The 51,379-nt window shown below is 63.4% G+C and carries 47 protein-coding genes and 1 other RNA gene; 15 read left to right on the plus strand and 33 right to left on the minus strand.

Features of this window, described 5'->3' with window-relative positions:
* Nucleotides 1–123: 123 nt before the first annotated feature.
* The gene (locus AB5Y48_RS12690; RefSeq protein ID WP_368164682.1) at nucleotides 124–1,389 is read right to left on the minus strand and encodes a DUF945 family protein; all 1,266 of its coding nucleotides are present in this window, start codon (nucleotides 1,387–1,389) and stop codon (nucleotides 124–126) included.
* 66 nt (nucleotides 1,390–1,455) lie between these two features.
* The gene (gene cls, locus AB5Y48_RS12695) at nucleotides 1,456–2,937 is read right to left on the minus strand and encodes a cardiolipin synthase (RefSeq protein WP_050664586.1); all 1,482 of its coding nucleotides are present in this window, start codon (nucleotides 2,935–2,937) and stop codon (nucleotides 1,456–1,458) included.
* 92 nt (nucleotides 2,938–3,029) lie between these two features.
* Between cls and AB5Y48_RS12700 the strand changes: the two genes are divergently transcribed.
* Entirely contained in the window at nucleotides 3,030–3,590 is a 561-nt protein-coding gene (locus AB5Y48_RS12700; RefSeq protein ID WP_224159817.1) for a DUF1439 domain-containing protein, read from the plus strand.
* Nucleotides 3,591–3,596: 6 nt separating this feature from the next.
* Here AB5Y48_RS12700 and AB5Y48_RS12705 read toward each other — a convergent pair whose 3' ends face one another.
* Nucleotides 3,597–4,028 carry a GNAT family N-acetyltransferase gene (locus tag AB5Y48_RS12705; protein ID WP_050664584.1) on the minus strand — a complete coding sequence of 144 codons (432 nt, stop codon included), beginning with the start codon at nucleotides 4,026–4,028 and terminating at the stop codon, nucleotides 3,597–3,599.
* 165 nt (nucleotides 4,029–4,193) lie between these two features.
* Here AB5Y48_RS12705 and AB5Y48_RS12710 point away from each other — a divergent pair, with 165 nt between their 5' ends.
* The gene (locus AB5Y48_RS12710) at nucleotides 4,194–4,946 is read left to right on the plus strand and encodes a class III extradiol ring-cleavage dioxygenase (RefSeq protein ID WP_368164684.1); all 753 of its coding nucleotides are present in this window, start codon (nucleotides 4,194–4,196) and stop codon (nucleotides 4,944–4,946) included.
* Here the strand turns inward: AB5Y48_RS12710 and AB5Y48_RS12715 are convergent.
* Complete coding sequence (locus AB5Y48_RS12715) at nucleotides 4,943–5,692, minus strand: gamma-glutamyl-gamma-aminobutyrate hydrolase family protein (protein ID WP_368164713.1); 750 nt, start codon at nucleotides 5,690–5,692, stop codon at nucleotides 4,943–4,945. The genes AB5Y48_RS12710 and AB5Y48_RS12715 overlap by 4 nt on opposite strands.
* 501 nt (nucleotides 5,693–6,193) lie before the next feature.
* A complete protein-coding gene (locus AB5Y48_RS12720; protein WP_224162168.1) occupies nucleotides 6,194–7,888 on the minus strand; it encodes a pyridoxal-dependent decarboxylase in 1,695 nt (564 codons plus the stop codon).
* Between the two features lie 443 nt (nucleotides 7,889–8,331).
* Here AB5Y48_RS12720 and AB5Y48_RS12725 point away from each other — a divergent pair, with 443 nt between their 5' ends.
* A complete protein-coding gene (locus AB5Y48_RS12725; RefSeq protein WP_368164685.1) occupies nucleotides 8,332–10,773 on the plus strand; it encodes a diguanylate cyclase in 2,442 nt (813 codons plus the stop codon).
* Here the strand turns inward: AB5Y48_RS12725 and AB5Y48_RS12730 are convergent.
* The 9 genes from AB5Y48_RS12730 to AB5Y48_RS12770 form a co-directional block, all read right to left on the minus strand.
* Nucleotides 10,770–11,969 (minus strand): ABC transporter permease, encoded by a 1,200-nt coding sequence (locus tag AB5Y48_RS12730; protein WP_368164687.1) that lies wholly within the window; start codon nucleotides 11,967–11,969, stop codon nucleotides 10,770–10,772. The genes AB5Y48_RS12725 and AB5Y48_RS12730 overlap by 4 nt on opposite strands.
* Nucleotides 11,969–13,171, minus strand: coding sequence for an ABC transporter permease (locus AB5Y48_RS12735; protein ID WP_368164688.1), 1,203 nt, complete (start codon nucleotides 13,169–13,171; stop codon nucleotides 11,969–11,971). The genes AB5Y48_RS12730 and AB5Y48_RS12735 overlap by 1 nt, the downstream gene beginning before the upstream one ends.
* On the minus strand, nucleotides 13,165–13,845 hold the full coding sequence (locus tag AB5Y48_RS12740; RefSeq protein ID WP_060585157.1) for an ABC transporter ATP-binding protein: 681 nt from the start codon (nucleotides 13,843–13,845) through the stop codon (nucleotides 13,165–13,167). Before AB5Y48_RS12740 ends, AB5Y48_RS12735 begins: the two co-directional genes overlap by 7 nt.
* A complete protein-coding gene (locus AB5Y48_RS12745; protein WP_368164690.1) occupies nucleotides 13,838–14,968 on the minus strand; it encodes an efflux RND transporter periplasmic adaptor subunit in 1,131 nt (376 codons plus the stop codon). Before AB5Y48_RS12745 ends, AB5Y48_RS12740 begins: the two co-directional genes overlap by 8 nt.
* Nucleotides 14,969–14,995: 27 nt before the next feature.
* Nucleotides 14,996–18,136 carry an efflux RND transporter permease subunit gene (locus tag AB5Y48_RS12750; protein WP_368164692.1) on the minus strand — a complete coding sequence of 1,047 codons (3,141 nt, stop codon included), beginning with the start codon at nucleotides 18,134–18,136 and terminating at the stop codon, nucleotides 14,996–14,998.
* Nucleotides 18,126–19,070, minus strand: coding sequence for an efflux RND transporter periplasmic adaptor subunit (locus AB5Y48_RS12755; RefSeq protein WP_368164715.1), 945 nt, complete (start codon nucleotides 19,068–19,070; stop codon nucleotides 18,126–18,128). The genes AB5Y48_RS12750 and AB5Y48_RS12755 overlap by 11 nt, the downstream gene beginning before the upstream one ends.
* 91 nt (nucleotides 19,071–19,161) lie before the next feature.
* Nucleotides 19,162–19,596 carry a DUF6691 family protein gene (locus AB5Y48_RS12760; protein ID WP_060585143.1) on the minus strand — a complete coding sequence of 145 codons (435 nt, stop codon included), beginning with the start codon at nucleotides 19,594–19,596 and terminating at the stop codon, nucleotides 19,162–19,164.
* Between the two features lie 10 nt (nucleotides 19,597–19,606).
* A complete protein-coding gene (locus AB5Y48_RS12765; protein ID WP_050664573.1) occupies nucleotides 19,607–20,020 on the minus strand; it encodes a YeeE/YedE family protein in 414 nt (137 codons plus the stop codon).
* Nucleotides 20,013–20,330 carry a helix-turn-helix transcriptional regulator gene (locus tag AB5Y48_RS12770; RefSeq protein ID WP_050664572.1) on the minus strand — a complete coding sequence of 106 codons (318 nt, stop codon included), beginning with the start codon at nucleotides 20,328–20,330 and terminating at the stop codon, nucleotides 20,013–20,015. Before AB5Y48_RS12770 ends, AB5Y48_RS12765 begins: the two co-directional genes overlap by 8 nt.
* Before the next feature lie 91 nt (nucleotides 20,331–20,421).
* Here AB5Y48_RS12770 and AB5Y48_RS12775 point away from each other — a divergent pair, with 91 nt between their 5' ends.
* Nucleotides 20,422–20,610: a DUF2892 domain-containing protein gene (locus tag AB5Y48_RS12775; RefSeq protein WP_060585137.1), complete on the plus strand. Its 189-nt coding sequence runs from the start codon at nucleotides 20,422–20,424 to the stop codon at nucleotides 20,608–20,610.
* 27 nt (nucleotides 20,611–20,637) lie between these two features.
* Here AB5Y48_RS12775 and AB5Y48_RS12780 read toward each other — a convergent pair whose 3' ends face one another.
* The 4 genes from AB5Y48_RS12780 to grpE form a co-directional block, all read right to left on the minus strand.
* Nucleotides 20,638–21,522 carry a cation diffusion facilitator family transporter gene (locus AB5Y48_RS12780; protein ID WP_368164693.1) on the minus strand — a complete coding sequence of 295 codons (885 nt, stop codon included), beginning with the start codon at nucleotides 21,520–21,522 and terminating at the stop codon, nucleotides 20,638–20,640.
* A 213-nt stretch (nucleotides 21,523–21,735) separates the two neighbouring features.
* Nucleotides 21,736–22,872 carry a molecular chaperone DnaJ gene (dnaJ, locus tag AB5Y48_RS12785; RefSeq protein ID WP_050664569.1) on the minus strand — a complete coding sequence of 379 codons (1,137 nt, stop codon included), beginning with the start codon at nucleotides 22,870–22,872 and terminating at the stop codon, nucleotides 21,736–21,738.
* A 121-nt stretch (nucleotides 22,873–22,993) separates the two neighbouring features.
* The gene (gene dnaK / locus AB5Y48_RS12790) at nucleotides 22,994–24,922 is read right to left on the minus strand and encodes a molecular chaperone DnaK (protein ID WP_050664568.1); all 1,929 of its coding nucleotides are present in this window, start codon (nucleotides 24,920–24,922) and stop codon (nucleotides 22,994–22,996) included.
* Nucleotides 24,923–25,169: 247 nt separating this feature from the next.
* Entirely contained in the window at nucleotides 25,170–25,742 is a 573-nt protein-coding gene (gene grpE, locus AB5Y48_RS12795) for a nucleotide exchange factor GrpE (RefSeq protein ID WP_050664567.1), read from the minus strand.
* 158 nt (nucleotides 25,743–25,900) lie between these two features.
* Here grpE and nadK point away from each other — a divergent pair, with 158 nt between their 5' ends.
* Nucleotides 25,901–26,788, plus strand: coding sequence for an NAD(+) kinase (nadK, locus tag AB5Y48_RS12800; RefSeq protein ID WP_060585121.1), 888 nt, complete (start codon nucleotides 25,901–25,903; stop codon nucleotides 26,786–26,788).
* A gap of 140 nt (nucleotides 26,789–26,928) precedes the next feature.
* Nucleotides 26,929–28,599 (plus strand): DNA repair protein RecN, encoded by a 1,671-nt coding sequence (recN, locus tag AB5Y48_RS12805; protein ID WP_368164694.1) that lies wholly within the window; start codon nucleotides 26,929–26,931, stop codon nucleotides 28,597–28,599.
* Nucleotides 28,600–28,799: 200 nt separating this feature from the next.
* Here recN and AB5Y48_RS12810 read toward each other — a convergent pair whose 3' ends face one another.
* The gene (locus AB5Y48_RS12810) at nucleotides 28,800–29,420 is read right to left on the minus strand and encodes a helix-turn-helix transcriptional regulator (protein WP_368164696.1); all 621 of its coding nucleotides are present in this window, start codon (nucleotides 29,418–29,420) and stop codon (nucleotides 28,800–28,802) included.
* Between the two features lie 136 nt (nucleotides 29,421–29,556).
* On the opposite strand from AB5Y48_RS12810, the gene AB5Y48_RS12815 reads away from it, so the two are divergent.
* The 4 genes from AB5Y48_RS12815 (at nucleotide 29,557) to AB5Y48_RS12830 (ending at nucleotide 31,611) form a co-directional block, all read left to right on the plus strand.
* On the plus strand, nucleotides 29,557–30,138 hold the full coding sequence (locus AB5Y48_RS12815) for an NAD(P)H-dependent oxidoreductase (protein ID WP_368164698.1): 582 nt from the start codon (nucleotides 29,557–29,559) through the stop codon (nucleotides 30,136–30,138).
* A 30-nt stretch (nucleotides 30,139–30,168) separates the two neighbouring features.
* Entirely contained in the window at nucleotides 30,169–30,591 is a 423-nt protein-coding gene (locus tag AB5Y48_RS12820) for a VOC family protein (RefSeq protein ID WP_050664562.1), read from the plus strand.
* A 92-nt stretch (nucleotides 30,592–30,683) separates the two neighbouring features.
* Nucleotides 30,684–31,109, plus strand: coding sequence for an EamA family transporter (locus tag AB5Y48_RS12825; RefSeq protein ID WP_368164699.1), 426 nt, complete (start codon nucleotides 30,684–30,686; stop codon nucleotides 31,107–31,109).
* 64 nt (nucleotides 31,110–31,173) lie between these two features.
* The gene (locus AB5Y48_RS12830) at nucleotides 31,174–31,611 is read left to right on the plus strand and encodes a universal stress protein (protein ID WP_050664560.1); all 438 of its coding nucleotides are present in this window, start codon (nucleotides 31,174–31,176) and stop codon (nucleotides 31,609–31,611) included.
* Here AB5Y48_RS12830 and AB5Y48_RS12835 read toward each other — a convergent pair.
* The 4 genes from AB5Y48_RS12835 to udp form a co-directional block, all read right to left on the minus strand.
* Nucleotides 31,595–32,125 carry an MOSC domain-containing protein gene (locus AB5Y48_RS12835; RefSeq protein ID WP_050664559.1) on the minus strand — a complete coding sequence of 177 codons (531 nt, stop codon included), beginning with the start codon at nucleotides 32,123–32,125 and terminating at the stop codon, nucleotides 31,595–31,597. The genes AB5Y48_RS12830 and AB5Y48_RS12835 overlap by 17 nt on opposite strands.
* Nucleotides 32,115–32,564 (minus strand): hypothetical protein, encoded by a 450-nt coding sequence (locus AB5Y48_RS12840; protein ID WP_050664558.1) that lies wholly within the window; start codon nucleotides 32,562–32,564, stop codon nucleotides 32,115–32,117. The genes AB5Y48_RS12835 and AB5Y48_RS12840 overlap by 11 nt, the downstream gene beginning before the upstream one ends.
* A 10-nt stretch (nucleotides 32,565–32,574) precedes the next feature.
* Entirely contained in the window at nucleotides 32,575–33,510 is a 936-nt protein-coding gene (gene rihA / locus AB5Y48_RS12845; RefSeq protein WP_368164701.1) for a pyrimidine-specific ribonucleoside hydrolase RihA, read from the minus strand.
* Between the two features lie 147 nt (nucleotides 33,511–33,657).
* Complete coding sequence (gene udp, locus AB5Y48_RS12850) at nucleotides 33,658–34,413, minus strand: uridine phosphorylase (RefSeq protein ID WP_050664556.1); 756 nt, start codon at nucleotides 34,411–34,413, stop codon at nucleotides 33,658–33,660.
* Between the two features lie 386 nt (nucleotides 34,414–34,799).
* On the opposite strand from udp, the gene yiaY reads away from it, so the two are divergent.
* The 3 genes from yiaY (at nucleotide 34,800) to AB5Y48_RS12865 (ending at nucleotide 37,087) form a co-directional block, all read left to right on the plus strand.
* Nucleotides 34,800–35,951: an L-threonine dehydrogenase gene (yiaY, locus tag AB5Y48_RS12855; RefSeq protein WP_060585099.1), complete on the plus strand. Its 1,152-nt coding sequence runs from the start codon at nucleotides 34,800–34,802 to the stop codon at nucleotides 35,949–35,951.
* A gap of 118 nt (nucleotides 35,952–36,069) precedes the next feature.
* The gene (locus AB5Y48_RS12860) at nucleotides 36,070–36,408 is read left to right on the plus strand and encodes an outer membrane protein assembly factor BamE (protein ID WP_050664554.1); all 339 of its coding nucleotides are present in this window, start codon (nucleotides 36,070–36,072) and stop codon (nucleotides 36,406–36,408) included.
* Nucleotides 36,409–36,454: 46 nt separating this feature from the next.
* Complete coding sequence (locus AB5Y48_RS12865) at nucleotides 36,455–37,087, plus strand: NAD-dependent epimerase/dehydratase family protein (protein ID WP_060585097.1); 633 nt, start codon at nucleotides 36,455–36,457, stop codon at nucleotides 37,085–37,087.
* Nucleotides 37,088–37,129: 42 nt separating this feature from the next.
* Here the strand turns inward: AB5Y48_RS12865 and AB5Y48_RS12870 are convergent, their stop codons facing one another.
* Complete coding sequence (locus AB5Y48_RS12870; RefSeq protein WP_050664552.1) at nucleotides 37,130–37,462, minus strand: RnfH family protein; 333 nt, start codon at nucleotides 37,460–37,462, stop codon at nucleotides 37,130–37,132.
* Complete coding sequence (locus AB5Y48_RS12875) at nucleotides 37,455–37,889, minus strand: SRPBCC family protein (RefSeq protein ID WP_050664551.1); 435 nt, start codon at nucleotides 37,887–37,889, stop codon at nucleotides 37,455–37,457. The genes AB5Y48_RS12870 and AB5Y48_RS12875 overlap by 8 nt, the downstream gene beginning before the upstream one ends.
* Before the next feature lie 156 nt (nucleotides 37,890–38,045).
* Between AB5Y48_RS12875 and smpB the strand changes: the two genes are divergently transcribed.
* Nucleotides 38,046–38,534: an SsrA-binding protein SmpB gene (smpB, locus tag AB5Y48_RS12880; RefSeq protein WP_050664550.1), complete on the plus strand. Its 489-nt coding sequence runs from the start codon at nucleotides 38,046–38,048 to the stop codon at nucleotides 38,532–38,534.
* A gap of 104 nt (nucleotides 38,535–38,638) precedes the next feature.
* Nucleotides 38,639–38,998, plus strand: a transfer-messenger RNA (tmRNA) gene (gene ssrA / locus AB5Y48_RS12885).
* A 274-nt stretch (nucleotides 38,999–39,272) separates the two neighbouring features.
* Here the strand turns inward: ssrA and AB5Y48_RS12890 are convergent.
* Genes AB5Y48_RS12890 through AB5Y48_RS12925 form a run of 8 tightly spaced genes read right to left on the minus strand, consistent with a single transcriptional unit; the run spans nucleotide 39,273 to nucleotide 51,316 of the window.
* Entirely contained in the window at nucleotides 39,273–39,497 is a 225-nt protein-coding gene (locus AB5Y48_RS12890) for a hypothetical protein (protein ID WP_201915856.1), read from the minus strand.
* Entirely contained in the window at nucleotides 39,494–41,443 is a 1,950-nt protein-coding gene (locus AB5Y48_RS12895; RefSeq protein ID WP_368164703.1) for a hypothetical protein, read from the minus strand. Before AB5Y48_RS12895 ends, AB5Y48_RS12890 begins: the two co-directional genes overlap by 4 nt.
* A gap of 12 nt (nucleotides 41,444–41,455) precedes the next feature.
* Nucleotides 41,456–41,860: a hypothetical protein gene (locus tag AB5Y48_RS12900; protein ID WP_368164705.1), complete on the minus strand. Its 405-nt coding sequence runs from the start codon at nucleotides 41,858–41,860 to the stop codon at nucleotides 41,456–41,458.
* Nucleotides 41,857–43,443: a hypothetical protein gene (locus AB5Y48_RS12905; protein WP_368164707.1), complete on the minus strand. Its 1,587-nt coding sequence runs from the start codon at nucleotides 43,441–43,443 to the stop codon at nucleotides 41,857–41,859. Before AB5Y48_RS12905 ends, AB5Y48_RS12900 begins: the two co-directional genes overlap by 4 nt.
* 3 nt (nucleotides 43,444–43,446) lie before the next feature.
* Nucleotides 43,447–44,646, minus strand: coding sequence for a hypothetical protein (locus tag AB5Y48_RS12910; RefSeq protein ID WP_368164708.1), 1,200 nt, complete (start codon nucleotides 44,644–44,646; stop codon nucleotides 43,447–43,449).
* A 39-nt stretch (nucleotides 44,647–44,685) separates the two neighbouring features.
* A complete protein-coding gene (locus AB5Y48_RS12915; protein ID WP_368164709.1) occupies nucleotides 44,686–48,279 on the minus strand; it encodes a curculin (mannose-binding) lectin protein in 3,594 nt (1,197 codons plus the stop codon).
* Nucleotides 48,276–48,644: a hypothetical protein gene (locus AB5Y48_RS12920; RefSeq protein WP_368164710.1), complete on the minus strand. Its 369-nt coding sequence runs from the start codon at nucleotides 48,642–48,644 to the stop codon at nucleotides 48,276–48,278. Before AB5Y48_RS12920 ends, AB5Y48_RS12915 begins: the two co-directional genes overlap by 4 nt.
* Nucleotides 48,641–51,316, minus strand: a complete 2,676-nt coding sequence (locus AB5Y48_RS12925; RefSeq protein WP_368164712.1) for a tape measure protein — start codon at nucleotides 51,314–51,316, stop codon at nucleotides 48,641–48,643. Before AB5Y48_RS12925 ends, AB5Y48_RS12920 begins: the two co-directional genes overlap by 4 nt.
* Between the last annotated feature and the right edge of the window lie 63 nt (nucleotides 51,317–51,379).

Genomic DNA, 51,379 nt, shown 5'->3' on the forward strand with positions numbered 1-51,379 from the left:
AAGTTACCCCCGCTGCGTGAAGCCAAGACCGCAGAAGTACAGCGTAAAAAAATCCAATAAAAACAATGCCAGTCAGTCTTAACTGACTGGCATTACGCCCGGGGGCGCCTTTCTTGACGGTCTTTACATGGCCGGCAGGCCATTGATGGTCACCCTGCCCCGGGAGAGGATGACCTCGGCCTTCAAGGTATCACCGGCGGGCTTGAAGTAGCCCATGCCGGTCAGGTTGCGCAGCAGGGGGGCCGCCTGGGGCAGCGCCTCCCCCAACTTGCCCGACACGCTCGCATCAAACTGGCCGGAGAGGGCGCGCCATCCATCCACCCCGTTGGTCAACTGTGCCAGAGTGGTGGAGGAGAGCACCAGATTTCCCTTTATGGTCACCGGCTCACCATTGATACGGGCCGACAGACGATCCAGCTCCAGGGTCATCCCCCTGCCCAGCAGTTGATCGAGGGCCTGCTCCAGCTTGGCAGGATCCAGGTCGGCACCGTTGGCCTGCTGCAGGGCACGATACCCCTCCAGATCCATCCCCTTGAGGCGCATGGAGAGGATCCCCTCACTCAGGGCAATACTCTCCCCTTCCATCTCCAGATCGAGGCGCTCAAGACCGGTCTCGTACTGGCTGCCCAGAGTATCGGCATCGTCCCCCTCCAGCCGTGAGCTGGAGTGCAGGCCCCGAGCCTTCAGGGTGAACGCCTCCCCGGCCGACAGGGAGAGAGAGGCCACCTTGCCCTCACTGGCGGGAACCATGACAAGACCGGCAATCCTGTCGAGATCCGCACTGCCACTTGCCCCCTCCAGGGTCAGCTCGATGGGCTCGTCACTCTCCCGATAACGCAGCCCTTGCCAATCGAAGGTGAGGCGGCCACTGCCTTTCAGATCGCCGCTGAAGTTGAGGGTCAGAGGGTGCAACGCTATGCTGCTGCCCTGCTCGTCGAGTGTGACCTCGGGCATCGTCAGGCGACTGGCGTTGCGTCCATTCCAGTAGCTGGTCCTGCTCTCCAGAATGGGCTCCCACGCCTGTAGCCCCAGCTCCTTGAGCAGGGCAGCGAGATCCCCACGCTCCTTGTCGAGGGTCACCCGGGTGCGCCCATAGAGGGGAAAGATGGTCGTGCGGCTGTGAAGGTAGAGTCGCAGAGCCTTGTCATCGCCGGCCGGAGCTCCGAGGCTCTGCAACAACTCGGGAGAGAGGGTCAGAACCACGTCCCCGTCCCGTCGAAACAGACCCGACTCCGCCGGCAGCCACTCCAGTTGCAGGCCTGTCTCCTGGTGGATCTTGGCAAACTGCACAGGGATCTGCTCGTCGATCCGCTGCCCCGTATACCAACAACTGCCAGCCGCACCGGCCAGCAACAGCACGGCCACACCACCCGTCACCCTCTTTTTCATTCTTTTTCATCCTGTGATCAAACGACAGCAGGCACTCTACGAAGCGACAGGCGCGATGACAAGCACTCAAAGCAGGGGGCTAAAGAGGTAACAGAGATTTTCCATCATGCGCCGATACCAGCTGCGCCGGCGCCACTGGGCCAGATTCATGGGGCTCGCCTTCTCCATATAACCTTCGACCAGCTGGCGAAGCTGTCCGACGAAGGCCGGGTTGTCCACCAGCAGGGTCATCTCGAAGTTGAGCCAGAGGCTGCGCCGGTCGAGATTGACCGTACCGACCAGGGCAAAATCGCCATCCACCAGGACGCTCTTGGTATGCAGCAGGCCGGCATCATAGCGATAGATCTCCACACCAGACTCGAGAAGCTCCTCAAGGAAGGCATTCCCCGCATGGTGGGCGAGCCGGGAGTCGTTGCGATGGGGCAGGATAAGCTGCACCTGTACCCCTCGGTCGGCGGCCGAGCGCAAGGCGGCCGCCAGGGGATCGTCGGGCACGAAGTAGGGGGTCGTCAGCATGATGCGCTCCCTGGCCTGATAGATGGAGAGCAGCAGGATCTGCTGGATACAGTCCCCCCCCTCGAAGGGGCCGGAGGGGATGAGCTGGGTGCGCACATTGATAAGGGGCCAGGCCTCGGGCTGATGCTGCAGGCTGTCGAGCAGGCGCTCACCGCTCTCCATCTCCCAGTCCCACACGAACAGGGACCACATGAGGGGCACCATGGGCCCCTGAACCCTGAGCATGATATCGACCCACTGGCCCACCCCGGCATCTTGCTTGAAGAAACGCGGATCGACCATGTTCATGGAGCCGGTGTAGCCCACCTTGTCGTCGATCACCACCAGCTTGCGATGCATGCGCAAATCCTGGCGCTGGAAGGGGATGCGCCATGCCCCTACCGGCAATACCTCGATGAGACGAACCCCGGCCTCGCGAAAACGTCCGGGCCAGGGGGAGCGAAAGAAGGCCTTGCTCCCCACCGAGTCGAGCAGCACGCGACAATCCACGCCGCGTCGGGATGCCTCGATAAGCGCCTCGCCAACCTCGTCGGCCCAGCCTCCCGGATGCCAGATGTAGAACTCCAGATAGCACGACAGGGTCGACTGACGGATATCGCCGGCGATTTCACCCAGGATCCGCTCCGGGTGATCGAGCAGGGTCATGCGATTGCCCGAGAGCATGGGCATGCCGAGGCGCCCCTGCACCAGATCGTGCAGGGGCGCGGCTTTGTCACCCACCTGGCATCGATACTGGGGAAAGCGACCGGCCAGCTGACGGATCCAGACCGCATAAGGGGTGTACATGGTCTTGGCTCGCTCACCACGGCGGCGACCGAGACGGATCTCCCCAAACAGGATATAGAAACCGACCCCGGCAAAGGGAATGGCATAGATGAGGGAGAGCCAGGCCAGAGAGACCCCTATCGGGCGTCGTTTGAAGATCACTCGCAGGGAGACACCCGCCACGATGACCGTATGAAACAGCAGCAGCAACAGGCCTAAAAAATGGGTGACGAGATCGTGCAGCTCTTTTTCAACACCGTTGAACAAACTCGCTCCTTATATGGGACCAGAGAGAGGACGCAGAGCAGGCCACTGAAGCTGTGGTATGCTTTGCGCCCCCATACTATCAGGTTATTCATATGGTTCTCCAATCTCTGCTACTGAGCCTGGCCCTCCTGACACCAGGACAGAGTGAAGTCAGCGAACAGCAGCTGACCACCCTGCTCAATCAGAAGGGACAGATCGAACGACAGGTTCAGATGAAGGGGCTCTTCGATGCGCGCCTGCAACTGACCGAAGGGGAGGTCGAACTCGGCCGCCAGCAACCCGGCATGGCCAGGGTCACCGGCAGGGGCACCGCCACCATCACCATGGGCAACAAGCCCCCCGTCGATGCGCGCCTCTTTGTGACCCTGGATGGCAAACCCCGCTACGAGGCCCAAAGCCACGCTCTCTATCTGGACGAGGCCAGGGTAGTTGAATATCGAATGGAGCCCAAAGAGGCCCAGCAACAGTACGGCATCATGGTCAACCTGCTGCTACAGAGCCTGCAACAGCGGCTTCAGGGGCAACCGGTCTATCGCCTCGATGGCAAGGATGCCCGCACCCGCTGGTGGCGCGACAATCTGAACGGTATCGAGGTGCTGCCTGGCAAGCTGAAGCTGACGCTCAAGGAGACGGTGGGCAAGGAGAGAGGCTAAACGGGATCAGGCGGAGCAACGATGGCGGATCAGGGGTTCGACACAGTAGCCGAGCTCCACCTGACCGCTGACCCGGGAGCGCATGGGCTCGGGGAGTTGGGGGAGTTCACAACGCAAAAATCCGGCGCGCAGGTAAAAATCTCGCTCGAACGGGAGCACCTGACAGAGTACGGGACGATCCCCCAGAGTCTCGCAGGCATGCTGCAACAGCAGGGAGCCTATTCCCCTGTGCTGATAGTGGGGGAGCAGTTGCAGGCCGCAGAGGTGGTAGTAGCCCTCCTCGGCGCGCATACGCAGCACCCCCACCAGCCAGTGGGAATCCTTCGCAACGAAGATCCGCTCCGACAGATCCGGGTCGTAGCGGGAGAAGACCCGCTCGTAGAAGTCGCGGATGAGTGTCAGATCCGGATCGAAGAATTCTGAGAAGTGTAAATTCATCCTGATGGATGGGGCGTCCCTGGCCCACTCCTGAAATGGTGAACAGTTGTCCTCACAGATTAACCTGCAATCACCACTCTGTCAGCCCATCAATCACGTTGTGCTTCTCTGTTCTTCCGGTCGGGCTTATGCTCCGAGAAGCACTGCACGAAGAGGCCTGGCACCATGTCCTATCCCGCCCCCGTCTGGTTTATCTCCCACGGCTCACCGGATCTGGTGCTGCGTCGCCCGCCGGCCTGCGCCTTTCTCGAGACGGCGAGACTGGAGCGGGTCCAAGCCCTGGCGGTTCTCTCGGCGCACTGGTATAGCCAGGCGCCGCAGATAGGCTGCTCGTCCGGGCATGAACTGATGTACGACTTCTACGGTTTTCCCGACCCTCTCTACCAAATACGCTGGCCCGGGAAGAGCACCGACGCCTTGGTTGAGCGTGTTGCCGGTCTGCTCGATGCGCAGGTTTCCCCCCGCCCCTTCGATCACGGAGTCTGGTCTCCCCTCTCCCTGATGGATCCGCAGGGAAAGATACCCCTGCTGCAGATATCCCTCCCCGAGCCGTGGTCACCGGCGGCCCTGTGGGCACTGGGTGAGCGCCTCTCGATGCTGCGTCACGAAGGGATAGGGATAGTGGCATCCGGCTCCCTGACCCACAATCTGGGCGCCCTGAAGTGGCGTGGGGGCGAGCCGGATCCCTGGGCCAGCCACTTCATCGACTGGCTGGAAGCGAAGCTGCAAGACCACGATAAAGGAGCACTGCTGGAGTACCGCGCTCAGGCCCCCCATGCGGTGCTCGCGCACCCGGTGGACGATCACCTCAGACCCCTCTTCGTCGCACTGGGTGCAGCGGGAGAGGCGCCATGGACCCGGCTGCACGAGAGCTGGGATCTGGGCAACCTCTATATGGGATGCTATCGCTGGGGTTAGCTCACGGCCTCCAGTCTGGGCTTGCGCTGCACGGTGCGGGCACGACACGCCTCACCAAATGCCTTGAAGAGACGGATCGAGTAGGGATTCTCGCTGGCCTTCCACTCCGGGTGCCACTGCACCCCCAACACGAAGGCCCCTCCCTTCATTCCCACCGCCTCGACCAGACCATCCTCCGCATAGGCCAGAGGGTGTAACCCCTCGCCCAGACGGCATAGCCCCTGGCCATGCAGTGAGTTCACCATGATGGTATCGCTGCCGAGCACCTGGCGCAGCCACTCTCCCTCGACCAGGGTGATGGCGTGGCTCTCGCCATACTGCTCGTCCACCGAAGCCGTGCTGTCCTCCCGGTGATCCTCATACTCCTTTTCGCTGTAGACCTTCTGATAGAGATCGCCGCCCAGGGCAACGTTGAGCTCCTGCATGCCACGGCAGATGCCAAAGATGGGCAGCCCACGAGCCAGAGCGCCGTGGATGAGGGCGATATCGACCCTGTCCCTCTCCTGATCCTGCTGCTTCTCCGGCGTCAGATTCTCCTGGCCATAAAGCCCAGGATCGATGTTGGAGCCGGCGCCGGTCAGATAGAGGCCATCGGCCATATCCAGATAGTGATCCAGATCATCCACGCCACAGCAGGTGGGCACCAGTAGCGGCACACAGCCGGACTGCTCCACCAGGGGCAGGATGTACTTGTGCGTCATTACCTGATAGTCGTGACCGGCACGGGCCTGGCTGCCCATGGTCATCAATACGGTCGGCTTGCGCTTGCCCTGTCCCTGGGGTCTGGCATGGGCGAGCTGACCATGTGAGGAGAGTGGGAGAGTGTTTGGCATAAATCACCTGCATTTCCCTGTCAGTAGTCTGGTTCGCGCCGACCCGGACACTCCCGCCCGGGCTGCCATGTGACAGATGGCCTGGCGATGGCGCGACGCGATCCGATGGGAGCGCGCTTATCTCCAGTCTGCCTTGGCCGTTTAATATATCAACCCCTTTCACTACATTTTTTTAACATCACAATAAAGGGATGCTATCAAACACCCATTTTAAAGGGCTGTAGCCTATTGTCTGAAAACAGATCAACCCTGGGTGATTAAAATGCTAAACATTGGAATGAATATGCTGCCAAGGGATACCGATGAGGCTCGTCGTGAGTGATGAGCACACTGAGCCGGTAGCGCCTCCCTCGGCCCGATATGATTACCCGGTCAGGGATAAAGAAGGCGAGCCCGGCTCGCCTTCTCTTCTGCTTATCCCCTGATATGGTCGATAAAGGCATCGATCTGTGCCCGGGTGCAGGCGGGGTTCATAAACACCGCCTTCTCCCCGGCGATGTAAGAGTAACGTCCGCGCTCGTCGTAGTCGGAGCGGGCCGCCGCCTCCACCCAGTTGGTGAAGAGCCCCACCTTGCCACGCCCCTTGAACAGGCTGCGGTGCCAATCGGTATTACGGGCCAGACGAGCCCGGTAGGCGGGGTCGTTGGAGCGGGCCAGCTCGAAGGCGAACTCGGCCTCCGGATCGCTGACCCACTCGGGGTTGTAGATCTTGAAGCCCACGCTCGGCCCCTGGTTCTCCTGGGCCACCAGCTTGACGTTGCCAAGCTGGCTCAGGCGAAAGCGGAAGTAGTTGGCATTTTGCAGGCAGTGGGCCAGCACGATGCGATACCCCTCGACCCCCATGTAGTTAAGCGCCGCGTAGGCACCAAACAGACCGCTCGCCCCGCGAGAGCACTCTATGGTGGACTGCAAGTGGGTGTGGCCCTGGATGTCGCGCTCAAAATAGGAGAAGTTCTCCGGGTCGTTCTCCATCGCCTTGAGATCGTCCTGTTCTTTTATCATCACCAGGCTGGAGGTGTAGGGCACATAGCCCCACTTCTGGAAGTCGACGGTGAACGAATCGGCGAATTTCAGCTCGGCAAAGCGTGCCACGTTGCGCTCAATCCCGGCCAGGGTGGCGGCGTTGATGGCCAGCGGGTTGGCGGCGAAATCGTAACCCAGGAAGAAGATCATCGACCAGCCGATAGCCGCGTCCACGTGGATATGGGGCTTGACCGCCACCTCGAAGCGCTCGCACAGGCGATCGCGCAGCTCGACCACGGGTTTCACCCGATCCACCCCGAAGGTGTCGGTGGTGCCCATGGTGAGCATGATGGTCGGCACCACATGCTTCAGGGCAAAACAGGCGGTCAGGGTGCGCTCGAGATCGGCCAGATCGATGTCGTTGTTCTCGCCCACCTGGATACGGATGGTCTTGTTGTCGATGTCCACCCCGAGCAGGGAGAGGTTGGTGATGTTGGAGTAGTGGCCGCCCTGGGAGTTGATGATGCGGTAGTCCTGATAGTGGCCGAGCCCCTTGTGCTTGGCCTCGGGCAGGCTCTTGCGAATGCCGAGCAGGTAGCCGTAGAGGTTACAGAAGGTCCCCCCCTGGGTGAAGATGCCGGTGGCGCGCTCCGGGTCATAGCCCGCCAACAGGGCGATTTGGCGCACTACCTTCTTCTCCAGCTCCTCGGCCACCCCGGCATACTCCGAGTAGACCAGGTTGGGGTTGGCGAGGATGCCCATCTGGGCACCATAGATGGCGGGATCCGCCGGCATGGTGACCACGTTCTCGACGCTGGAGGGATTCTCCCAGTCCTTGGAGAGGGCGCCGGCGAAGATCAGCTCGTCAAGAGGCGTTCTCGGATCGCGCATGGCGGCCGGCACCGGCATGGTCTCACACAGATCGGCGAGGCGGGCTTGGCCATCCGGCCAGGCGTTGAGGCGCTCCGACGGGGCCAGGGCACGGGCACGAAAGGCATTGAGGGCGGCAAAACCGGGTTCACGATAGACGGGCCAGAGATCGGGGTCACGAGAGAAGTAGTTGGCCTTGACCGAGGCAAAGAGACGGGAGAAACCGGGGGAAACGGCGTTCACCGCTTCGTCTTGCAGATAGAGTAAATGATGCATTGTTATGATGTTCCAGCTTTCGGGTAGCGCAGTTATACGCCTCAGGCCCCTCGACTTAACACCGACAATTCCTCATGGCTTCCCCTAGTTTTTGTTATCCGAATCATCCATTCCATAACAGGGATGGCAAAAATAACAAAACCATCAATAACATGACAGCGCCAAGTATTGACGCATAAAAGCACTAAACGAAGATTAATTCACCTCTTTAAGGGCTCCATTTAAGACAAGTTTGATTAAAATACCGACCATGCGATCTCCGTACGAAACTCACTCATAGCCCATCGAAGCCATAAAAAACAAACTAGCACTATTTATTGTGACCAACGACCCAAAAATAGCATCTTCTTTCCCTGTTAAAGGGCCGGGGTGCAGAGATTTATTGCAGGCAACCGCAATTTGATTGACCTTATAACAAGGCCGGCTTCGACGAGAGAGGCAGTATGACGCTGGGCAACTCCATCGTGTTTTCCACCACTGCGGGAGAAGCCATTGCGCGGCTGCTACTCCTGCTCTCCTTGCTTTTCTCACCGGCAGCGTTCCCCCTCGAGCGGGTAACAGTCCAGCTCAAATGGCACCATCAGTTCCAGTTTGCCGGCCTCTATGCCGCCCAGTTCCAGGGCTTTTATAAAGCGGCTGGGCTGGATGTGACCCTCAAGGAGGCCCCCCCCTCCACCGACGTGGTCGCCCTGGTGCTCAGCGGTCAGGCCAACTACGGCATCGGTGGCAGCGATCTGCTGCGAGCCCGCGCCGCAGGCCAGCCAGTGGTGGCCCTGGCGGCCATCTTCCAACACTCCCCCATGACGCTGTTGACCCTGGAGCGCGACGATCTGCAGCAGCTTAAGGATCTGGCGGGCAAACGGCTGATGCTGGAGCCCCATGGGGAAGAGCTCACCGCCATGCTGCTGCGAAACCGGGTGACCCCGGCCAGCCAGCAGCCCCACACCCAGGATCTGACCCCCCTGCTGGATGGCAGGGTGGATGCCATGAGCGCCTACAGCACCGACGAGCCTTACCAACTCACGGCCCTCGGCATCCCCTATCGCCTCTTCACGCCACGGGATGCGGGGATCGACTTCTACGGGGATGTGCTCTTCACCACAGACAAGGAGCTGGCACTCCACCCAAAGCGGGTGCACGCCTTTCGCGAGGCAACCCTCAAGGGGTGGCGTTACGCCCTCGATAACCCCGATCGGGTGATCGACTGGCTGCTGGCCAATCACCCCAGCAGCTTCGGCCGCGCCGCGCTGGAGTTTGAGGCTCGCGAGACCGGAAAGTTGATGGAGCCCGAGGTGATAGAGCCCGGCTATATGCAGCCGGAGCGATGGCGGGCCATCGGTGAGACTTACCGCAGCCTGGGCCTCATCACGGCGATCCCCGATCTGACCCGCTTTCTCTATGATCCGGCGGCTCGCCAGTTCAGACTGCAAGCCATGGCGTTCGATCGCACCCTCGCCATCGGCATCCTTATCGCCATCCTGCTGGGCCTGACCCTGATCATCTTCTGCCATCTCTACCTGCGCCTTAAGCGGGAGAGCCGCCAACGCCAGCGCCTCACCGGTGAACTGGCCGAGCGAGAGCAGCACTACCGCTTCGTGACCGAGAACAGTGCCGACGTGATCTGGACCATGGACGTGGCCACCCTGCGCTTTACCTATATCAGTCCGGCCATCCGTCACCTGCTGGAGCTGACCCCGGGCGAGGCGATGGCCCTCCCCCTGCAGCAACTGATGACAGACGGCTCCCTGCTGGATCTGCAGAAACGACTGCAAGAAGCCCTGGTGGCCTGGGATCAGGGGGCCTATCGACAGACTCGCCAGCTGCTGCGACTCGCCCTCTACCACAGGCGAGGCCACCTGGTCACCACAGAGGTCACCACCACCCTGCACGGGGATCAGAGAGGGCGCCCTCACGCCATATTGGGCGTGACCCGCGATATCAGCGAGCGCATCGAGCACGAAGAGATGATGCAGCGCCTCGCCTTTCACGATCAGCTCACCAACCTGCCCAATCGACGGCTGCTGCAGCGCAGGCTGGGTGAGGCGCTGACCCGGGGAGAGCCCCTGGCCATCGTGTTTATCGATCTCGATCACTTCAAACCCATCAACGACACCCTGGGCCATGAGGTGGGGGATGCCCTGTTGGTGCTGGTGGCCGAGCGCATGCTCGATACGGTACGGGCCCAGGATCTGGTGGCCCGCCTCGGCGGTGATGAATTCGTCATGCTGTTGCCTGGCATGGGGGATGAGGCCCTCTCCCTGGCCGACACCCTGCATCACAATCTCGCCATCCCCTTCCACATGGCCAGTGGCGAGACTCTCCACATCTCCAGCAGCATAGGGGTCGCCCTCTATCCCGAGCACGGCAAGAGTGCCCGCGAGCTGATGCACCATGCGGATCAGGCCATGTATCAGGCCAAGCGCAATGGTCGTGGCCGGGTCGCCCTCTACAGCCAGGCTCTGGATCCCAACCAGGAGACCCTGAACTGGAGTGCCAGCCAGGAGTGTGGCCACCCTCGTCTGGATGCCGAGCACCGCCAGCTGTTGGTCCTCACCAACCGGCTGCTGGAGCGGGCCCAGGAGCGTGAACAGAGCCCGGCCCCCTTCCTCGAGGCGCTGCGTGCCCTGGTCGAGGCCACTCGCCACCATTTCGCCTACGAGGAAGAGGTGCTGAGCCACCTCGGTTACCGGGATCTGGCCGATCACCATCAGGCCCACCAGGAGCTGCTCCTGGAGGCCGAGAGACTGCTCGCGGCGGCGCGCAGCGGTGAGCTGGGGGGAGATCAGTTACTCAACTTCGTTATTCAGGATCTGGTCGTTGGCCATATGAGCCAGTGCGATCGTCGCTACTTCTCTCTGGTGCGCAGCCTGCGCCGCGGGCCCTAGTCACCGCGCAGGGCCACGACGGGGTCGAGGCGCACCGCCCTGAGGGCCGGCGCCACCCCGGCGAGCAGCCCCACCAGGGCGCTGCCCGCCAGCGCCAGCAGCAGATAGAGGGGGTGCAGCGCCAACGGCAGGGCCGGCAGCAACCAGCCGGTCAGCAGGCTGGCCCCAAACAGCAGCAGGAGCCCGAGTAGCCCCCCCGCCAGGGCCAGCACCATGGCCTCGAGCAAAAACAGGGTGAGAATTTGGCGGCGCGGACTGCCGAGGGCCATCAGCAGGCCAATCTCGGGAACTCGCTCCTGCTGGCTGATGCTCATGATGCTGAAGATGCCGACCGCCCCGATGAGCAGCGACACCACCCCGAGCCCACCGATGGCGAGCTTCACCATCGCCAGTATCTTGTCGAGGCTCGCCAGCATCTCCTGCTGGGAGAGCAGGGTGAAATCCTCCGCCCCGTGGCGGGCGATGAGCAGGTGTCGCACCCGCTCCAGCACCACGGACTCGAGTTCTCCAGCCCCGTAGACGAGGTCTATCTCCTGCAGCCCCTCCCGGTTGAACAGGGCCTGGGCGTGGGCCGCCGGCACATAGATCATGTCGTCGAGATCGAAGCCGAGGAACTGCCCCTTGGGGGCCAGCACCCCCACCACCCGAAAGCGCCGATCGCCGGCCCGGATCAGACTCCCCGCCGCGCCGCCGCGGGGGAACAGCTCGGCCGCCACCCTGGCCCCCAGTACCGTCAGGGCGCGCGGCATGGCCCCCTGCTCGGCCGGCAGGAAGCGCCCCTCGGCCAGGGTCAGGCGCCAGCCGGCCAGCGCCGCCGAGCCGGTACCCAGGATGGCGGTGCTGCGGGTCAGCCCCTGGCTGCGCACCTCCCCCTGCCCCTGCACCACAGGCAGCACCGACTCCACCCCGGGCAGGCGAGCCAGGGCCTCGGCGTCCAGCAACAGCAGCGGCCGGCTGCTCGAGAGCAGACCCGGGGGACCACCGCCGGTCTGGGTCTTGCCCGGGGTGACCGCCACCAGCCGGGTGCCAAACTGGGCGAAGCTCCCTTGCAGGTAGAGGCGCAGCCCCTCGCCGATGCCGGTGAGCAGGGTGACGGCGGCGATGCCGATGGCGATGCCGAGCGCCGAGAGCAGGCTGCGGCTGCCGGCGGCCCCAAGGGCGCGCCACAGCCAGGCCATCAGATCCCCGGCGCGCATCAGGCCCCCCACTGGCCGCTGCGCAGGCTGCCGACCGGCTCCTGACGCGCCGCCCGGCTGGCCGGCAGCCAGCTGAAAAAGAGCCCCACCGCGATCGCCGCCGGCAGGCTTATCAGGGGCGCCGGCCAGGGCACCGCCAGGGGGAAGGCGGGCCAGAGCGCACCGCCCAGCGCCACCAGCAGGTAACCGAGCGCAACCCCGAGCAGGCCGCCGCCCCCGGCGAGCAGCAGCGCCTCCCACAGAAACAGCCGGCGAATGGTGGCGCCGTCCGCCCCCAACGCCTTGAGCAGGCCTATCTCGCCGGTGCGCTGGCGGGTGCTGATGAGAGCCAGGTTCATCATCATGATGCCCGACACCAGCAGGCTGATGGCGCCGATGCCGGCCACCGCCAGGGTCAGGGTGGCGAGGATGGAGGAGAAGGCCGCCAGCATGGCGTCACGCCGCACCAGGGTGACGTCCAGGGTGCCGTGACGCGCCTGCATCAGCCGCTCGAGGCGTGCCGTCAGCGCGTCCAGCCCCTGACCGGCCAGGGGCTGGATCACCAGGCGAAACAGCCCCTCGGTGTTGAACTGGGTGAGGGAGCGCTCGACCGGGATGAGGGCCGTCTCGGCGAGATCCATGCCGAGGTTGCTGCTCTGGCTGATAAAGCGCCCCACCACCCGGTAGCGGCGCCCGTCGAGACGCACCCAGAGCCCCACCGGATCCCGCTCGCCGAACAGCTCGCGCGAGAGCGTGGCCCCGAGCAGGATCACCGGCGGGCTGCCCGCCGGCAGCCAGCGGCCGGAGGTGAGAGTCAGGCCGTGGGTCTCGCGCAGCCCGTTGCGGGTGCCAAGCACCATGGCGCTGCGCAGCCGCCCGCCGGCGGCCACCTCGGCGGTGCCGAGCACCAAGGGCACCAGGCGAAGTGCCGGTTCGCGCCGGGCGAGAAAGTCCACGTCCTCCAATGTGATGCCCCGCAGGCTGTTGCCGGTCAGGGGCGGTAGGCCACCCCGGGTCTCCTTGCGGCCGGGGAACATCACCAGCAGATCCTTGCCGAGGCTGGCAAACTCCGCCGCCACGTAGCGCCGCGCCCCCTCCCCCAGGGCCGTGAGCAGCAGCACCGAGGCGACGCTCAGGCTCACCGCCGCGATCAGGGTCAGGGCGCGGCCGCGATGGCGCAGCAGGGCGGTGGCGGCGAAGGCGATGGCATCGCGTCCTAGCATGGGGACTCCAGCCGGCCGTCGTTCATGGAGATGCGCCGCCCCGCCCGCGCCCCGAGCCGCTCGTCGTGGGTCACCACCACCAGGGTCACCCCGCGCTCGCGGTTGAGGCGCTCGAGCAGGGCGATCACCTCCTCCCCCGAGCGGGAATCCAGGTTGCCGGTCGGCTCATCGGCGAGCAGCAGGCGCGGCCGGGTCACCATGGCCCGGGCGATGGCCACCCGTTGGCGCTGGCCGCCGGAGAGCTCGGCAGGCCTGTGGTCGGCGCGCTCGCCGAGCCCAAGCTCGGCAAGCAGAGCCGCCACCCGGGCCGTTCGCTCGGCGGGGGCCATCCCGGCCAGCATCAGGGGCAGGGCCACGTTCTCGAAGGCTGTAAGGCGCGGCACCAGATGAAACGACTGGAACACGAAGCCGATGGCCTGACCGCGCAGACGGGCGAGCTCGGGCTCGGTCAGGCGGGCGGTGCGCGCCCCCTCGAGCCAGTACTCCCCCTCGTCGGGCCGATCCAGCAGCCCCAGCACGTTGAGCAGGGTCGACTTGCCCGAGCCCGAGGGCCCCATCACCGCCAGGTACTCCCCCGCCTCGATGGCGAGGCTTACCCCATTGAGGGCCAGCACCTCGCTGCCTCCCAGATTGAAGCGCCGGCACACCCCCTCGAGGCGAATGAGCTCACTCATGGGCGCCCTCGGGGCGGTAGGGCCCCTCCCCCTTGATGAGGGCGGGCTGGGCGGCGAGCCTGTCCCCCTCGGCCAGCCCCGAAATCACCTCAACCCAGTTCCAGCTCTCGAGCCCCCATTCCGGGGTGAGGCGCACCAGGCGATCCCCTTCCAGGCGCAGCACGCTGCCATCCTCGGCCCGGGCGCTGGCGGGGATGCGCAGGGTCCTGGTGGCGCGCCCCGTGGTCACCTCGAGATCGGCGCTGTAGCCCACCAGCAGGGGGGCGCCAGTGAGCGTCTCCTCGATGGCCGCCTCTACCTCCACGGTGCGGGCCTGCTTCTCGAGCTCCTTCACATAAGGGGCGATGCGGGTGATCCTGGCCGCCAGCTCGCGCCCGGGCATGGCGTCGAGCAGTACCCTGGCCGGCTGGCCGAGGCGCAGGCGGGCGGCGTCCACCTCGTCGATGGGGGCAGAGACATAGAGACAGGTATCGTCGATGAGATCGATGACGGGGGGCATGGCGACCCCGGGGGGCGAGGGGGTCATGTATTCGCCGAGCTTGCTGTTGACCTCGGCCACTACCCCGTCGAAGGGGGCAAGCAGGGTGCGCTCGGCCAGGCGCGCCTGCACCTGCGCCACCTGGGCGGCATCCACCCCCAGCTGATCGCGGGCCCCCTGGCAGGCGAGGCGGCGACTGTCGGCCAGATTCTGGGCCTGCTCGGCCAGGGTGCGCGAGGTGAGATTCTTGGCCAACAGGGTGGCCAGGCGCGCCGCCTCGCGCCGGTAAAATTCGGCCTCGGTGCAGCTGCGCGTGCGCTCGGTGCGCCCGAGAATGGCCTGGGCGCGGGCACGGGCGAGCTCGGCCTCGAGATCGCCACGCCACAGGCGCAGCAGCAGCTGCCCCTGCTTGACCCTCTCCCCCGCCTGCACCGCCACCTCGCTCACCACGCCGCCGCCCGGCAGGCTCAGGCCGGAGCGGCGACACGACTTGATGGTACCGGCCCGGGTGTTGACGACCGTGACCCGCACCTCGCCGCGCTCCACGCTCACCAGCGGGACAGGCGCCGCCACCGGGCGCAGCCACCAGGCCAGGGCGAGGGTCGCCAGCACGGCGCCCCCGCCTCCCCACCACCATTTTCTCATGGCTGTCTCCCCATCCGGGGCGCGCCATCAGCCCCGGCGCGCGAGCAGGGCGTAATAGAGCAAGGGTATCACCACCAGGGTCAACAGGGTCGAGACCAGGATCCCGAAGATGAGGGAAATGGCCAGTCCGTTGAAGATGGGGTCATCCAGGATAAACAGGGCGCCTATCATGGCCGCCAGCGCCGTCAGCAGGATCGGCTTGGCGCGCACCTGGGCGGCGCGGATCACCGCCTGCTCGAAGGGGGTGCCCTGGCCTCGCTCCAGCTCGATGAAGTCCACCAGCAGTATGCTGTTGCGCACTATGATGCCGGCCAGGGCGATCATGCCGATCATCGAGGTGGCGGTGAACTGGGCACCGAGCAGGGCATGGCCCGGCATGACACCGATCAGGGTGAGCGGGATGGGCGCCATGATGATGAGGGGTACCAGGTAGGAGCGGAACTGGGCCACCACCAGCAGGTAGATAAGCACCATGCCGACGGCGTAGGCGATCCCCATGTCGCGGAAGGTCTCATAGGTCACCTTCCACTCCCCGTCCCACAGGATGGCCACCTCTCCGGGGCCATTGGGCTGGTGCACATAGTACTGGGGCAACGCGATACGGCTGCCCGCCTCCACCATGCCGTAGAGGGGGCTGTCGAGCGGGCCGGCCATGTCGGCCACCACCATCACCATGGGGAGCATGTTCTTGTGGGTGATATAGGGGGGCAGGGTCTCGTCCCGCCGCTCGATGACCTCCGAGAGGGGGACAAGCACCCCCGAGGCCCCGCGAACCTTGAGGGCCAGCACGCCGGTGAGATCGACCCGGTCAGCCTGGCTCAGGGTGAGGCGCACCGGCACCGGGTACTTGGCCTCCTCCCGGTGCAGCCAGGTGACGTCGGCGTCTCCCACTGCGGCGGCCAGGGTGGCCACCGCCTCTTGCGCATCCACCCCGAGCCGGGCCGCCTTGCTGCGGTCGAGGACAAGGCGCCACAGGGGCTGGGCATCGGGTCGGTAGAGGTCGATGTCGACCACATCCGGCGTCTCGCGCAGGGCCGTCATCACCTGCTCGGCCCCCTGGGCACGCAGGGCATCGGTCGGACCGTAGACCTCGGCCAGTATGGGTGACCAGACCGGCGGGCCGGGCGGTACCTCCACCACCTTGAGGTTGCCCCCCTCGGCGCGGGCGATGGCCTGCAGGGGCTCGCGCAGGGCGCGGGCGATGGCGTGGCTGCTGCGCGAGCGCGCGTGCTTGTCCACCAGGTTGACCTGGATGTCGCCCACGTTGGCACCGCCACGCACGAAGTAGTGGCGCACCAGGCCATTGAAGTTGATGGGGGCCGCGGTGCCGGCGTAGATCTGGTAGTCCTTCACCTCGGGCACCTTGCCAAGCTCGCGGCCGAGCGCCATCAGGGTGCGCTGGGTCTGCTCCAGGCTGGTCCCCTCGGGCATGTCGAGCACCAGCTGGAATTCGGACTTGTTGTCAAAGGGGAGCATCTTGAGCACCACCCACTGAAGCGCCGGCAGGCTGGCCGCCGCCCCCACCAACAGGATCACGGCGAGCCACAACAGACGCCGCGCCCGCCTCGCTCCCGCCCCGATGAGAAAGGGGGACATCAGCCGCTCAAACAGGGTGCCACTCCCGGCGGTTGGCGTCTGATGGGCGTGATGGCCAAGCAGGTGTCCGGCGAGCCAGGGGGAGAAGATGAAGGCGACCAGCAGGGAGAGCAGCATTCCCATGCTGGCGTTGATGGGGATGGGGCTCATGTAGGGGCCCATCAGGCCGCTGACAAACGCCATCGGCAGCAGGGCGGCGATGACGGTGAGGGTGGCGAGTATGGTCGGCCCCCCCACCTCGTCTACCGCCCCCGGGATAAGCTCGCGCAGGGGGCGTGGGGAGAGCGCCCGGTGACGGTGAATGTTCTCCACCACCACGATGGCGTCATCGACCAAAATGCCGATGGAGAAGATGAGGGCAAACAGCGACACCCGGTTGAGGGTAAAACCCCAGCCCCAGGAGGCAAACAGGGTGAGCAGCAGGGTGATCACAATCGCCAGCCCCACCACCAGAGCCTCGCGCCAGCCCATGCTGACCACCACCAGCAGCACCACGGCCACGGTGGCGAAGATGAGCTTGCCGATCAGGGTATTGGACTTGTCGGCGGCGGTGACCCCGTAGTCGCGGGTGACACTCACCTCGATTTCGCTCGGCAGCAACCGACCCTCAAGCTGTGCCACCCGCGCCTCGATACGCCTGGCCACCTCTACCGCGTTCTGCCCGGGCTGCTTGCCGATGGCGAGAGTGACCGCCGGATAGGGGCCGCCCTGAGGCGTGGCAAACCAGGCGAAGCGGGTCGGCTGGGCCGCGCCGAGGCCAATGTTGGCCACCTCTCCCAGGTAGACGGGTCTGCCCTCCTGCACGCCAACCACCAACTGCTCCACCTCGTCGGCCGTGTGCAAGAATGCGCCGGCCTGTACCTTGAACTCCCGGTTATCCTGGGTGATGCCCGCCAGCGGCGCGACCCGGTTGGCGGCGCCGAGTCGCTGGCTCAGCGCCTGCAGCGTCAGGCCGTGGGCCGCCAGGGCGGCGGGATCCAGGGTCACGTTCAGCACCTCGTCGTGCCCGCCCAGGGTGGTGATGTCACGGGTGCCCGGCAGGCGCTTGAGCTCGGTCTCGAGCTCGTGGGCGGCGCGGGTCAGGGCGGCGGCGCCCAGGCTCTTGCTCCACAGGGTGAGGCTGACGATGGGCACATCATCGATGCCGCGCGGCTTGATGAGGGGCTCCCCCACGCCGAGACCGGCGGGAAGCCAATCCTTGTTGGCGTAGAGCTGGTTGTAGAGATCGACGATGGCCCGCTCCCGCTTCACCCCCACCTTGAACACCACGACGATGAGGGCACCGTCGGGCTGGGAGAAGGAGTAGAGGGTATCGATGCCGGCCAGTTGGGAGATCACCTGCTCGGCCGGGGTGGTGACCAGGTTCTCCACCTCGCGCGCGCTGGCCCCCGGATATGGGATGTAGACGTCGGCGAAGGTGACGTCGATCTGCGGCTCCTCCTCTTTGGGGGTCACCATGACGGCGAACAGGCCGAGCAGCAGGGCCACCAGAGCCAGCAGTGGCGTGATGGCGCTGCCCTGGAAGGCGGCGGCGAGGCGACCGGCGATGCCGAGGGGCTGATCACTGCTCATGATCGCCCTCCCGCACCCGGGCCCAGGCATCGGCGGCGATGCGATCGCCGGCCTTGAGGCCGGCCAGGATCTCGACGCGCTCTCCTTCGCTCTCCCCCACCCGCACCGGGGTCAGGGTCCACGCCTCACCACGGCGCAGGTAGACGGCGCTGAGCTCCCCCTGACGCAACAAGGCACCAGCCGGTATCATCAAGGCGTTGCGCTCACCGAGACGCACCCGGACCTTGACCCACATGCCCGGGAGTACCCCGGCCTGGTGCTCGGGCAAGTCGAGACGCAGACGAAAGGTGTGGCTCTGGGGATCGGCATAGTCGAAGCGCTTGATGCGCAGCGGTTGTATTGCACCGCCAGGCAACAGCACCTCGATGGCATCGCTCTGCAAGGCGGCGCTGCCGAGGAGCGATTGGGGCAATTCACTCTCCACCCGCAGGGCATCGAGGGAGAGGCCGGAGAGCAGCGGTGTGCCGGGGGCGACCGTCTCTCCCAGCTCCACATGGCGGGCGGTGACCACACCCCCATAGGGGGCCAGGATCCGGGTGTAACCAAAGGCCTCGCGCGCCTGAACCAGGGCGGCGTCGGCCGCCTTCACCTCGGCCCGCGCCGCCAGGGCGGCGGCCTGGGCGTTATCGAGCTGGGAGCGGGTCACCACGCCCTTGACCGAGAGAGCCTGAAAGCGGGTGAGCTGGCGATCGGCCTCGCTCTGCTGAGCCTGGGCACGGGCGAGCCTGGCCTTGGCCCCTTCCACTGCGGCCGACTGCTCGTTGCCGCTGATCTCCAGCAGTGGTGCCCCGGCCTCGACCCGATCGTTGACGTCCACCAGCATGCGCACGACGCGGCCACTGGTCTGAGCGGCAACCGTACCCTGATTGATGGGCTCAACCCGGCCATCCAGAGTAAGCCAGCGCGCCACCGGCTCCGCCTGCAGGGTTACCATCTCCTCGGCCTCGAGGGGCCCTGTCAACAAGAGCCCCAGCATCAGAGCGTGTATCCTCGTCGTCATGGTTCACCTCCCTGTGGGTCGTGCGTCAGGCGCGCGCGGCCAGAATGCGCGGCACCAAGAGTCGGTCCACCAGCAGCAGACCGGCCCCCATGGCCGCCACGAACAGCACGATGAGGGGGTGGCCGCTGGCCAGCAGGCTGATGCCAGGCCCCGGACAAATCCCCACCATGCCCCAGCCTACCCCGAAAAGGGCAGCACCACCAAGCAAACGAGCGTCAATGCGGGCCGCAGGTACGGGAGGGAGCGACTGACCAAGCAGGCTCTGGCGACGGGGGCGCACCCACAGCAGGTAACCGGGCAGGAAGACCGCCAGGGCCCCGCCCATCACGAAACCCAGGCCAGGATCCCAGGCACCGGCCAGGTCAAGAAAACCGGTGACCCGGGCCGGATCCACCATGCCCGAAATAGCCAGGCCAAGGCCAAACAGGGTGCCCGAGAGCAGGGCGACAAACGGCAGCATGAGAGACTCCTTACAAGAGGTGGTGAGTGATGAAGACGGTGACGATACCGCTGGTCATAAAGGTCAGGGTCGCGGCCAGGGAGCGCGGCGACAGTCGCCCCATGCCGCAGATGCCGTGACCACTGGTACAGCCATTGCCAAGCCGGGTACCGACTCCGACCAGAAGCCCGGCACTCAACACCCAGGGCCAGGCCGGCAGGGCATCGAAAACGGGCAGGGTGGCCCAGCCCAGGGTGAAGGCGAGCCAGGCGCCGAGTCCCAGCCCCAACAGGAAAACCCAGCGCCAGGGAGTCCCCCGCTGCAGCGCCTCGGCCAGGATTCCGCTCACCCCGGCGATGCGCCCACCGACCAGCAGCAGAAGCAGGGCGGCGCCGCCTATCAGGGTGCCGCCCAGTAACGACAGCAACCATGGGGTCTCAATCATTCTCTTTCTCCTCGACGTGACAGAAGTGACGAGCCAGGGCGGCCAGCACATCACTCACCGCCTCGCTCCTCAGCGAGTAGTAAATCTGCTGGGACACCTTGCGCGAATGGATGAGCCCACAGCGCCGCAGCACCGCCAACTGCTGGGAGAAGGCGGACTGACCGAGACGGCTGTGGGCGAGCAGCTCGCCCACCCCCTTCTCCCCCTCGAGCAGCTGGCACAACACCAACAGACGCTCGGGATGGGCCAGGGCCTTGAGCAGGGTCGCGGCCGCTTCGGCGTGACGATTCATCTCATCGAACTGACTCATGGCTTTAAATTAGAAATTGCTGATATTTGCTCCATTTTATAAAGCAATGCTAAATTAGCAATGACTAATTCAACGTAATGGGGAGGGAGTGATGACGGTAGACAATGGGGTGAGGGTGGTGGCGGGCTGCATGCTGCTGCTTTCCCTGGTACTGACCACCTGGGTACACCCGGGCTTTGTCTGGTTGAGTGTGTTTGTCGGTGCCAACCTGATCCAGAGCGCCTTCACCGGCTTCTGTCCGGCGGCGATGATCCTCAAGCGAATGGGATTTACGCAATGAAACGGGGCGGCCATGGCCGCCCCTCTGTTATAACGGGTGTACGCTATCAGGCTCCACATGAATAAGCACCACCGCATGGGGCAGCAGCCCCAGGATCGCCTCCTCCAGCTCGTCACACAGGGCATGAGCGCGATCCACCGTCATGGCCGGCGGCACCGTCAGGTGGAAGTCGATATGGCGGCGACGACCGGACTGTCGGCTGCGCAGGTCGTGATAGCCGGTGCCCCGGGGGCAACGCTCCCGTAGCAATGCTTCGAGTGAATCGAGCTCCCCCTCCTCCATTCGGTGATCGAGCAGACCACGCAGGGCCCGGGCCAAAAGCTCGGCGGCCTCCTTGAGGATGAACAGGGCCACGCCGATGGCGACCAGGGGGTCCAGGCGGGCCAGATCCCAACCCAGTACCATGCCACCCCAGATAAGCAGCAGCCCCGTCGCCACCCCGAGAGAGGTCAGCACATCGGCCTTCAGGTGCAGAGCATCGGCCTCGAGGGCCAGGGACTCCTCCTCCCGGGCGACCCGATAGAGGTGACGGGAGACCAGCACGTTAACCAGGGCCGAGCCCCCCATCACCATCACACCCCAGCCTGGGCCTGTCAGCGGCTCGGGAGCAAACAGCCTGGACCCCGCCTCCAACAGGATCCAGAGCGAGGCGGCCAGGATCAACAGCGCCTCCATCACCCCGGAGATGTTTTCTATCTTGTCATGTCCATAGGGGTGACAGGCATCGGGGGGCGCGTCGGAGCGCGACACCGAACAGAAGGCGATGAGGGAGGCCACCAGATCCATGGCCGAGTGGATCGCCTCCGAGATGATGCTGACCGCCCCGGTGAGCAGGCCGACGGCCAGCTTGGCGACGATCAGCACGCTGTTGGAACAGACCGACAAGAGGGCGGCGCGACGTTTGCGGTTCATAACAACCACTCCGTGTGGGGTAACAGGGACTCCTTTTAACCCAGGATGGCGCCATTGCCGGTCGGTTATTTTGTAAGAAAATGTGGTGGCAAGGGGGCAATCAGGGGTGTCGCCCTTGCTCTCAATGGCCAGCCGGCCCAGACACGGCACAGGGTCACGCCTGCCCCGGCAGAAAGAACAACGCCGGCGAAAGCCGGCGTTGTGGATGACCCGTCAGTTGGTCAGATCGTCGAAGAAGCGTTTCACCCCTTCGAAGAAGCCCTCGGACTTGGGCTTGTGGGTCTTGGCCGCCGCCCCGCTGAAGGAGTTGTCCAGCTGACGCAGCAGCTCTTTTTGCTCCTCGGTGAGGTTGACCGGGGTCTCGACCACCACCTTGCACATGAGATCGCCAATCTGGCCGGAGCGCACCGATTTCACGCCCTTGCCGCGCATCCGGTACATCTTGCCGGTCTGGGTCTCAGGAGTGATCTTGAGCTTGACCCGGCCGTCCAGGGTCGGCACTTCTATCTCGCCGCCCAGGGCCGCCGCGGTGAAGCTGATCGGCACCTCGCAGTAGAGGTTGTTGCCATCGCGCTCGAAGATCTCGTGCTCGCGCACGTGCACCTGCACGTAGAGATCCCCGTTCGGCGCGCCGGTCTCGCCCGCTTCACCTTCGCCGGAGAGACGGATACGATCGCCGGTGTCGACACCCGCCGGGATCTTGACCGACAGGGTCTTGGTGCGCTGATAGCGACCCTCGCCGTGGCACTTGCCGCAGGGGATGGCGATGATCTTGCCGCGTCCGTGGCAGTGGGGGCAGGGTTGCTGCACCGCGAAGAAGCCCTGGCGCATCTGCACCTGGCCGGAGCCGTGGCAGGTGGGGCAGGTCTTCACGTCGGCGCTGCTCTTGGCGCCGGTGCCGTTGCACTGCTCGCAGTGCACGTGGGTCGGGATCTTGATCTCCTTGGAGACGCCGCGCACGGCCTCCTCCAGAGTCAGCTCCATGTTGTAACGCAGGTCGGCACCGCGGGCCGGACCGCGCCGGCCACCACGTCCGCCACCGAAGATGTCGCCAAACACGTCGCCGAAGATGTCGCCAAAGTCGGCGCCGCCACCAAAGCCACCGTGACCGCCACCCATGTTGGGGTCGACCCCGGCATGGCCAAACTGGTCATAACGGGCTCGCTTCTCGGCGTCGGTCAGGATCTCGTAGGCCTCTTTGACCTCCTTGAACTTCTCCTCGGCCTCCGCGTCACCCTGGTTGCGGTCCGGGTGGTACTTCATGGCCAGGCGCTTGTAGGCCTTCTTGATCTCGCGCTCGTCGGCGCCTTTGGCCACACCCAGCACTTCGTAGTAATCGCGCTTCGACATACTCATCCTGTTGCTATATCAGCATTTATGCAGACGGGCGTTGGTCTCCCAACGCCCGTGAATTCATGGACAGTGCACTCAGGGGCGCACCCTGCGGGCCGTTGCCGACCCGCCGGGACAATTACTTCTTGTCGTCCTTCACTTCTTCGAACTCGGCGTCGACCACGTCATCGTCAGCCTTGGCGGAGGATTGCTGCTGGCCGGCACCGGCCTCGCCACCCTGCTGGGCCTGGGCTTGCTGCTGAGCGATCTCCATCAGCTTCTGGGAGACTTCCAGCAGAGCCTGCTGTTTGGCCTCGATAGCGGCCTTGTCGTCGCCCTTGATGGCCGCTTCCAGCTCGGACAGCGCGGCTTCGATCTTGCTCTTGTCGTCGGCCGGCAGGGCTTCACCGGCTTCGGTAACCTGCTTGCGCACGGAGTGGAGCAGACCATCGGCCTGGTTGCGGGCGTGGATCAGCTCTTCGAACTTCTTGTCCTCGGCGGCGTTGGCTTCGGCCTCGCGAACCATGCGCTCGATCTCGGCATCGGACAGACCGGAGGAAGCCTGGATGGTGATCTTCTGCTCCTTGTTGGTCTCTTTGTCCTTGGCGGAGACGTGCAGGATGCCGTTGGCGTCGATGTCGAAGGTCACTTCGATCTGCGGCAGGCCACGGGGCGCCGGACGGATGCCTTCCAGGTTGAACTGGCCGAGGGACTTGTTGTCACCGGCGCGCTTGCGCTCACCCTGCAGCACGTGAATAGTCACGGCAGACTGGTTGTCTTCGGCGGTGGAGAACACCTGGGACTTCTTGGTCGGGATAGTGGTGTTCTTCTCGATGAGCGCTGTCATCACGCCACCCATGGTCTCGATACCCAGAGAGAGCGGAGTCACGTCCAGCAGCAGTACGTCGGTCTTCTCGCCGGAGAGTACGGCGCCCTGGATGGCAGCACCCATGGCCACGGCTTCGTCCGGGTTGACGTCTTTGCGCGGCTCTTTGCCGAAGAACTCGGCCACTGTCTTCTGAACCAGCGGCATACGGGTCTGACCGCCCACCAGGATCACGTCGTCGATCTCGCCAACAGACAGGCCTGCGTCTTTCAGGGCAACACGAACCGGCTCCAGGGAGTCCTTCACCATGTCTTCCACCAGGGCTTCCAGCTTGGCGCGGGTCACCTTGATGTTCATGTGCTTGGGACCGGTGGCATCGGCGGTGATGTACGGCAGGTTGACGTCGGTCTGCTGGGCAGAGGAGAGCTCGATCTTGGCCTTCTCGGCGGCGTCTTTCAGGCGCTGCAGGGCCAGCTGGTCGTTGCGCAGGTCAATGCCTTGCTCACGTTTGAACTCGTCAACCAGGTAGTTGATCATGCGGTTGTCGAAGTCTTCGCCGCCCAGGTGGGTGTTACCGTTGGTGGCCAGTACTTCGAAGGTGGTCTCGCCTTCCACTTCATCGATCTCGATGATGGAGATATCGAAGGTGCCACCACCCAGGTCATAGACGGCGATCTTGCGCTCGCCCTTGACCTTGTTCACGCCATAGGCGAACGCGGCCGCGGTCGGCTCGTTGATGATACGCTTCACTTCCAGACCGGCGATGCGACCGGCGTCCTTGGTGGCCTGACGCTGGGCGTCGTTGAAGTAGGCCGGCACAGTGATAACGGCTTCGGTCACCGGCTCACCGAGGAAGTCTTCGGCGGTCTTCTTCATCTTTTTCAGCACCTCGGCAGAGATCTGCGGAGGGGCCATCTTCTTGCCCTTCACCTCAACCCAGGCGTCACCGTTGTCGGCCTTGGCGATGGCGTACGGCATGATCTCGAGGTCACGCTGCACTTCATCGTCTTCGAAACGACGACCGATCAGACGCTTGATGGCGAACAGGGTGTTCTTCGGGTTGGTGACGGCCTGACGCTTGGCAGGCTGACCAACCAGGATTTCGCCGTCATCGGCATAGGCAATGATGGACGGAGTAGTACGGTCACCCTCGGCGTTCTCGATCACGCGAGCGTGGTCGCCATCGAGGATGGCTACGCAAGAGTTGGTAGTACCCAGGTCAATACCGATGATTTTACCCATTTGACGAATCTCCAAATGCTTCAACTGATGTGGCAGGCAAACCTGCCTTTATGTCTCGTTAACGGCTAGATAGGGTCGCCCCCACTGGCTTTCAAGGGGTCGGCGATAAATTTCCCGACCGCCCCGGCCACTCCCGCCGCAGGCTTGAATCCTATATGGGGGTCAGGATCGACCCTTCAAGGGGTAGGCCTTAAAAAAAATCAACAAAAAGCCCGCCACGGGGCGGGCTCACTCCCGGCCGGACGACTCAGTCGACGGCCTTGGAGACCATCACCATGGCCGGACGAATGACGCGGCCGTTGAGCTCATAGCCCTTCTGCATCACGGCGATGACGGTGTTGGGGGCGACATCGGCGCTCGGCACCAGGCTCATGGCCTGATGGGCGTTGGGATCGAACGGCTGGTTGGTGGGATCCACCGCCACCAGACCAAATTTGGCCACGCCGTTTTGCATGGATTTGAGGGTCAGCTCAACCCCTTCCACCATCGGCTTGAGGGCCTCGTTCTCCTTGTCGGCCAGCTCGATGGCGCGCTCCAGGTTGTCCATGACGGGCAGCAGCTCAGCGGCAAACTTCTCGAGGGCGAACTTGTGCGCCTTCTCCACGTCCTGGGCGGCGCGGCGACGCAGGTTCTCCATCTCGGCGACGGCGCGAACCGCACGATCCCGCTCGTCGGCCGCGGCGGCAGTGGCAGCCTCGAGCTGGGCCTCCAGCTCGGCAATGCGTGCCTGCTCCGGGGTCAGTTCGCTGTCCACATCGGGCTGCTCGACGTGATCTTCCAGCCCTTCCACCTGTTCGACCTTCTGCTCTTCGTGGTTCATGACATCTCCAAATTACAGGTAACTTCTTTACGTGGGGCTATTATGGGGACGACGAACCGGCTTTCAAGAGGGCATGCGCCGGTTTGGCTATATAGCAGCAGAAAAGCGGGGCAAACGCGGTATACTCGCCCCATCACGGGCGACATACGACGCAAACCATGAATTCTCCGTTCAAGACCATAGGCCTCATCGGCAAACCCCATCACAACGGCGCCAATCAGACCCTCAAAGGACTGCACGACTACCTGACCCAACGCGGCTTCACCGTGCTGGTCGAGAGCCGGGTGGCACAGGCCCTCGGCGTCGCAGACAGTGAGTCCATCGTCGATCTGGTGCAGCTCGGGGAGCGCGCCGATCTCGCCATCGTGGTGGGCGGCGACGGCAACATGCTGGGGGCGGCGCGGGTCCTGTCGCGCTTCGACGTGGCGGTGATCGGCGTCAACCGGGGCAACCTCGGCTTTCTCACCGATCTCTCGCCGCAAGACTATCTGGTGCCCCTCGAGCAGGTGCTCTCGGGCCACTTCAAGAGCGAGCAACGCTTCTTGCTGGAGGCCTCCGTCTATCGCCACGGGGAGCGCAAGGCGAGCAACCTGGCCGTCAACGAGGCGGTGCTGCACCCGGGCAAGATCGCCCACATGATCGAGTTCGAGGTCTACATCGATGGCAGCTTCATGTACAGCCAGCGCTCGGACGGACTTATCGTGGCGACCCCGACCGGCTCCACCGCCTATTCCCTCTCCGCCGGCGGCGCCATCCTCACCCCCAAGCTCAGCGCCATCACGCTGGTGCCCATGTTCCCGCACACCCTGAGCAGCCGCCCCATAGTGCTGGACGCCGACTGCGAGGTGCGCCTGCTGGTCTCTCCCGACAACCAGGACGACGCCATGCAGGTGAGCTGCGACGGCCAGATCACCCTGGCGGTGCACCCGGGCGACGAGATCATCATCAAGAAGAGCCACCACCAGCTCAAGCTGGTGCATCCCCTCGATTACAGCTACTTCCACGTGTTGCGCAACAAGCTCGGCTGGGGCAGCAAGCTCTTCTAACCCTGCCCTTCTGGCCCCGTGTCATTCGGCCCTGCGCGGGCCGTTTTTCGAGATCCTCGGCCCGGCATCTTTACTGTATGTAAAACCAGTATATACTGGATACATAAACAGTAATGTATGGCCTCACAGGACGCGCGACCATGCTGGCACAGCTCACCATTACCAACTTCGCCATCGTCAAGTTCCTCGAGCTCGATCTCCAGTCGGGTATGACCTGTATCACGGGTGAAACCGGTGCGGGCAAATCCATTGCCATCGATGCCCTGGGCCTGTGTCTGGGCGAGCGGGCCGAGGCCAGCATGGTGCGCCCCGGTTGCGACAAGGCCGAGGTGAGCGCCCGTTTCCTGCTTGCCGGCAACCCCGCCGCCCGCGGCTGGCTCACCAGCAACGAGCTGGAAAGCGAAGAGAGAGAAGAGTGCATAGTGCGCCGGGTGGTCTCGGCCGAGGGACGCTCGCGCAGCTATATCAACGGCGTGCCCGTGCCCCTGGCCCAGCTAAAGAGCCTGGGCCAGCTGCTGGTGAACGTGCACGGTCAGCATGCTCACCAGCTGTTGCTGCGCCCCGACTATCAGCTTGCCCTGCTCGACGGTTACGCCGGTCATACCCTGCTCCTCGGTGAGGTGCGCGAGCACTACCAGCGCTGGCGCCAGCTGCAAAACGAGCTGGTCCGCCTCAAGGCCGAGCAGCAGCAGCGCGAGGCCCGTCGCCAGCTGCTCGAATATCAGGTGCAGGAACTCGACGAGTTTGCCCTGCAACCCGGCGAGTTCGAGGAAGTGGAAGAGGAGCACCAGCGCCTGGCCAACGGCACCGAGCTGATGCAAGAGTGCGGCAGCTGCATCGATCTGCTCTACGAGAACGACGACACCACCATCACCAGCCTGCTGCAGGTCGCCATCGACAAGACCGAAGGGCTGGTCGGCATGGATTCCCGCCTCACCCCAGTGCTCGAGATGCTCAATGAGGCGCTCATCCAGGTGCAAGAGAGCCATGGGGAGCTGCGCGGCTATCTGGACAATCTCGAACTCGATCCCCAGCGTTTCATCGAGCTCGAGAGCCGCCTGTCGCGGGCCATCTCGCTGGCCCGCAAGCACCACGTCAAACCGGCCGAGCTGGCCCTGCATCATCAGGGGCTGACCGAAGAGCTGACTCGCATCGGCTCCGACGAGGCGCGCCTCGAGGGGATGGAGGCCGAGCTCGCCGAGGCGCGCGAGGCCTTCCTCACCGCCGCCGAGGCGCTCAGCCAAAGCCGCCGCCGTCACGCCGAGGCGCTGGCCGGCCGGGTCAGCGAGAGCATGACCGAGCTGGCCATGCCCCAGGGCCAGTTTGCCATCGAGGTAGTTGCCGATCGGGGGCAGAGTCTCTCGCCCCTTGGCATCGACCGGGTCGAGTTTATGGTCACCACCAACCCGGGACAGCCGCTGCAACCCCTCGGCAAGGTTGCCTCGGGTGGTGAGCTGTCGCGCATCAGCCTGGCGCTGGTGGTGATCAGTGCTCGCCAGATGGCCACCCCCACCCTGATCTTCGACGAGGTGGACGTGGGGATAAGCGGCCCCACCGCCGCCGTGGTGGGGCGCCTGCTGCGCCAGCTCGGGGAATCGACCCAGGTGCTGGTCGTAACCCACCTACCCCAGGTGGCCGGCAACGGGCACCAGCACATGGTGGTGAGCAAGCACACCGACGGCCACACCACGGAAACCCGCATGCAGCCGCTGGCCCAGCGGGACCGACTCAACGAGCTGGCCCGTCTGCTCGGGGGGGATCACATCACCGACAACACCCTGGCCAACGCCCGCGAGCTGCTGGCAGGCTAAGCGCACACGAGGGCCATCGGGCCCTCTTCTCGCTTAAGGGAACACATCACCGACAACACCCTGGCCAACGCCCGCGAGCGACTGGCAGGCTAAGTGCACAAGAGGGCCATCGGGCCCTCTTCTCGGTGTGGGAGATAATCGGCGCTCCCTCACCGGCGGCGAAGGGCATAACAGACAGGGGCCTGATGGCCCCTTGACCGTCAGACGGTCGCGTCGATCCGGTAGGCGCAGCGGCGCGCCCCGGCCAGGATGTGCTCCTCTCGCACCACCGTCACCCCCTCCCCTAACAGACTGCTGAAGAGCGCCAACTCGGAGCGGCAGAAGTTCTGACAGTGGCTGGCGGCGGCGCAGATGGGGCAGTGGTTCTCGAGCAGCCACCAGGTCTCCCCCTCTTGCATCACCTCGGCCATATAGCCCTCACGGCTGCGCTCTTCGGCCAACCGAGCCAGTCGTTCGGCAAGGGTCGTGGCGCCGGCCAGTGCCGCCCGGTAGTGCGCCTCACAGGTCGCCTCGCGGTGGGCAATCAAGGCCTCCATCCCCTGCTCGCCGAAGATGACCCGTACCGAGTCGATCAGCGCCAGGGTCAGCTCCTCATGGCGATCCCCGAAATGGGGCTGCGCCTGCTCGGTGAGTCGCCAGTAACGCGCAGGCCTGCCGCGCCCCTCGCTGCGATCCTCGAAGCTGAGCATACCGTCGGCCTCCAGCGCCTGCAGATGCTGACGCGCCCCCATTGAGGTCATCTCCAACTGAGCGGCCAGCGCCGCCGCCGTCATGGGTCCCTGCTGCTTGAGCAGCGCCAGGATCCGCTCTGTGCTCTTCATCGTCTCACTCCCCCTTGTCGGCCTATTATGGCCGCCGATGAGGTTAAGTAAACTTTTTTGTTTACTTTATCTTGCGCCATTTAAATAAAGCAAATACATTACAAAAACAATTTAACAACACTTTGGTTTATTTATTATGAGACTCACCATCATCAATGGCAGTCCGCGACAAGAGGCCCAGAGTGCCCGTGTCGCACGGTATTTAGCCGAGCAGGCGGTCGGGTTTCACGACATTGAGCGGATCGATCTCGCCCGGGATCCCATCCCCTTCTGGGATGGAGAGGATGAAGCAAGCAAGGGAGAGGCCTGGCAGGCGATGGTCCCCCGGCTGGCCCAGAGCGATGCCTTCATCCTGATCTCTCCAAAATGGAATGGCATGGCCTCTCCACTGCTCAAGCAGTGGCTGATGAATGCGGATGTTCCCCTGGTTGGCCATAAGCCAACCCTGCTGGTGAGCGTCTCGAGCGGCATCCACGGCGTCTATCCCATCCCTGAGCGTCAAGGCAGCAACAAGAACAACAAGCTGCTCTTTATTCCCGCCCACCTTATCGTCCGCAGTGTCGGTTCGGTCCTGCACCCGCTGCCAGAGTCGGCACAGAGTGAACGCGAGCGGTCCCTGCGCCGTCGCATCGACGAGAGTCTCGCCCTGCTGGCGCGCTACAGCGAGCTGCTACTGCCGCTGCGCCACTATCGGGACCCTTATCCCTACGGCATGTGAACCCGAGTCAATCCAACCAAGGAGCATCCCATGATTCATCTCGAGCATCTCAATCTGGTGGTCACCGATCTGGACCGCAGCCTCGCCTTCTATCGCACCGCGTTTCCCCAGTGGCGGGTGCGCGGCGGCGGCGAAGGAAGCTGGCATGGCAAGGCGCGCCGCTGGCTGCACTACGGCGATGACTATCAGTACCTGACCCTGAACGATAACGGCGCAGGGCACAGCCGCGAGCTCGCCGGCCATCAACCCGGTCTGGCTCATTTTGCCTTCGTCACCAGCAACCTGGATGCACTGGAGAGCCGAATGACGGGGGCCGGCTATCCCGTCAGCAGCCGGGGGGCCCCCGACTCGGGCAGGCGCAACCTCTATTTCATCGATCCGGACGGCATGGAGGTGGAGTTTGTCGAGTACTCGAGCGACGACCCGGCACTTCGCAACCAATACCCGGCCTGATGAGGAGCCGTGAGCCAAACCGGTAGCATGTGCACCGCCCTGCGCTCCGCCACTGCCTACACTCAGGAAAACCCCTAACCTCGAGGTGAGCCATGCCCGCTTCCGACTGGCTTGTTTGGGCCCTGCTGTCGGCGCTCTTCGCCGCCCTCACCGCCATCCTTGCCAAGCTGGGACTGCAGGAGGTGGACCCGGATCTCGCCACCCTGATCCGCACTCTGGTGCTGCTGCCTCTCCTCGCGCTTGTGGCGACCGGCAAGTGGGGGGATCTGGGCACCCTGAGTGGACGAACCTGGCTCTTTCTCATCCTCTCGGGCGTGGCAACCGGCGCCTCCTGGCTCTGCTATTTCCGCGCCCTCAAGGTGGGGAAGGTCTATCAGGTGGCCCCGGTCGACAAGCTGAGCCTGGTGCTAGTGGCGCTCCTGGCGTTCGTGCTGCTCGGCGAGCGCCCGCAGCCGCGCGAGTGGCTGGCCCTTGGCCTCATCACAGGCGGCGTCTTGCTGCTGGCCCTGCGCCGTTAGCTTCATGGCGGGTTCATCTACGGATGCGAGAGTTTGGTCTGTGGCTCACAGTAAGGAGAGAGCGATGAAAAACGGTATCGTATTGCTGCTGGAAGGAAAGGCGTACGAACGCGAGACCCTGGCCAAGGCGAGCCGCCTCGCGCACGCCATGGGCAGCCCGCTGACCCTGCTGCACCTGACCCACAGCAGCCAGGTGCGAAACGAGCATATCGAGCTGCCCGCTGCAGAGCGCAGCGCCCGCGCCGAGCTCGCGGCCAAAGCCGGGATCAGCGAGCTTGTCGCCACCCTCTCCCATCCGGCCGAGTATCAATGCCTGGCGGTCGACGACGTGGTTCGGGATCTGGCGGCCTGGCTCGCCAGCCATCCTTGCGACCTGCTGCTGGTCGGCAGCCGGCACCACTGGATGGAGGGCTCCCTGGCGCGCCAGCTGCTTTACAAGCTGCCGGTGGATATCCAGATCTGTCACGAGCCCATCGCCGAGCCCCTCAGGGCTGCGGGATAAGTGCGTCCCCCTGCCCGATAGCGCCGCCCTGTAGCACTCGCGCCGTGATGCCGCCGTGGCCGCGCAGGGCGTTGTAGCCGCCGGGGCCGAGGGTGAGTTCCATTTTGGAGCAGGGCTCGCACGGCCCCGTGTATTCGAGCAGCGCCTCCCCGAGGCGAAAGGTGCGCCCCTTGAGGGCGAGCAGGTTGATGCCGCTCACCACCAGGTTGCGTCTAACGCGCGCCGCCATCGCCTCAATAAAGAGGGTGCTGCCGAGCGGGGCCAGCCCGGGCAGCTGCAACAAGCCGGCCACCACCGCCAGATGCTCGGCCTGGATCAGGGTCACCTGCCGTTTGCTCTGCTCCCGGCCCGCGAAGCGATCCCCCTCCAGCCCCTTGCCCGGCTGTAACCGGGCCTGCTCAACCAGCACAACCGGGGCGCCACGCGCCGGGCGCAAGGCAATCAGCTCGAGCCGACCCGGATAGGGAAAGGAGTCCATCAGAGCCGCCAGGGGCGAGGCCTCGTTAATCCTCATCGTCTTCCTCGGGGCGGGTGCAGTCGAGCACGCTGGTCTCGAGATCCCCGCGATTGCGGGTCAGCAGGGGGGCCGTGCCATCCCGGTAGGGACGCACGTCAGAGAAATCGGTGCCGAAGTAGTGCATAAACTGGCGCCGCGCCTCGTCGAGGGGAAGCGGGATGAAGAGCAGATGCACATCGAAGCTGGAGGCCGGCACGACAAAGCCGCTCACCGGAATGTCGCGATAGTGTTCCTCAACCCGAAACCAGGCGAGCCCCTCCTCCACCTTCCAGGGGCGGTAGCGGGCCAATGCGGGATTGCCCGGCTCGCCGCTCTCAGGATCCAGATAGAGACCATCGAAGCGGCACTGCTCCAGCCCACTCCACATTCGCTCGAAGGGGGACGAGCAGCCCCCCAGTGCGAGGGCGGCCAGCAGCCACCCCAGATTCCCGCGCATCCTCTACTCCCTAGTCATAGGCGTGCAGTTGCTCCACCAGCAGATCGATAAAGCCCGGGCGATCCACCCCCAGCAGCACGGTGGCATTGGGGGCCATGCCCGACAGGCCGTAGCGATCCACCACCGTCATGCCCACAGTGTACTCGCCACAGGTCTCAATGCCGACCCGGCAGTCGATGCCATGAAAGAGCCCCGGGCGCAGCAGCCAGGCGATGGTGCAAGGGTCGTGCAACGGTGCCCCCGCAAAGCCCCACTTGGGATCTCGATGGTAGATCATGAAAAAATCGAGCAGCTCGGCCACGGTGCGGGCCACCGGATTGCCGATGGCACGGATGCGTTCGATATCCTCATCCATCACCTGGGCCTCATGGGTCACGTCGAGCCCACACATGGTGATGGGCACACCGGATTGAAACACCATCTCGGCCGCTTCGGGGTCCACATAGATGTTGAACTCGGCGGCCGGCGTCCAGTTACCCGGGCCGGCGCTGCCCCCCATCAGCACGATACGGGCGATCCTGGGCTTGAGCTCGGGGTGCGCCGCCAGCAGCAGGGTCACGTTGGTGAGCGGACCGGTCGGCACCAGGGTCACCGGCTCGGGACTGTCGCGCAAGGCGTTGGCCATCAGCTCGACGGCGGTGAGGGATACGGGGGCGAAGGCGGGCTCGGGCAGCGCCGGGCCGTCCAACCCGGACTCCCCGTGCACGTTGTCGGCAATGATAAGCTCACGCCGCAAGGGCTTGGGTGCCCCTGCGGCGACCGGAATGTCACGTCGCCCCAGCAGGGTGAGGATACGCAGGGCGTTTCGCAGGGTCTTGTCCGGGGTCTGGTTGCCGGCGCTGGTGGTGACCGCCAGCACCTTTAGCGCAGGGCTGGCCAGGGCCAGGATGAGGGCGATGGCGTCGTCGTGGCCGGGATCGCAGTCGATGATGATGGGCAGCGCCATGGGGTTCTCCTTACCGCTGGAAAAACGCCTACCCTACCAGTCTCGTTCGTCCCCTTCCGGTGACCGGCTCACACTTTCGGGGATGACAAAAAAAGATGGGGGCCGCGCTTTCGCAACGGCCCCCACCCCCCACTCGGCGTGGTGCTATCAGATCAGCTTGCGGGCGGCGCCCAGCACGATCTTGATGGCATCAGATTCGGTCTTCGCCATGGTCTCGGCGTTCGGGATCTCTTGTTGGGTACGGTTCACGATGACACCGGCCACCATGCCCGCACGCAGCCCCTGGCTGGAGCACATGGTCAGCAGGGTCGCAGACTCCATCTCGAAGTTGAGCACGCCCATGGACTGCCACTCCTTCATGGAGCCCTGGAAGCGCTGAACCACGCGGCCGGAGAAGGTGTCGTAACGCTCCTGACCCGGGTAGAAGGTATCGGAAGAGGCGGTGATGCCCACGTGCAGCCTGGAGCCCAGCTCCTTGGCGGTCTCGACCAGGGCGGTGGTGCACTCAAAATCGGCCACGGCCGGGAACTCCATCGGCGCGAAGTGCAGGCTGGCACCGTCGAGGCGCACAGAGCCGGTGGTGACGATCACATCGCCCACGTTCAGATGCGGCTGGATGGCACCCGTGGTGCCGATGCGCAGGAAGGTGCGGATCCCCAGCTGGGCCAGCTCTTCCACGGCGATAGAGGTAGAGGGACCGCCGATACCGGTGGAGCAGACGATGACGGCCTTGCCGTCCATTTCGGCGCGCCAGGTGGTGAATTCACGGTGGCTGGCCAGCAGCACAGGATTGTCCATCAGCTCGGCGATGCGCTTCACCCGCTCCGGGTCACCCGGCACTATGGCCAGCGTGGCACCTTGCAGATCCGCTTTCTTCAAACCCAAGTGAAATACATCAGACATAGTCAACTCCTGATCGCCACCGCCATCTGGCAGGCGCAGTGTTTAAGGTACTTTTCAAGCTATCTTTCCCCCCGTTTCGGGGAGCGCCAACTATGGGCGATCCCAACGCCCATTTCCTTGAAGGGCCTCACACTTCTGCGCTTAACCCTTGCCAAATTTCGCGCAAAACGTTTGCTAACGTGATGAATTTATTGAAAAACGTTTCGACACTCCCACGCTATTTCCCCATGGCTGTCAACCCTGCAAAGGCTGCGGTTTTCAGGGCCGTGATCGACACCATAAAGTAGCAAAATGAATACTCATATGACTTCTCAAGAGCGCGGATCCTTGGCTAAAGTGGTCACAGGACATACCTCTTTAGTATTAAAAAAACGGAGTAATGAAACATGGCCGCATTCAAGTTCTACATCCCCGCCATCAACCTGATGGGCGCCGGCAGCCTCACCAGCGCCGCCGCCGACATCCAGGGCTATGGCTACAAGAAGGCACTGATCGTCACCGACAAGGTCCTGAGCCAGATCGGGGTTGTCGCCAAGGTGAGCGCCCTGCTGGCCGAGCGCGGGGTTGAGAGTGTCATCTTCGATGAGACCAAGCCCAACCCGACCGTCAGCAACGTCGACGCCGGCCTGGCCCTGCTCAAGGCGCAGCAGTGCGACTTCGTCATCTCCCTCGGTGGCGGCTCCCCCCACGACTGCGCCAAGGGGATCGCCCTGGTCGCCACCAACGGTGGCAACATCAAGGATTACGAAGGGGTGGATCGCTCCGCCAAGCCGCAGCTGCCGCTGATTGCCATCAACACCACCGCCGGCACCGCCTCCGAGATGACCCGGTTCTGCATCATCACCGACGAAGCCCGTCACGTGAAGATGGCCATCGTCGACAAGCACGTCACTCCCCTGATGTCGGTCAACGACCCCGAGCTGATGCTGGCCAAGCCGGCCGGTCTGACTGCCGCCACCGGGATGGATGCCCTGACCCACGCGGTCGAGGCCTATGTCTCTACCATCGCCACCCCGGTCACCGACGCCAGCGCCATCATGGCCATCGAACTCATCGCCAAGCACCTGCGCCGCGCCGTGAGCCACGGTGACGATCTGCACGCTCGCGAGCAGATGGCCTATGCCCAGTTCCTGGCCGGCATGGCCTTCAACAACGCCAGCCTCGGCTATGTACACGCCATGGCTCACCAGCTCGGCGGCTTCTATGACCTGCCGCACGGGGTGTGCAACGCCGTGCTGCTGCCCCACGTTCAGGCCTACAACGCCCAGGTGTGTGCCGGCCGCCTCAAGGATGTGGCCCGCTTCATGGGTGTGGACGTGAGCGCCATGAGCGACGAGCAGGGTGCCGCCGCCGCCATCGACGCCATCAAGGCCCTGGCCCGTGACGTCCAGATCCCGGCTGGCCTCGAGCAGCTCGGCGTCAAGGCCGACGACTTCGACGTGCTGGCCACCAACGCCCTGAAAGATGCCTGCGGCCTGACCAACCCGAAACAGGCAAGCCACGACGAGATCAAGGCCATCTTCCGCGCCGCCATGTAAATCGGGTGCCAACATATTGAAAAGTCAGGAGGGCCCGGAGCCCTCCTTTTTACTTCCGGCATGGGTGCCGGTATGATGTGCCGAGCTCATAAGACGGTATGGATGATCTGAACTCGCTATGCGGATGAAACTCTTGATGGCCGCCGCTCTGGCCGCCCTAACCCTTTCCGGTTGCAGCCTGGTCTATCGCATCGATATTCCCCAGGGCAACTATGTGGAGCAAAAACAGGTAGACAAGCTGCGCCAGGGCATGACCCGCGAGCAGGTGGTCTATGTACTGGGCTCCCCCATGCTCAAAGATGCCTTCGACCACGACACCTGGCACTACCTCTATGAGTTCCAGCCGGGCCGTGGGGATCTCGAGCGCAAGGAGATGACCCTGAAGTTTGTCGGCGATCGCCTGGCCACCATCACGGGCGATTTTACCGTCCCGGCCACCTTCAATACCCCGCTCTGATGAGAAAACCGGCCACTGGCCGGTTTTTTTATAAGGGGAGGACCCCATGACGCAGATCCTGATCGGGGGCGCCAGCGGACTGATCGGCCGCGAGCTGGTCGCCTGCCTGGCGCCCCGGGCCGAACTCTGGCTGCCCTGCCGCCGCCCCCTTGCCGGCGAGTCTCACCTGCACTGGTGTGAGACCGACTTCGAGCGCCTCGAGGAACTCCCCCTGCCCGTCACCATCGACACCGCCTTCTGCGCCCTCGGCACCACGCGCCGTGACGCCGGCTCGGCGGCGGCCTTTCGCCGGGTCGATCTCGACTATGTGCTGGCCTTTGCCAGGCTGGCCCGGCGCCACGGCTGCCGCCGTCTGGTGGTGGTCTCGAGCCTGGGCGCCAACCCCGGCTCGCCGTTTCTCTATCCGCGCACCAAGGGAGAGATGGAGCAGGCCCTGCACGCCATGGAGTGGGAACGTCTGGTGGTGGTGCGCCCGGGCATGCTGCTCGGGGATCGCCCGCGACCCCGCCGCAGCGAGCAGATAAGCCAGCGCATCTACCCCTTCATCGCCCCCTTGCTGCGCGGCCCTCTCGCCCGTTTTCGTGCCATCGAGGCACATCGGGTAGCCCGTGCCATGGTGGCCCTGGCCGAAGGCGCGGGAGCCGAGACGGTCGAGAACGAACGGCTACAGCTCTGGTAACAGAGAGGGGCGCCATGGCGCCCCTCCCGTTTCATGCTCACCCTATTCCTGCGGCTGCCTGGCGCCGGTCACCGGGTTGGCCCGTCCCTCTTCTTTCGCCTTGTCGGCCCGCTTCTTGCGCATCTCGCGCGGGTCGGCGATGAGGGGGCGATAGATCTCGACCCGGTCCCCATCCTGCAGGGGTTCGGACTCCTTGACCGGCCGGCTGTAGATGCCGATCTTGTTGACAGAGAGATCGATCTCCGGGTGTTTATCGAGAATCCCCGACGCCTCGATAGCCTGTCGGGCCGTGGTGCCGGCCCCCAGACGCAGTGGGATGACGGTCTGGCGCTCGGGCAGGGCATAGGCGACTTCAACCAGGATCTGCTCAGACACCGTACACCTCCTTGGCGCGGGTGGTGAAGGCACTGACCATGGCACTCACCAGATCCCGGAACACCTTGCCAAAGGCCATCTCCACCAGCCGATTGGAAAACTCGAACTCAAGCTCGAACTCCACCTTGCAGGCATCCACATCGAGGGGGGTAAAGGTCCACCACCCCACCAGCTTGCTGAAGGGGCCATCCACCAGTTGCATGCTGATGCGACGATTGTGCTCCAGGGCATTGCGGGTGGTGAAGGTCTTGGCAATGCCCCCCTTGGCCACCTCGACCGAGGCGGTCATATAGTCGTCACCGTGCTCATGAACCCGACTACCGACACAACCCGGCAGAAACTGGGGATAGGCATGAACATCATTGACCAGAGAGAACATCTGCTCGGCGCTGAACATCACCAGCGCACTTCGATTGATACGGGGCATGGCTTTTCCTCATCCTTTCGCCGTGATTTTATCACCGCGCCGCACAAAATCACCGTCAACACTGCCTAACAAATGGCCACTCGCACCCCTGCGCGTTTTACAGCCGTCGGCGGCCACGTATAATGGCCCCCTCATTACCTGCCGGAATCGCCCGTCATGTCGAAAAAGAACAGTAAAAACAAAGCCGGCTCCAGCACGATTGCCCTGAACCGGACGGCTCGCCACGAATACTTCATCGAGGAGAAGATCGAGGCCGGTCTCTCCCTGCTGGGGTGGGAAGTCAAATCCCTGCGGGCGGGCAAGGCCAACATCGGCGAGGCCTATATCACCTTCCTGCGCGGCGAAGCCTATCTGTTTGGCTCCACCTTCCTGCCGCTGCAGATGGCCTCGACCCACGTCATCTGTGACCCGACCCGTCTGCGCAAGCTGCTGCTGAGCCGTCGCGAGCTCGACCGCCTCACCGGCCTTATCGAGCGTCAGGGTTACACCATAGTGCCCCTCTCCCTCTACTGGAAGGGTCCCTGGGTCAAGGTGGAGATCGGCCTGGTGAAGGGCAAGAAGGACCACGACAAGCGCGAAGCCACCAAGGCCCGCGAGTGGGACCGCGAAAAAGCGCGCATCATGAAGAACAAGCGCCTGGGCTAACCCCTTGTCTGCACAAACTTTCTGCGATTGACCGGCGTTTGCCGGTCAATTCGTCTGTGCGCCTTGCCACGGCCGCCCCGATGGGCTTACAATCGCCGCAACTTGGGGCTGATTTTGGATTCGACAGGATTCTCGAAACCCAAGGTGCATGCCGAGGTGCGGTTGGCCTCGCTAAAAAGCCGCAAAAAAATAGTCGCAAACGACGAAACCTACGCACTGGCAGCTTAATAACCTGCTCAGAGCCCTTCTACCCTAGCTTGCCTGTGTCCTAGGGAATCGGAAGGTCATCCTTCACAGGATCGTGTGGAAGTCCTGCTCGGGGCGGAAGCATTAAAACCAATCGAGCTAGTCAATTCGTGGCGTGTCCCTCCGCAGCGGGTTGGCGAATGTAAAGAGTGACTAAGCATGTAGTACCGAGGATGTAGGAATTTTGGACGCGGGTTCAACTCCCGCCAGCTCCACCAAACGTTTGGAAAGGGCCACTTCGCAAGAGGTGGCCCTTTTTGTTTTCCCCGGCGTTCCCTGCGGCTCACTCACCACTCCATTGCCTTGATAAGGCCAGTGTTTAGAGACCTTTTGAGTCCGGGATCAAACCCAGCGCCAGGGTTTTATGCGATGTGTAGCCCGCCGCCGAAAATGAAAAAGACTTGCGGGGAAAATGAAAAGCTACCGGCCCGATAGTTTATCAAACTTGGTGGCACCGGAATCACTGAGTTTGATAACCCCGTTAAACCGGCATTAAACCTCTATCTCATAGGTCGGTAAATCCGGCGCCTCTCCTGCCAGCTCCCCTCCCCTGTAAAACGCCTTCTTGCCGATGGCTATCCCTGTGCCACGTACTGTGACCGTTCCACCCGCCAACGTATTGAGAGTGGTGGTCGTGGTACCTACTGCGGTCACGGTACCGACCAGCAAGGGATCTGCACCGGGTACCAGCTCCAGGAATCGCTTAAACAGGTTCATACAAATCGCTCCACACTCAGTTGCTGGCGCACCGTCATGGCCCTGTTCTGCAGCGCAGCAGAGACCCTGACGCCCCGGTTGTAACCCTTCCAACCGTCCACGGCGAGCAGCGCACCCGGCAGGATCAAGCCGGTATCAGCTGACAACGGCAGTTCAATGGTCTGGGTACGCTTGGGCATGGTCTTGGCCAGCCCCACCACACCTTGGGCACGGGCTGCCGTCACATCGCTCACCAACGGGTGGGTGATTGTTGGCGCTTGTTGCTCGCCAGCTGTCCCTTGGCGCACCACCCGCGCACTGATGCCCTGATGGCCACCGCTGACCCAAATCCCGTTGGCGGCATGACCCGGCTGGAAGTCACTGCCCAGGGTGGTAATGATGGCTCGGGGGATCGCCACATCGGCCTCTGCAGTATCGAGCTGCCACGGCACGGTGGGATATCGCGGCTTGATGACCAGATGACGGTTACGCTGGTGTGGCAGCACAAAACCACCGGCCGCATCAGCCAGGTACCTGACCACCTCGATCGGGGTCTGGTTATCCAGGCTAAAGAACCCGGCAGGTACCAACCAGTCAGCCGCTTGCCAATCCAGCGTCCAACCAACCGGCAATACGGCCGCAGCCAGCTGGGCCATGGTCGCTGCAGCACGCTCACTCACCGCCTGCGCCAATACATGGGTCGGTGACAAGTAAGCGGTGCGAGAGCGTCCCGTCAGCGTTGCTGACTCACGGCCAAAGCTCTGGCTCGATTGCCAGCCATCACACACGCAGTCCCATTGCTGACCGTTGATAAGAATGCTGACCTCTTCCTCATCGGTCAACGCAGCCGCCGCGATACGGGGGATTTGAGCGCTGAACTGCCACGCCCAGGAGTCGGTATCGAGCTCGATACTTACCGCCGTGGCAGGGATATCGAGCCCATCGCGTACCCGCACAATCTTCGCTGTATTGCTCACCAGATAAACCCTCCGGGTTGGAATGACGATTGCCGCATCGCTGCCCTGCCAGACAAACTCCAGCTCTGCCGTGTCGCGCTTGCGCCCGAATGCCAGCCGCAGCACCCGCTTATCGGGGCGGATGGGGGGCTTGGGTGGTTCTGGTGGTGGCGTCTTGCCCCAGGAGGGCAACATGGCCTCATCCCAGCCATCACGCCAGCCCTCTATCAGCGGCTTGCCGTGGTGCCAGGCTTGAGCGGCGACCCCCTTACCAATGAGGATGCCCTCTTGCCACTGGTCAGCCAGCCAAGCCTTGTCAAAGCGCGGCGGGTTGGTGAACCCGACCAGGCGCCAGCTACTGACCGGGGCCGCCTCAACCCACAGGGACTGATTCGCCACATGGCCAGCGGCCAGGCTGTCATAGCCCTCGCGGTTCTGCTGGCTGACCGGCAGCCCCTCGGCAAAGCGTTGTTGATTTGCCATGAACGTCTGGGGCATCTGTTCGCCCAGCTCAGCCACCTGCTGCTGATGCGCGGCGGCCTGTTGCCACAGGGAGCTGCTGGTTGCCCGCTCGGTACCGGCCTTCTGCCATTCGCTACTGAGTGCCTGGGAATGGCTATCTGCCCGCTCCCACTCATCCCCCATTGCACTGGCAGGGCCTCGGAATACGTTCTGGTCATACTGCCCGGCGAGCACAGGCTGCGGGGCGCGGGATGTGCTGGCCATGGTGCATTCGATGACGAACTCACCAAGCAGCTCACCCCGGCTATGGGTTTGGCTGGCAAGCACCGCATCAAGTACCACAGAGCCGTCCAGCATCGCGCTGGAACGATGCGGGGCGCCATCCAATACCGATACCAGCACCAGACCCGGTGACGCACTCAGGCGTGGCGGCAAGTTGGTACTATTCAGGATGCCGACCAGGCGCACTACGTCGGACTGGTTTAGCTCCAGCTGGCCATTGATGCTGCGAGCCTTACGCAGCGCTAGGCTGGCATCCTTTCTGGCCATATGGCCCCCCGGTTACGGTTCTGTGATGGTGGCTGTATTAATGCGGATCAGCGCACCGGCCAAAAACTCCGCTGCGGGCAGCTCCAGATCGGCGCCACTGCCCGGCACCCCGACATCGAGATCCGCCACAAAGGCCCCATCCCGGTCAACAATGCGCCCCCAGGTGGGAGCACCGCTGGCGGTGGCCATCTGCTCGGCCAGGGGTTTCAGGGTCAACACCCCACCAGCGACCGTCTTGGCGCAAGGGTGGCTGAACGTCAGCGCCACCAGAGCCAGCTGGTCAGTCGGGGCCGCCCCCGGTGCCGGTTTGGTACCTGTGTAGATGGTCAGCTTGGCACTGGCCCCGGTGCCCGTATCAATGGCCGTGGCCAATAGCTGGGCGCGACTGGTGCGCAGCCCTTCGGCATAAGAGATCATGGTTGTTTCCTCTTGAGCGGGGCAATCATGGGGAACGGCTCGGGCGCCACGCTACCACCAGGCGGATAGGGTTTTGGCGCCTGATAGTCGGCGGCTACGGCGTTGTAGTCAGCGGGGCCATATGCCGGGTCATCCTGGGCGACCACCATATAACGGCGATTCAGCCACAGCAGATCGAACCGATAGACCCCATCCGATGCGCGGCTGTAAGTCTCGCCAACCAGCTCGCCATCCTGGGTAAAGCAAAGTACCCGGCGCCGAACTCCCATCCCGCTGATGGTCACAGTGCTTTCAATAAATCCCTGTTCCACGTTGCGTACCCCATCGCGGATCCAGAAGTAATCCCGCCCCTTGCAGATCACTCGCTGGCTAATCTGCTGGATACACAACGGGCCAGGATAAAACGGCGGTTTCCCTTGCCACGCCACATCTTGCGGCAGGAACTGGGCGCGGGTCTCCTGGTTGGCCACGGTAACGGTCATCGGGGTGGTGAACAGCACATAGGTAAACTCGACCTGGAGCGGGACAAATTCAGTCCCTATCCTGTCCAGGCGGTCTCCCGGTTGCAGCTCTATCCATATCTTGTATTGCGTTGAGGCAATGAATTGCGTTGAGCGGGTAAACACCTTGGTCTGGTAGTAGCCAAACACCTGCCCATTGATAGCGGCCAAGCCGAGATAGGGTGCATCAGCTGGCCCTTGAGTGGTCACCCCGCCCACCGTCAATTTGGCCACACCATTGAGGTAAGCCAGCTGGGCAACCACAGCGCCAGCCGCATCGAACAGCACCCCAGTCTGACCAGGCAAAATCCCCCTGGCCAAGACGTAGGATGGTGCAGTGCCAGAAGCGACCAACCCGACCCCGGATTGATGCTCAATAGCCGCACCGACTGGCAATACCAAATCCGGCTGCAACGCGGTGTACTGCTCTGCCGTTAGCGCAGCAAAGTCGCCATTAAACCCAGGTGGCCCGCCTGCAATGCGCAAATAGGTTTCGGCACGGCAACCGTTGCCACCTGTATAGGTCTCGTAGGAGCGCATATTGCTAAAACGCAGGGTCGTTACCACCGCCATATTGCAGGTCAGGGTAAATGACTGGTTGCGATGCTGACCGCCATCATCGGTATAAATCAGGCTAGTTGGGGTAAAGGTCAGCTCGCCATAGGTTCGCGGGTATGCGTCTCGCTGGGTGGCTTTGGTCAGGCTGGCAAGGCTTGGGCCGTACCATAGCCCGCTGCGATAGGTGCCATCTGTGCGGGTGCGAAGGGCGGCGACCACATTGCCCGCCGCATCCAGAAACTCCAGATCCATATCGCACAGGTCGTTAGTCCAGCAGGCGTTGGATGCCCCAATCTTCAACCGATACCCAATGGGCTTGAACGGGATAGACCCACCCCATACGCCGGTATCAGCAGCACCGCTCTTGTTATAGGCATAACGGAACAACCCGATATCGGCGGTATCGCCAAACCAGTCTGCCCATTCCGCCCCGCCGGTCGCGGTTACATCAAGCGCGGCATCGTAGGTAATGGTCTGGGCAGCCGATAGCATCAGCCACCCTTTTGACGGCAGGAAAGTCGCCATGACTTACCTCCAGGGGCCGGTCAGGTCAAAGCCCATCAGGCAGGTCTGCCCAGCGGTATAGTTATCTTCCTGAAACCCCACCCTGACAAACCGCAACAACTTGCCAGGCATGGCAGGCAGGTCTTTGAAGTTCTTCCTGTCCCATGCCCCTATTGTGGCGAACGGGCACACCAAACCGGGCAAATAGCCACGCAGGTGGTTGCCACTCTCGATCACCATGGTGGGATCCTGGGTCACATAGAAACCGTTGTCCGGGCCGTTGGGGATGTTCAAACCGTTACCGAATCGGCCAAACAGCCCTTTAATAAACCAGTTGGTGGCACCGAATAGCTGGTGATATGGCCGGGCAATTATCCGGTGGCTGGCGTTGTCAAAATTGGGATACAGGTTGCCCCAAACCGCCCAACTGGATGAACCCTGTTGCCAGTTACGCCCCTGCTCATTGGCATTGGTAGTCGGATAGATGTTAATCACGGCATGATAGCGGTCGCCTGGCCGAACAGTTCTGATATAGCCAAAGCTATACATAAACTGGTAGTTACCTGCCGCATAAGCAGGCATGAAGTAAAACAGCTGGCTATCGCCCACCAGATCCCAACGCCGGTTGGAAAAGCGCCCGGTACAAGGCCAGCGCCACTCCCCAATATTGGTATAACTGTTGATATCCACCACATCCTCAACCATCGCCACCTTGGCCAGATAGTTGAAATAGTTTGGCCCCATCCACCCCGTAAACGCCGAATTGTCGATGCGCAGGCTGACATTGCCTGACTCACTGACATTGGTGGGCCGCACGATGAAGATCTTCCCGTCACCGCTCTCATGGGTGATCGTCCAGCCCAGCGGCGCCACCTTCATGGTCATGGCTGCGCCAGAACCGGCAGCACCGGGGTTGCCGCCGTCAATCTCAAACCAGACCTGAGTGGCGGTGACCTGCATCACCCGATGCTCGCCGTTGTAGGCAACAGGCGATACCCCCTCGACCTGGACAACTGAGTCTTGCAGATAGGCATGACCACCGGTAAAGGTCGCCACCGCCCACCCCTTGGCGGCATCGAAAGCCAGCGCGTTGATGGTCAGGGTGCCAAAGCCGGTGACCAGCACCGCCTTGAGCAGCGCCGCCAGGGCGCCCTCTGCGGTATCACCCATACTCGGTGCGCCCTGCATCTCGCTTGCAAACCATTTGACCTTGTATTCAGCCATCACTTTTCTCTCCACGGGCAAGGCGCAACGCCTCACCGGTTAACGGTTGACGTTGCCCCTGAGCTGGGCCTCGAAACGGTCGGTATCTACCGCAGCCACCGACTGCAAGATGGTGCGGATAAACCAGATCGGGTAATTGGCGGCGTAGGTGTTGAACCGCAGCACGTTGCCCGCAGCCCAACCGGCCCCCCAGCCACGCCGGTCAAGCCTGAAATAGGGCTGGCCGTTGTTGGGGTTGATGGGGGCAAAGTCGGTATTCACGTCCCCCACCGCAATTTGGCCCACATGCTCACCGACCAAAATAAACGTGGTGGTGGTCTGGAAGATGATGGCCCAGCGCTCTTGCAGGGTCGCCCGGTTGGTCACCACGATCGGGAAATCCGTGTCGTTGTATTCCGCCGTGCAGGGGTCGCCAATCAAAAAATCAGACCAGTTATTTGTCCAGGTGCGTTGGTCGAACAGCGCCCCATAGCGAGCCCACAGGTCACCGATAATGAGGGCGCTGGAGACCAGGGTATCCGCCGCCTCATAGTTGTGACTGAGGGGCCGAGCCAGGGTGATGCGGCCCGAGATCTCCACATCGGTGGCCAGGCTCATATCCTCGATCCGGTGAACCACGGTCAGCGGCTCCACATAGCCGGTCAGGTTCAGCGGGCTGGCCAGGGTCACCATCCCGCTATTCATGTTGACGCTGTAGAACTGCGGCGCGAGCTCCTTGCCGTTCTTATCCTCCACCCGGCAATAGGCCAGCCGTTCGCGCCCGGTGTTGAGCTGCTGCCCCGCCTGTACTCCCATGGGGAAGGCGCTGCGCTTGGTGGAATGCACCACCACGATGTACCCCTTGCGAATGAAGGGCACCCGGCCATCGGATGGCAGGCGCACCGGATCCAGCTTGATCAGATCCGCATCGAGCGGCAGATAGCTATAGACCACAGCATTAAACCGGATGGTGTCAGCCACCACCGACAAGGGGCGCCAGATCTTGCCATCGACCACCATATCCGGGTCAAACCAGGGTTTACTCTCGTTGCCCGCTGCCGTCACCAGGCGGCCAAAGCGCACCGATACCACCCCGGTCTGATAGTCCACCTTGCCAGTTACATCCGTGCTGGTGATGGTGCCATCGCCGTTGGCGGTCACCTCAAATCGGCGCCCGTCTGCGGTGTTGCCGCTCAGGTAGAGGCTGGATGGCGCAATGGGTGCCCCCGGCGTCCTGAACGTCACCTCGTCCACCGTCTGGGCCACCAGGCTGGTGACCAGCGAACTCAGGGCCGGCACTGGCGCAGCGCCGGGGTTCCAGACCGTGACGGTCGCCTTGCCGGTAGCGTAATCCAGTGTCCCGGCCTGCTCACCGGCTCCGGTGGCGGGGTCGATGTTGCGATAGAGGATCCCTTGCCTGTCCACATAGACCGACCCGCCCAGGGCAAAGCGCACTGAGTTGGCCAGGATCGCCTCGCCGTTGCGCGGGGTGATATCCAGCACCAGCGGGGTAGCCTTCACGGTATCTTGGCCCGCTTGGCTTGCATTGTTGCTGCGGTACTCCACCTCGACCCAACCACTGTCGTCCACCGGGAACAGGTAAGCGGCCTGCACGTAGTAGATCTCCACCAGTGTCCAGCGCTGGCGGGCAATGGTGTTACCGTGGCCATCGCCATAGGTGCCGATGGTGCGCCACTCATAGCGGGTTTTAGGAATGCCGCCCAGGCCATCCGGCTTGATGGTGATCTGGCCGGTGGTGTAGTTGACGCTGCCCCGTTCCACCCCTGCCGCATCCAGCAGCTTGCCCGCGCCGTTGTCGCGCACACTGATGATCGGGTCACGGGTAGCGATCACCAGTTCGGTGTCATCCTTCACATCCTCATAAAGGGCATTCCAGCGCAGCGAGACCATTCTTGGGGTCAGGTTCTGCTTGGTCAGCTGCAGGGTGATCGTCCCGTCCGGGTTGCGGGCCGGGTAGTCAAAACGTTGGGTGTCCGGGTCGCCGTACTGGTAAACAACCTGGTACTCCTGGCCGCCATCCGGGAGGGTTGCCACCCGCAGGGCCAGATCGCCGGTCACATAATTGATGGTGCCGGTGGCATCGCCGGTCAGCTGGCCCGCCCCGTTGTCGATGGCGGTTTTGGTCGCGCCACCGGCTTGCCAGGTCAGGGTCAGGCTATTGGGGGTGATCCCCTCATGGGCCAGCTTATGGGTCAGCTGCACCGGATCCAGCACCATGCTGGCGCGGTTGAGGTAAGATACCTTGGTACCCCAGCTGAACATGATCGCGCTGTTCACATCCGGCAGCGCCCCCAGGGTTAGCACCACAGAGCCGGTGGTGAAGTTGAGCAGGCCAGAGCCATAGGATTTGTCCTGGCCAAACAGCTCCCCGCGCCCGTTGTCTTTCAAGTCGTACCATTTGCCCTGGGCCAGATAGCTGACGGTCAGCGAACCGGGGCAAGGGGTAGGCAGCAGGGTCGCGGTGTAGGCATAACCCCGGTTGTTGGCGGCGATCTGGATCTGGGCCGTGTCAGCGATGCGCGATGGCATCACTGCCGGGCGAAAGCTCACGGTTTTGCTGGCGGCGCCATAGTTCGGGCACTGGCTGTTGAAGGTCAGCAGGCCACGCCCGTAGTCGATAGCCCCCACCACGGTACCGACCAGGAACAGCTCGCCGCCCTTGTCGGTGATCACTGCCGCGCCGATGGTGACCGATACGCTGCCCGGCATGGCACCAATCCCCAGGAACAGCCCTTGGCTTGGGCTGACTGGTGAGGTGGTGGTGAAGGTGTGGGGACTGCCCACCCCGGATTCCAGCAGGGCGCCCAGCTCACCGGCAGCAGTCAAGTCCACCACAGGGGTTTCACTGCGGGCACTGGGTACCAGCTGGGTGAAAATGGTCTTGGCCTGCACCCGCATTGCACCCAGCGCCGCATCCGCGACCAGCTTGGTGGTCGAAAAGTAGTTAGCGGCATCGGCCACCACGGTTTCCCGCAGAGTGGTCTTGGTAGTCGCCTGGTCATAGGGGCTGGGCTGCTCCCCTTCAAAGGTGTAGCGCAGCGGGTCAGTGATCACGCAAGTGACCACGTTGCGGGTGAACTCGCCCTGGTAGCCAGACACCCCGAACTTGCGCAGCTCGGCGGTTACCCGGTCAACCCGCACATACTGCTCAACCTCGTTCCCCTTCCCTTCGTTGCCGACCAGCACCAGCACCTCCCCGACCTCCGGCAACCGCACCTCAATGCGTTGCAGGATGCGGATCGCCCGCTGCCCTTCCAGCTGGGTATCGTAGAGCACCCCCTGCCACTTCGGGCCTCGGGCCTGATAGCGTTCCAGGGTGTTGCGGGCGTTATCGCGGGTGTCGTTGTGGTCTTTGGTGGTCATCAGCGTCAGGTTGACGCTGGGGTCACTGGGCGGCAGCAGCACCATGGCATTGGCGCCATAGTAGGTGTCGGTGTCGTCCGTCTGCACCGCCAGAAACGCCTTGCGCATATTCACGGTGCCATAGGCCCGATCCATGTCGCTTACATCAGGGAACAGGCTGTTATGGTTACCGCTAATGATCTCGCGGCCAGTGATGCGACCACCGCCGTCATCGGTATCAACCAGGCGCTGGCTGGCCAACAACACGATATCGCCAGAGAGAATGGTCATGGGGTTACCTCTGTGAGATTCAGGGTCAAGGCATAGGGGTCGCCCCCTTCCGGGTCGGCCATCTCGACCAGTGGGGTCGCCACCACGCCAGGGCGGCGCCACACCACGGTGCGGGCCACACCATCGAGCAGGGTCAACGTCATCAGCTGGGCCACCTGCGTCTCCAACACCTTGATCTCCTGCACCTTGGCGCGGGAGCAATGCCCGCTCAGGGTCAGCGGCCGCCCCTCCGGCTTGGCGGTCTCCTCCACCAACAGGGCCCCGCTCAGGGTCGGGGTCACCACCTGCTCGACCGGCGCCCACTCGAACTCGTCGCGCCAGACCAGATCATCTGGCAGCAGCACGCTGTTTAAGGTCACGTTCATTGGCGCAGTCCTTGCTGTTTAAGAATGTTGATAAAGGCATTCGCATTGGCCTCATCGGCCTGTAGTTCGGCCGAGCCCCCTGCCCCTTTGAGCTCGATGGTGATCCGCTCAGACAGGGGCCTGCGTGTCCCTGGGGTGTTGGTGCTGGGGGTAGATGGCTCTGCAGTTGGAACTGGTAGCTGGGCGGCGGCCTGATTGGTTTTGGCACTCTCTTTGGCCAACGCTTTGTTGAGCTCCTCTTTGAGGCGGGCCTGCATCGCCTCCATCTCCTTCTGGAACTTCTCGCCGTAATACTTGCTCCACTCGCTGTAGGCCGGAATGTCCTTGACCTTCTGGCTGTAGCGGGCCAGCTCCTCCTCCACCCCGGCCAGGGTATTGGCCAGCCCCTCGGCATTGCCACGCAGGCTGTTGATATCCACGCTCTTGTAGTAGAAGGAACCGGCGTTCACGGTGCGGGTGATATCGCCTCGACCACCGCCCCCACCGCTACTGGTGAGGCTGACATTCGTCTGTTTGGCTTCATCCTGAACCCCTTTAAGCCCCGCACGCATCGCATCAGTAGCGCCTTTGGCCCGTGCAGCCGCTTCGTCAAAGCCATCACCAATGGCCGCGACGGCCTGCTTGGTATCGCCACTCCCCCCTTTCACCTTGGCCATGGCATCGGCGGCGATGGCCATGGAGCGGGCCAGCGCATCCCCGGTGATTTTGCCCTGGGCGGCCAGTTGCTTCTGACGCGCGATCACCGCATCGATCTCGGCGGTGGTCTTGGCGCTGTTGTAGGCGGCAGCCAGCGCCTCCTCGATGGCGGCACTACTGGCCCCCGTGTGCGCCACCAATACATCCAGGGCGCCGATGGTCTTCTGAAAGCCCGCACCGATACGGCCATTGGCCTGCTCGAAATCGAGGCCGAGCACCTTAAACGCCTCAGCCAGTTTGGCTGGGCCATCGGCGGCGGTTTGCTTGGCCACCGCATTGATCTCGGCCAGATAATCACGGGTACTCTTGGCCTCATCCCCCAGCGCTTTTACGGCGGCGGCGCCTTGTCGCCAGCTTCCAGCGGCCTCGTCGTAATGAACCTTGCCCTCGGCGACCAGGCGATCGAGATCCGCCATGCTGGTGATGGCAAAACCCAGCTCGGCTGACAGGGCGGCAAACTGACCATTGAGGCGGGCCTGAGTCTCGGAGCGCAGCCCCTGCGCCTCCCGGAGTGCCAGCTCAGCCTGCACCAGCTGACGCAGGGCAGAGGCGAACTGGGTGATCTGGATGATGGACTCGACCGCCACGGCGGCCAGTAGCCCCTTGACGGCAGCGCCCAGCACGCTGACCCCTATCGCCGCACCGGCTGCTGCTGTGCCCGCTGTCGTCATACCGCCTGCTGCTGTCGCGGTCGCCACAGGTATGGCAATAAACTGGGCGTAGAGGCTGCGCAGATCACCAATCCAGCCCGCGATTTTCAGGCCAACCCAAGCCTGGGCCAGTACGGTCAGCGCGGTGCGCCACTCATAGAGGGTCTGGATCAGCGACTTGAGGGTTTCCCCCATGGTGATAAAGCCATCGGAGAGGCGCTTGGCCCACGCCTGCAGGCGGCCATCCCTGGCCATCGCCTCAAATTCGGCATTAAGGTTGGCCAGCTGGTTTTTGAGCCAAGCCAGCGCCCCGTTCTCGGCTACCATCCGGTAAAACTTGGCGAGGTTGTCCTGGGCATTGGAGATAAGCCCAGATAGCAGACTCATGTTGTCGGCAGCCGCACCGCGCGATTGGGTGGCAATCTCATTCATCAGGGCAGAGATGGTCTCACGGCCCAGCTTGCCCGCCTCAGAGAGCTTCTGCAGCTCGGCGGTATTCTTGCCGGTCACCTGTTCCAGCATCTGCCAGACCGGCACGCCCCGCTCAATCAGCTGCAGGATCTCCTCCCCCTGCAGCTTCTGCTTGGCCCAGGCCTGACCAAGGGCCAGAGATATGCCCTGCACCTCTTCAAAACCACCGCCCAATTTGTACGCTTGATCGACAATACCCTGCATGGCCCCCGCCATAGGGTCGATGCCAAACGCCTTGAGCCGCACGAATACCTGGGTGACTTCACTGAGCAGCAGAGGGGTGTTCTTGGCAAAGTCCTGGATCCAGACTGACGCCTCGTTGCCACCGGCAATCGAACCCATCACCGCCTTGAGCTGCACATTGAGGCGCTCGGCCTGATCGCCAGTCTGGAACATGGCCATCAGTTGGGAGGTGAGGGTCTGGATACCAAACCAAGTACCAGCCAACGCCACCAGGCGCCCGGTCAGGCTGCCGATGGCCCCCTGCAAGCCACCGGCCTGCTGACTGCCCTGACCTAATTCGCGTCCCAGCCGTTCGGTCTGGGCGACACTCTTGGTCAGCTCACGCTGCAGGCGCTGCTGTTCCTGGGCAAGATTCTTGGTGTCGAGCCCGGACTGCTTGAGCCCGGCATGCAGGCGGGTATGACTGGCTGACTGAGCGACCAGCTGACGCTCCAGCTGCTTGACCTCGGAGGCCAGCAACCGCTCTTGTTCGGCCAGCGCCTTGGCATCTCCGCTGCCCGCTTGTTGCTCACGGCGCAACTGTTCCAGCTTGTCACGGCTAAGCACAGTCGCCAGTTCGAGCTGGGTCAGGGCAGCTTTGGGTAACCGTTCACCGACAGGGGCTTGACGCACACAATTCGGCAGGGATGGGGTAATTCGTTTTCTCGATGCAGGCCCGGACGACGGCGCGCAGCC

The organism is Aeromonas sp. R6-2 (assembly GCF_040908155.1).
Classification (GTDB): Bacteria; Pseudomonadota; Gammaproteobacteria; order Enterobacterales; family Aeromonadaceae; genus Aeromonas; species Aeromonas schubertii.

Excerpts from the sequence above, each read along its gene's own strand:
- AB5Y48_RS12690 (WP_368164682.1), bottom strand. The coding sequence starts at position 1,389 with ATGAAAAAGAGGGTGACGGGTGGTGTGGCCGTGCTGTTGCTGGCCGGT.
- AB5Y48_RS12700 (WP_224159817.1), top strand. The coding sequence starts at position 3,030 with ATGGTTCTCCAATCTCTGCTACTGAGCCTGGCCCTCCTGACACCAGGA.
- AB5Y48_RS12705 (WP_050664584.1), bottom strand. The coding sequence starts at position 4,028 with ATGAATTTACACTTCTCAGAATTCTTCGATCCGGATCTGACACTCATC.
- AB5Y48_RS12710 (WP_368164684.1), top strand. The coding sequence starts at position 4,194 with ATGTCCTATCCCGCCCCCGTCTGGTTTATCTCCCACGGCTCACCGGAT.
- AB5Y48_RS12715 (WP_368164713.1), bottom strand. The coding sequence starts at position 5,692 with ATGACCATGGGCAGCCAGGCCCGTGCCGGTCACGACTATCAGGTAATG.
- AB5Y48_RS12720 (WP_224162168.1), bottom strand. The coding sequence starts at position 7,888 with ATGCATCATTTACTCTATCTGCAAGACGAAGCGGTGAACGCCGTTTCC.
- AB5Y48_RS12725 (WP_368164685.1), top strand. The coding sequence starts at position 8,332 with ATGACGCTGGGCAACTCCATCGTGTTTTCCACCACTGCGGGAGAAGCC.
- AB5Y48_RS12730 (WP_368164687.1), bottom strand. The coding sequence starts at position 11,969 with ATGCGCGCCGGGGATCTGATGGCCTGGCTGTGGCGCGCCCTTGGGGCC.
- AB5Y48_RS12735 (WP_368164688.1), bottom strand. The coding sequence starts at position 13,171 with ATGCTAGGACGCGATGCCATCGCCTTCGCCGCCACCGCCCTGCTGCGC.
- AB5Y48_RS12740 (WP_060585157.1), bottom strand. The coding sequence starts at position 13,845 with ATGAGTGAGCTCATTCGCCTCGAGGGGGTGTGCCGGCGCTTCAATCTG.
- AB5Y48_RS12745 (WP_368164690.1), bottom strand. The coding sequence starts at position 14,968 with ATGAGAAAATGGTGGTGGGGAGGCGGGGGCGCCGTGCTGGCGACCCTC.
- AB5Y48_RS12750 (WP_368164692.1), bottom strand. The coding sequence starts at position 18,136 with ATGAGCAGTGATCAGCCCCTCGGCATCGCCGGTCGCCTCGCCGCCGCC.
- AB5Y48_RS12755 (WP_368164715.1), bottom strand. The coding sequence starts at position 19,070 with ATGGTAACCCTGCAGGCGGAGCCGGTGGCGCGCTGGCTTACTCTGGAT.
- AB5Y48_RS12760 (WP_060585143.1), bottom strand. The coding sequence starts at position 19,596 with ATGCTGCCGTTTGTCGCCCTGCTCTCGGGCACCCTGTTTGGCCTTGGC.
- AB5Y48_RS12765 (WP_050664573.1), bottom strand. The coding sequence starts at position 20,020 with ATGATTGAGACCCCATGGTTGCTGTCGTTACTGGGCGGCACCCTGATA.
- AB5Y48_RS12770 (WP_050664572.1), bottom strand. The coding sequence starts at position 20,330 with ATGAGTCAGTTCGATGAGATGAATCGTCACGCCGAAGCGGCCGCGACC.
- AB5Y48_RS12775 (WP_060585137.1), top strand. The coding sequence starts at position 20,422 with ATGACGGTAGACAATGGGGTGAGGGTGGTGGCGGGCTGCATGCTGCTG.
- AB5Y48_RS12780 (WP_368164693.1), bottom strand. The coding sequence starts at position 21,522 with ATGAACCGCAAACGTCGCGCCGCCCTCTTGTCGGTCTGTTCCAACAGC.
- dnaJ (WP_050664569.1), bottom strand. The coding sequence starts at position 22,872 with ATGTCGAAGCGCGATTACTACGAAGTGCTGGGTGTGGCCAAAGGCGCC.
- dnaK (WP_050664568.1), bottom strand. The coding sequence starts at position 24,922 with ATGGGTAAAATCATCGGTATTGACCTGGGTACTACCAACTCTTGCGTA.
- grpE (WP_050664567.1), bottom strand. The coding sequence starts at position 25,742 with ATGAACCACGAAGAGCAGAAGGTCGAACAGGTGGAAGGGCTGGAAGAT.
- nadK (WP_060585121.1), top strand. The coding sequence starts at position 25,901 with ATGAATTCTCCGTTCAAGACCATAGGCCTCATCGGCAAACCCCATCAC.
- recN (WP_368164694.1), top strand. The coding sequence starts at position 26,929 with ATGCTGGCACAGCTCACCATTACCAACTTCGCCATCGTCAAGTTCCTC.
- AB5Y48_RS12810 (WP_368164696.1), bottom strand. The coding sequence starts at position 29,420 with ATGAAGAGCACAGAGCGGATCCTGGCGCTGCTCAAGCAGCAGGGACCC.
- AB5Y48_RS12815 (WP_368164698.1), top strand. The coding sequence starts at position 29,557 with ATGAGACTCACCATCATCAATGGCAGTCCGCGACAAGAGGCCCAGAGT.
- AB5Y48_RS12820 (WP_050664562.1), top strand. The coding sequence starts at position 30,169 with ATGATTCATCTCGAGCATCTCAATCTGGTGGTCACCGATCTGGACCGC.
- AB5Y48_RS12825 (WP_368164699.1), top strand. The coding sequence starts at position 30,684 with ATGCCCGCTTCCGACTGGCTTGTTTGGGCCCTGCTGTCGGCGCTCTTC.
- AB5Y48_RS12830 (WP_050664560.1), top strand. The coding sequence starts at position 31,174 with ATGAAAAACGGTATCGTATTGCTGCTGGAAGGAAAGGCGTACGAACGC.
- AB5Y48_RS12835 (WP_050664559.1), bottom strand. The coding sequence starts at position 32,125 with ATGAGGATTAACGAGGCCTCGCCCCTGGCGGCTCTGATGGACTCCTTT.
- AB5Y48_RS12840 (WP_050664558.1), bottom strand. The coding sequence starts at position 32,564 with ATGCGCGGGAATCTGGGGTGGCTGCTGGCCGCCCTCGCACTGGGGGGC.
- rihA (WP_368164701.1), bottom strand. The coding sequence starts at position 33,510 with ATGGCGCTGCCCATCATCATCGACTGCGATCCCGGCCACGACGACGCC.
- udp (WP_050664556.1), bottom strand. The coding sequence starts at position 34,413 with ATGTCTGATGTATTTCACTTGGGTTTGAAGAAAGCGGATCTGCAAGGT.
- yiaY (WP_060585099.1), top strand. The coding sequence starts at position 34,800 with ATGGCCGCATTCAAGTTCTACATCCCCGCCATCAACCTGATGGGCGCC.
- AB5Y48_RS12860 (WP_050664554.1), top strand. The coding sequence starts at position 36,070 with ATGCGGATGAAACTCTTGATGGCCGCCGCTCTGGCCGCCCTAACCCTT.
- AB5Y48_RS12865 (WP_060585097.1), top strand. The coding sequence starts at position 36,455 with ATGACGCAGATCCTGATCGGGGGCGCCAGCGGACTGATCGGCCGCGAG.
- AB5Y48_RS12875 (WP_050664551.1), bottom strand. The coding sequence starts at position 37,889 with ATGCCCCGTATCAATCGAAGTGCGCTGGTGATGTTCAGCGCCGAGCAG.
- smpB (WP_050664550.1), top strand. The coding sequence starts at position 38,046 with ATGTCGAAAAAGAACAGTAAAAACAAAGCCGGCTCCAGCACGATTGCC.
- AB5Y48_RS12890 (WP_201915856.1), bottom strand. The coding sequence starts at position 39,497 with ATGAACCTGTTTAAGCGATTCCTGGAGCTGGTACCCGGTGCAGATCCC.
- AB5Y48_RS12895 (WP_368164703.1), bottom strand. The coding sequence starts at position 41,443 with ATGGCCAGAAAGGATGCCAGCCTAGCGCTGCGTAAGGCTCGCAGCATC.
- AB5Y48_RS12900 (WP_368164705.1), bottom strand. The coding sequence starts at position 41,860 with ATGATCTCTTATGCCGAAGGGCTGCGCACCAGTCGCGCCCAGCTATTG.
- AB5Y48_RS12905 (WP_368164707.1), bottom strand. The coding sequence starts at position 43,443 with ATGGCGACTTTCCTGCCGTCAAAAGGGTGGCTGATGCTATCGGCTGCC.
- AB5Y48_RS12910 (WP_368164708.1), bottom strand. The coding sequence starts at position 44,646 with ATGGCTGAATACAAGGTCAAATGGTTTGCAAGCGAGATGCAGGGCGCA.
- AB5Y48_RS12915 (WP_368164709.1), bottom strand. The coding sequence starts at position 48,279 with ATGACCATTCTCTCTGGCGATATCGTGTTGTTGGCCAGCCAGCGCCTG.
- AB5Y48_RS12920 (WP_368164710.1), bottom strand. The coding sequence starts at position 48,644 with ATGAACGTGACCTTAAACAGCGTGCTGCTGCCAGATGATCTGGTCTGG.